We start from the raw sequence: 57671 nt of genomic DNA, 5'->3' as shown, positions 1-57671 counted from the left end.
CATCATGCTTCGCCACGGTAATGAAAGATTATTGCAAGAAATCCTTGATGAACGCAGCGATGATCCATTTGAACAATTTATTTTGCAAAATTTACAAAGGCAAGCACGACAAAACCTAACATGGTTATCAGAGCTACCGCCCGTACAAGAGTTTAAAGCTTGGCTATATGATAGTGATGAAAATGCGCCTATTCCAGCTAAATTTGATCCTAATTCTGAAGATAATCATTGTTTGTATTGTCGTTTATGGCTAGATAGGCTTGATTATTTGCCTTATGTTGCCATGTTTCATCTTTATAATAATTTAGAGTATTCATATATGGAAATGTATGATTGGGTAGCTTTTCTTACAATACGAATACCTTACAAATTACCCGCTCCTCCAGATGCTTCTATCTGTTCAAGTAATAAAAATGCCTATTGGCAATGGTATCGTAATTGTTTATTAGTTATATCAATTGCCAGTCAACCCTTTGCAACGGCCAAATATCTTCAAACTGAAAATAATACATTTCAACTACCGGATGATAATTTGCTATCCCCTCTTATTAATATTTTTAAACAAGGAAACTGGCAAAATGAAACAGAGTTATATAATCTGATTAACAATGACAGTAAGTTAATTGATTGCATTTTAATAAATTATCCAAATTCAATTGAATCGTATATTGATGATACACCTGATAGCATTGATTTTAACGAAATTGAGCAAAAATTTGAACAAGTATGGCATCCTAAATTAGCGAAACAAAATCCTCTCTACTTGATGATTTTATACATCATAGTATTTAATAAGCCCGATCAAAAAACAAAATTAAATAAAGTGTTACAAGATATTACTGGCGATAATAAAGAGTTAATAAAAGTATCAACAGTTCTACAAAAAAATTGGGAGTCATTATCATCTGATGATAAAATAAAATACAATTACACCGAACTAGTTGATGAAATAGTGACCATTGCTAAACGTTTATCTAACTCTTACGGTATATGTGATGAAGACGACCTTACAATGCTAGACGAGTTCAAAAATACCAGCGGCAATGATTTAGTCTTACGGCTTTGTGCAGCATCACTTATAGCAAAAAATGCCGAAAATCAAAAAAAACTGAATTCACAGGCATTACCTAAAAATAAATGGTGGCAGTTTTGGCGTTGGAATGGACGAACAAATCTAAAAGGTTTGATTACACAATTACTTTGTAATTTTGTACTTTTAGGATTAATGTCCATACTTAGCAATTATTTTGAGCTAAATAGTCCAATCTTTTCTAAGATTGGTTGTTTTATTATTGCAGCTAACACGATTTTTGCTATAAAGAGACGCCTAAATGACAGTTATAAAGGACAACCTTTATTCTTTTACTACTTTTACTACTCTTTAATATCAATATTGGTTATTCCTTGGACTTTTTGGCCATTTAGGCTTCCAGGAATTAAACAAACCAATCGTTTTGGACCACCAGTAGAAGAAATTACCAAGGAAAAAGAAAAGTAAACGACAAGTAATCTCCCCTTTTTTATCTAGGCTATACTTGGCTAAAGGAAGGGGAGAGGATATTTTTAAAAATTAGATCTTTTATCGATTAAGATCTTTTAAGTTTAACTCAATTTCACAACGAATTTCGTTAATTTCTTCAGAATTTTGTCTATTTAGTACTTCCATAAAAACTTCGATATATGATCCAATTAATAGTCGTTCATCACCCAATGATTGTGCCCATGCACGTTCTAGCCTTGCTAATAAAGTACGATTCGGCATTTCGTCGCGAGGGTGAATTTTAAGTGCTTTCAAGCGATCATGACTGTCTTGTTTTTGTTTGTCTGTTAATCCAATTGGACTATGATCAATTACTTTGCCATGTTGCTTACCTGTTTCAAGCAAAACCACATCAACTTCTAATAAGCCATTTAGATCATAACTAAAGCGGACATCAATTCCTTGGGTTCTTTCCATTGGCGTTAGAGGCACTTCAAACTCATCAATTAAAACATTATTTTCAACGCGTGGATTTTCACCTTGATAAACCGAAATACATATCGCTTTTTGCTGAGGGTGCGTTGTGTAAAATGTTTTTACTTTCGAAGTTGGTACAATGGTATTACGTTCAATAATGGGTGAAAATAATCCACTAACATTATTTGAACAACTTTCAATCCCTAGTGTATAAGGGCACACATCAGTAAGAATGACTTCTTCAACATCAGCATTTCGCAATCGACAAGCTGCTTGAACTGCGGCACCTTGTGCAACGATCGTTGTCGGATTTATGTGGCGATAGGGTAATTTACCAAATAATTTAGTAACCAGTTCTCGTACCACACCTAATTGAGATGAACCGCCGACTAATACGATATGTTCAAGTTGATTAGGTTTTAATCGGGCATCACTTAATGCTTGTTCTATTGGTGCTCTTAGTCGATTAAGTAGTGGTAACCATAGTGTTTTAGCTCGGCTTTCGTTTAAGGTAAATTGCCACTGCTTATCTTGCCAAAACCAAGTTAAAGTATGTGATTCTTCAACATTTAATTTACATTTTAGTTGTTCGGCTAAATCTAACAGGCGAGCATAATCATCGGTCGGAATATCTTGTTGTTTAAGATTCCATTCACTTAAGCAAACTTTAACAAGCTCTTGGGTAAAATCTTCACCACCTAAATAGTTATCACCAGCAGAAGCATGCACTTCAATAATGGGCATTGAATATTCAAGCACTGTTACATCAAACGTACCACCACCTAAATCAAATACTAAAGTATTACCCGATTGATCTTCATGTAATCCGTATGCCATAGCGGCTGCTGTTGGTTCATTGATTAAGCGTACAGCATTTAACCCAGCTAACTCGGCAGCAAAGCGAGTTTGCTTGCGTTGTTCATCATTAAAATAAGCAGGAACAGAAATGACAACATCACGAACTTCTTGGTTTAAAAAAGCCTCTGCATCTGCTTTCAATGATTTTAAAATTATGGCTGAAAGTTCAGTTGGCGTAAATTTTTTGTCACCTAATTCGAAAACTTTATTTGAACCTAAAAAGCGTTTAAATGCTGCTGCACTGCGATTTGGATGAGTGGTTAAACGAGACAATGCCGCATGTCCGACTAAAATAGAATCGTCTTCATCAACACTAACTACAGATGGTGTAACAACTTCACCAATTGAGTTAGGAATGAGGACAGTTTTACCATCTTGCCAAACACAAATTAAACTGTTTGTAGTGCCTAAATCAATACCGATTGGATAATGCATAAACTCTCTAAATAATATAATAATTTCCTATTGTTTAGATTATATACTAGCGATCACCAGAATTGCAAAAATGATACTAAAGATTAGTAAAATAGGTTTATCTATTATCTTTAAATATAATTATTTTATTCGTTAATTTTTGTTATTTGGCTAACAAGTTTACCTTTTTTCAGCTTTGTTACGATAATGTCACCCACCGTGACTTGTTCAGAGCGACGAACCACTGTGTTGTTTTGGTCGGTGGTAACTGAATAACCTCGTTCGAGAGTAGCTAGCGGACTAACGTTGTTAAGTTGAGAGGTTTGTAAAACAAATTGATGTTGTGATTTTATTAACTTTTGTTTAATTAAATTAATTAATTGTTGCTGTTTTTGCCAAGTAAGTTGCCCTAAATAGGTAATATTATTTTGTGGAGATACTCGTAATAGTCTTTTATCGAGTGAATTATGACGATTTGATAGTCTGAGAAAATATTGCTGAATATTTTCAGATAATGAATGGCGATAAGCTAAAAGTTGATTTAATTGTTTTTCTAGCTTTGTTTGTGGATGTTGAGTCTGTAATTGGTGTCGCCATTTATTGAGTTTTTCTCGGCATTGCATTAAATAATAATCCATTGCCATGGTTAAATGCTGCTGTTGAACTTGCAAACGTTTTACTTGTTGTAAACTGTCTTGACTAACAAGCTCGGCTGCTGCAGATGGGGTTGCCGCTCTAACATCAGCCACAAAATCGGCAATCGTAAAATCAATCTCATGCCCAACCGCACTCACAATCGGTATTTGACTAGCAAAAATAGCTCTGGCTACCACTTCTTCATTAAATGACCATAAGTCTTCAAGCGAGCCACCACCTCGTCCAACAATTAATATATCACATTCTTGACGAATGTTGGCAATGTGAATCATGTTAGCGATTTGCCCTGCCGCTTCATTGCCCTGAACTTGCGTTGGGTAAATAATTAAATGCAAACTTGGATCTCGGCGTTTTAATATCTGACAAATATCATGCAATGCCGCACCCGTTGATGAAGTGATAATTCCAACTATGCGAATGTTTTCTGGTAATGGCTGTTTATTGGTAGAATCAAATAAACCTTCCTCAGACAGCTTTTGTTTTAGTTGCTCAAACTTTTGCTGTAATAATCCCGTACCTGCTGCTTGGATTTTATCAATAACCAGTTGGTATTCGCCACGTGCCTCATATAGTGTTACTGTGGCCCTGACTAAAACTTGTTGCCCATTTTGTGGGATAAAACCTGCACGAAAATTGCTGTTGCGAAACATAGCACAGCGTACTTGTGCACTATCGTCTTTTAACGAAAAATACCAATGACCTGATGATGGACGTGAAAAGTTTGATATTTCACCTATTAACCAGATCTGGCCAATAGCATCACAAAGCAATTCTTTAACCATTTGATTAAGATCTTTCACTGATAAAATTGAATTGTTTTGCATGCTATTATCCTTATTACAACTATATTATAACTATAAAGGTTTATACTAAATCAAATTGAGCCCAAATTGGTGCATGATCAGATGGTTTTATCATTGCACGAATATCATAATCAATACCCGTTTGTTTACAATAAGTCATCATTTTTTGACTAGCTAATATTAAATCAATTCTTAACCCATTATGGGTTTCAAAACCTTTAGTACGATAATCAAACCAAGAATACTCAAGTTCAGTTGGGTGAGCATTGCGGTAAGTATCAATAAAACCGAGAGACATTAATTCGTTTATCCATTTTCGTTCTTCTGGTAAAAATGAACATTTTCCCGTACGAAGCCATCGTTTACGGCTATCATCTGGAATGCCAATATCTAAATCGGTTGGGCAAATATTCATATCGCCCATAACTAAAGTTAGTTGATTATTTAATTGACGATCTTGTAAATACTGTATTAAATCATTATAAAATTTACGTTTAGCAGGGTATTTAATTTCATGATGTAAACTTTCACCTTGAGGAAAATAACCATTAATTATTGTTAAATTACCTTGACTAGTAGGTAACTCAATTATGATCAAACGACATTGAGCATCATCACTATCGTTTGGAAAGCCACATTGCACAGACAAAGGTTGTTGCTTGGTTAACAATGCTACTCCATAATGCCCTTTTTGTCCGTGATAATGTAAGTGATAACCAAACTGTGCTAATTCATCAATGGGAAACTGATCGTTATGAACTTTAGTTTCTTGTAAACCAATAATATCTGGTTGGTGTGTCTCAATAATTGCTGATAATTGATGAATTCGAGCGCGAAGGCTATTAATATTAAACGAGATAACTTTCATAATAAATTTATTATATTTAATTCCATGTTATAAACTAAATACGCATCGTAACAAAAATACGTTATACTGTTAAGCTATTACAATAAAAACCACCATTTGTGATAAAGGGAATCACTAAATATGTCTACGGAATTACTTGCCTTGCGCGATAAAATCGATGAAGTCGATAAATCCATTTTATCTTTAATTACAAAGCGATTAGCATTAGTTGCCGAAGTTGGCGAAGTAAAAAGCAAACATGGCATTCCGATTTATGATCCCAATCGTGAAGCGGATATGTTAGCTAAAAGGCGACATGAAGCTGAAAAAGTAGGCATATCTCCCAATTTAATAGAAGATATTTTACGTCGTTTAATGCGTGAGTCTTATATTAGTGAAAATGATAAAGGTTTTAAAAAAGTCTATAGTGGTCAAGGATCAATAGTGATTGTTGGTGGTAATGGGCAAATGGGACGATTGTTTGCTCATTTATTTACCCTATCTGGCTATCAGGTTAAAACATTAGGTTCTAAAACTATGCATCAAGCAGCCGAAGTGGTTACTGATGCAGTGGCTGTTATCGTGACAGTACCTATTAACAAAACCTGTGAAGTCATTAAACAACTACCACCATTACCCAAAGATTGTATTTTAACGGATTTTACATCTATAAAAGCCAAGCCTCTCCAGGCAATGCTTGATAAACATCAAGGGCCTGTAGTCGGTTTACACCCAATGTTTGGTCCAGATGTACCAAATTTAGCCAAACAAATTATTGTTTATTGTGAAGGGCGATATCCAGATAAATACCAATGGCTAATAGAACAAATGCGTATTTGGGGAGCCAATTTATGTGCGATTAATGCCAAAGAGCATGACAAATGCATGTCATTCATCCAAGCATTACGCCATTTCACTTCGTTCTCATATGGTGTCAATTTGCAACGAGAACAGGCCGATTTAGAGCAATTGATCGCACTTTCTTCGCCAATTTATCGCCTTGAATTGATGATGGTTGGGCGCTTATTTGCTCAAGATCCTGAGCTTTATGCCGATATCATCATGGCGTCAGATGATAATATTGAATTAATCAAACGCTACTATGAACGCTTTGGGCAAATGGTCGAACTTATTGAACAACGTGACAAAACTAAATTTATTAAAAGTTTTAACGAAGTTACGCAATGGTTTGGTAGTTATGCCGAACGTTTTATTAAAGAGAGCCAAGGATTATTAAAATTTGCCAATGACAATCGAGAGTAGTTTTATATTAAAAAGTATACTTTCCTGAAAGTTTTTCACAAATTAAAATATACTTTTTATCAAAAGATAGTTGTTAGAAATAATAAATGTTAGTGTGAGGGAATATCATGTCTAATCGAAAATACTTTGGTACAGATGGGATTCGCGGTAAAGTTGGCCAGTATCCTATTACACCAGATTTTGCGCTTAAATTAGGCTGGGCTGCTGGGCGAGTGCTAGCCAAAGATGGCGTTAAAAAAGTATTAATCGGTAAAGATACCCGCATTTCAGGCTACATGCTTGAATCAGCACTAGAAGCGGGATTTGCTTCTGCTGGTGTTGCCGCTGCGTTTACAGGACCAATGCCAACCCCGGCAATTGCCTATTTAACCCGCACTTTTCGTGCTGATGCCGGCGTTGTCATTTCTGCCTCGCACAATCCTTTTTATGACAATGGTATTAAATTCTTTTCAACCGAAGGGAAAAAGCTTGATGATACAATCGAACTAGAAATTGAAGCCGAACTTGAAAAAGAGATCGATTGCGTTGAATCCAAACAACTTGGTCGAGCTAGCCGTATTACCGACGCTGCAGGGCGTTATATTGAATTTTGTAAAAGCACATTTGACCATGATTTAAGTTTGTCTGGATTAAAAATTGTTGTCGATTGCGCTAATGGTGCCACCTATCACATAGCACCCAAAGTATTACGAGAACTAGGAGCACAAGTAATAAAAATTGGTTGTGAGCCAGATGGTGTTAACATCAATGAAAACTGTGGCGCAACTGACATAAAAGCGCTTGCTAAACGAGTTATTGATGAAAAAGCCAATTTAGGTTTTGCCTTAGATGGCGATGGTGACCGCATTATCATGGTTGATCACGAAGGTCGAAAAATTGACGGCGATTTAATTATCTATATCATTGCCCGTGAAGCATTAAGACAAGGTCAACTAAAAGGTGGCGTTGTCGGTACATTAATGAGCAATATGGGGCTTGAAATTGCCCTTAAAAATCTCGGTATCCCATTTGCTCGTGCTAAAGTTGGTGATCGTTATGTACTTGAAAAACTAATCGAAAAAAATTGGCGCTTAGGTGCCGAAAATTCGGGACATGTTTTATTATTAGATAAAACCACCACTGGTGATGGTATTATTGCTGGCTTACAAGTATTAGCAGCAATGATTCGTAATGATATGTCATTAGCTGACTTGTGCAGTGGTATGACAATGTTACCACAAGTATTAATTAATGTTCGGTTTTCAGGTGAAAACGACCCCTTAAATAGTGATGAAGTAAAAGCGGCAATTAAACATGCAGAAAAACAGCTTGGTCATAATGGTCGAGTTTTGATCCGTAAATCAGGAACCGAACCGCTAATTCGTGTTATGGTAGAAGGAAGCAATGAAAACGAAGTGCAAAAGTTGGCAGAAACTATCGCTACAGCAGTTAAAGCCTAAAAATACCCCCAATCATGCCCATTAATTAAGACATTAATTGAGCTATATTGAAGTTAGAATAGTAAAAGAAGTTGCGTGCATTTACGTAAAATTAGTAAAAAGTGTCTAAAATTTTAATTTTGTTAATCAAAGGTTGACTTGTTATAGGCAATTAGGTTTAAAATAGTAACTTCAGATTATTACAGCAATTGCTTATATCTTTCAACTGAAAACATGAGCAATATTTTTTATTTTTTAAAAATAGGTTAAGAGGGTTATATGTCGGTTTCCTCTCCAGCTTCACCACAAGCTTATATCAAGCATCATCTTGAGAACTTGCAAGTAGGTTCTGGTTTTTGGACCTTAAATCTTGACTCATTGTTCTTTTCGATCTTACTTGGTGTTATTTTTTTGTGGATATTCCATCGTGTAGCAAGAAAAGCCACCAGTGGTGTCCCAAGTAAACTGCAATGTGCAGTAGAAATGATCTTCGAATTTGTCAATAATACTGTTAAGGACATGTTTACTGGTCAAAATAAACTCATTGCGCCGTTAGCATTAACTGTGTTTATTTGGGTTTTCTTGATGAATTTAATGGATCTTATCCCTGTTGATTTTCTACCTTATGCAGGTCAGTACCTAGGTCTGTCACACTTGAGAGTTGTACCAACCGCAGATGTAAGCATTACTATGTCAATGTCCTTAGGTGTGTTTGCACTTATCATCATTTACTCAATCAAGTACAAAGGAATTTCAGGATTTGTTAAAGAATATACCTTGCATCCATTTAATCACTGGGCATTTGCACCTATCAATTTAGTACTTGAATTAGTTAGTCTATTAGCGAAACCTGTTTCTTTAGGGCTTCGACTTTTCGGAAATATGTATGCAGGTGAGCTTATTTTCATCTTAATTGCTGGATTATTACCTTGGTGGTCACAGTGGGTATTATCGTTACCATGGGCCATTTTTCATATTTTAATAATTACGTTACAAGCTTTTATTTTTATGGTGTTGACGATCGTCTATTTAGCTATGGCGTCGGCAACGGAAGATCATTAATTTTAATATTTTTTTGTTAATAAACTGGAGTATATAATGGAAATGTTATTTGTAGCCGCAGGCATTATGATGGGATTAGCTGCAATTGGTGGTGCAGTTGGTGTTGGTTTATTAGGCGGTAAATTTTTAGAAAGTGCTGCTCGTCAACCGGAATTAATGCCTATGTTACGTACTCAATTCTTTATTGTTATGGGTCTAGTTGATGCAATCCCAATGATCTGTGTAGGTATTGCACTTTACGTTATCTTCGTGGTTGCAGGTTAATAAAAATTTAAGGGGGAATCGTGTCATGAATATGAACGCAACTCTCCTCGGCCAAGCAATTACATTTGTATTGTTTGTTTGGTTCTGTATGAAGTTTGTTTGGCCTCCTGTTATTGGCGCAATTGAAAAACGCCAAAAAGAGATAGCCGAAGGACTTGCTTCAGCAGAAACAGCAAAAAAAGATTTGGAATTAGCCAAAGCGAATACATCTGACATAATGCAACAGGCTAAGGTTGAGGCTAATGCAATTATTGAGCAAGCGAATAAACGCAAAGCAATCATTCTTGAAGAAGCAAAACAAGAAGCTTCTCGCGAAAAAGAACGAATTGTTGCTCAAGGACTTGCCGAAGTAGAAGCTGAACGCAAACGAGCAAGAGAAGAGCTTAAACAACAAGTCGCTACACTCGCTATTGCTGGTGCAGAAAAAATTATTGAACGTTCTGTTAATGAAGCCGCAAATAGCGACATCATTGATAAACTCGTAGCTGAACTATAAGGAGAATAGAGCAATGGCTGACTTAATTACGATTGCTCGCCCTTATGCTAAAGCCGCTTTCGAATTTGCGATAGAAAATAACAGCATCGAATCATGGCATAAAATGTTAGTGCTAACATCTGAAGTGAGTAAAGATACTCAAATAAGAAGTGTCTTAACATCTGATATGAAAACTGATTCGGTGGCTAATTTACTCATCAACATCTGTAAAGATGTGTTAGATGAGTTTAGTACTAATTTTATTAAGATTATGGCTGAAAACAAACGATTATCACTTCTTCCTGAAGTGTTAATCTTGTTTGAACAATATTGTTTAGATAAAGAATCACAAGCAGATGTTGATGTAATTTCTGCCAGTGAACTAACTAATGAGCAACTTAATAAAATTTCTGTCGCTGTCGAAAAACGTTTATCACGAAAAGTAAAACTAAAATGTCATATAGATAAATCGCTCATTTCTGGTTTTATTATTCGTACGGGCGATATGGTTATTGATAGTAGTATCAGAGGGCGTTTAAATCGTTTAAATAACGCTCTACAGTCTTAAGGGGACTGACAATGCAGCTAAATTCAACTGAAATAAGTGAACTAATTAAAGAGCGGATAGCTCAGTTCAATATTGTGAGTGATGCTCACAATGAAGGAACTATCATATCTGTAAGTGATGGTATCCTTCGAATCCACGGATTAACTGATGTAATGCAAGGCGAAATGATTGCATTACCAGGTGGCCGATATGCAATGGCATTAAACCTTGAAAGAGACTCCGTCGGTGCGGTAGTCATGGGGCCATACGAAGACTTGTCTGAAGGTATGAAAGTACAATGTACTGGCCGTATTTTGCAAGTACCAGTTGGTGAAGGTTTATTAGGCCGCGTTATTAACACACTAGGTGAACCAATTGATGGTAAAGGCTCACTTCAACATGACGGTTTTTCACCAGTAGAAGTAGTTGCACCCGGTGTTATCGATCGTAAATCCGTTGACCAAGCATTACAAACTGGTTATAAAGCCGTTGACTCAATGATTCCAATTGGACGAGGTCAACGTGAACTTATCATCGGTGACCGTCAAACAGGTAAAACAGCACTTGCTGTCGATGCAATCATCAACCAACGCGACTCTGGTGTAAAATGTATTTATGTTGCCATTGGTCAAAAACAATCAACTATTGCCAATGTTGTACGTAAACTTGAGGAGCATGGTGCACTTAAAAACACAATTGTGGTTGTAGCATCAGCGTCTGAATCAGCTGCGTTACAATACTTAGCGCCATATGCTGGTTGTGCAATGGGTGAATACTTCCGCGATCGTGGTCAAGATGCATTAATTGTTTATGATGATTTATCTAAACAAGCTGTTGCTTACCGTCAAATTTCGCTATTACTTCGTCGTCCGCCTGGACGTGAAGCTTATCCTGGTGATGTATTTTATCTTCATTCTCGCTTACTTGAACGCGCAGCGCGAGTCAACGAAGCCTATGTTGAAGAGTACACTAAAGGCGAAGTTAAAGGAAAAACAGGCTCATTAACAGCATTACCAATTATTGAAACTCAGGCTGGTGACGTTTCAGCATTCGTACCAACTAACGTAATTTCGATTACTGATGGTCAGATTTTCCTTGAAACTAGCCTATTTAACTCAGGTATCCGCCCTGCGGTTAACCCTGGTATTTCGGTTTCACGTGTGGGTGGTGCTGCACAAACTAAGATAATGAAAAAATTATCAGGTGGTATTCGTACTGCGCTTGCACAGTATCGTGAATTAGCTGCGTTCTCTCAATTTGCATCAGACTTAGATGAAGCAACAAGAAACCAATTAAGTCACGGTGAAAAAGTAACAGAATTGTTAAAGCAAAAGCAATACTCGCCAATGACTGTTGCTGAACAATCAATAGTACTTTACGCCGCTGAACGTGGTTATCTTGAAGATGTAGAATTAGCTAAAGTATTACCATTTGAAACAGCACTACTTGCTTATGCCCATAGTCAATATGCCGATTTTGTTAAATCAATTGATGGAACAGGTAATTACAATGATGAGATTGAAGCTAAGCTAAAAGAATTACTTGAAAGCTTTAAATCAACTCAAACATGGTAAGGGTGAGGTAAAAAATGGCTAATGCAAAAGAGATTAGAACAAAAATTGCCAGTATCCAAAGTACGCAAAAAATCACTAAAGCGATGGAAATGGTTGCCAATTCTAAAATGCGTAAAACGCAAGATAGAATGGCTGCTAGTCGACCATATGCCGAAATGATTCGTGAAGTAATTGGACATTTAGCGTTAGCTCAGATAGGCGCCAAACATCCTTATTTAGAAGAAAGAGATGTAAAGCGAGTTGGCTATCTTATCATTTCAACCGATCGTGGTTTATGTGGTGGTTTAAATATCAATCTTTTTAAAACTGTCATTGCTGATATGTCAGCATGGCAGGAAAAAGGTGTTGAAGCTGATGTTGCTTTAATTGGTTCGCGTGGTGTTTCGTTTTTCTCGTCAGTGAAAGCGAACATCTTAACTCAAGCTACTAATTTGGGCGATGAACCAAATTTATCCGATTTAATTGGGCCGGTAAAAACAATGCTTGAGGCATATGACAACGGTAAAATTGATAGATTATATATTGTCACAAACAAATTTATTAATACGATGTCACAAAAGCCGACAATTCAGCAATTATTACCTTTACCACCATCAGAAGATAAAAAACTCAAAGCTTCATCATGGGATTATATTTATGAGCCTGATGCTAAATCACTATTAGACGTGATTTTACGTCGCTATATTGAATCACAAGTCTATCAAGCAGTGGTTGATAATTTAGCGAGTGAACAAGCAGCAAGAATGGTGGCCATGAAAGCGGCAACGGATAACGGTGCAAACCTAATTAATGAATTACAAATTGTGTATAACAAGGCACGTCAAGGTGCTATTACTAATGAATTAATTGATATTGTATCCGGTGCAGCCGCTGTTTCAGGTTAGTGCTAAATATTGGCTTATAGTTAAGAAAAAGACGTAGAGGATTAAAAATGGCTACTGGAAAGATTGTCCAGATCATCGGTGCGGTGGTTGATGTCGAATTCCCAGAAGATGCAGTACCAAAGGTATATGATGCATTAGAAGTGGAAACAGGCACTGAAAAATTAGTTCTGGAAGTTCAGCAACAATTAGGTGGTGGCGTTGTATGTTGTATCGCAATGGGTTCATCTGATGGTTTAAGACGTGGACTTGACGTAGTAAACACAGGTCACGGCATTGAAGTACCTGTTGGTACAAAAACACTAGGTCGTATTATGAACGTACTTGGTGATCCTGTTGATAAAGCAGGTCCTATTGGAGAAGAAGAACGTTGGGCGATTCACCGTGCAGCCCCAACCTATGAAGAACTTGCAAACTCAACCGAACTACTTGAAACAGGTATTAAAGTTATCGACTTAATTTGTCCATTTGCTAAAGGTGGTAAAGTTGGTCTGTTTGGTGGTGCTGGTGTAGGTAAAACCGTTAACATGATGGAGTTGATCCGTAATATCGCTATTGAACACTCAGGATACTCAGTGTTTACTGGTGTGGGAGAACGTACTCGTGAAGGTAATGACTTTTACCACGAAATGAAAGAATCAAACGTACTTGATAAAGTATCATTAGTTTACGGCCAAATGAATGAGCCACCAGGAAACCGTTTACGTGTTGCGTTAACTGGTTTAACTATGGCTGAAAAATTCCGTGACGAAGGTAAAGATGTTTTATTATTCATCGATAATATTTATCGCTATACATTAGCTGGTACTGAAGTATCTGCGTTATTAGGTCGTATGCCATCGGCAGTAGGTTATCAACCAACATTAGCTGAAGAAATGGGGTTACTACAAGAACGTATTACTTCAACTAAGACCGGTTCGATTACTTCAATCCAAGCGGTGTATGTGCCAGCAGATGACTTGACTGACCCATCACCAGCAACAACCTTTGCTCACTTAGATGCGACAATCGTATTAAGTCGACAAATTGCTTCTTTAGGTATCTATCCGGCAGTGGATCCATTAGATTCAACTAGTCGTCAATTAGATCCTTTAGTTGTTGGTCAAGAGCACTATGATTGTGCACGAGGTGTTCAGTCAATTCTACAACGTTATCAAGAATTAAAAGATATTATTGCTATTCTTGGTATGGATGAGTTATCTGAAGATGATAAATTGATCGTTGCTCGTGCACGTAAAATTCAGCGCTTCTTATCTCAACCATTCTTTGTTGCAGAAGTATTTACTGGTTCACCAGGAAAATATGTACCTTTAAAAGATACGATCAGTGCATTTAAAGGAATCATGAATGGTGATTATGACCATATTCCTGAACAAGCATTCTATATGGTTGGTTCAATTGATGAAGCGATTGAGAAGGCAAAATCTCTCTAAGAGATTCATTGAACGAAGATCGTATTAATGGAGATCGTATTATGGCACTAACTTCCTATCAATTAGAAGTTGTTAGTGCTGAATCTCACCTGTTTTCGGGTGATGTTCAGCGAATCAGAGTCACAGGTAAGGAAGGTGAACTTGGGATTTATCCTGGCCATACCCCTTTACTCACAACTATAAAACCAGGCATGGTCGGCATTGTGAAAGCGGATGGTGAAGAAGAGTTTATTTATCTATCTGGTGGCATCTTAGAAGTACAACCTAACATCGTAACTATCTTGGCAGATACTGCAATTCGTGGTGAAGATTTAGATGAAGCAAGAGCACAAGAAGCAGTAAGACAAGCACAAGAACATATCAATCACCCAAGTGATGATATGTCATTTGCACAAGCATCTGCTGAATTATCAAAAGCTTTGGCAAAAATTCGCGTTATCGAATTGACTCGCCGTATGGGGCAATAATTTGCTTTTGATTTTTTATCAAACACAAAAGGCTATTTTGTATTACAAGTAGCCTTTTTTAACTTTCCGATAAGTTGATTGCTAAAGGACTTTCCTACATTTAACTTGTGAGTTGTACCCATTCTATATCCAAATTAAAGCTAAAAAAGATTAGTTAATCAATCGAATTATTTACTATCTACACTTAAATTATTTTTCGATACAAAATAAACGTCGCTCAATCCAGCTGAACAAAATTCAGTAATATCATTTTCGTTAACTTCTACTGCATCACCTTTTGTTATAACTTGATAGCTATTGCCATTATCATCATAAAAAACGAAGCGATAAATTTGGGTATATACATATTTTTTCTTTATCATATTATTTGTATTTTTCTTTTTTTCTGATGCCAATAATGTTACTGTTGTTTTTGATGGATCTAAATCAGCCATCTCAACGATTCCTCCATCATATTGCATCCACCAAGCCGCATTATTCATGAAAGCATTTGCACAATTAGGTGTTTTAGCAAAAGAGATTATAGGCCACATTATTAGCCCAATAATTAAGAAATTTTTTTTCATTTTACAACCTTTAATTTTTTGTCTTGCCGTATTCATTTAGCTAACTAATTGATAAAGCAATAATATATCTTGGTTAAACAAGTCTGAAATCTTTAGTAATTTCACTAATTAATCAAAATAATCAACTTGGCGTTTTGCTACTAAATAATTATCAACGTTACCTATTGAGCATTCTTTATCAGAATCTTCACTTTTTGTGATGACTTCGTAAGATTTATTTTGATTATCATACAAAACAAAGTGGTAAATTTGTGTATATAAACCCTTACTTTTCTGTTCAGATGCTAAAAGTGTTATTCTCAATTTTGATTGATTCAAGTTTTCAATCTCCACTATATTACTACTTTTCAACCACTCTTTAGCCTTATTCAAATCGTGATTATGGCAATCTGGTCCTTTAGCAAAGGATAGAATTGGACATAATATTAACAATATTAATAAAGAAAGCTTTTTCATATAATTACCTTAAATTATTCTTTTTTACCTATATCGTTGACTAAAAATAGTCTAAAATACCGAGTTTACTTACCTATTATTAGATAACCTATTGATGAACTTGGCTTTTGGATATTAGATATTTATTCACATCACTCATTGAACATTCTTCGTATGATGCTTGGCTTTTTGTAATAACTTCGTAACTATTACCATTCTTATCATAAAAAATAAAGTGATAAATTTGCGTATATAAATCTTTTTTTATTTTCTCTGAGGCCAATTGCATTATTTTGGTTTTTGATTCATCCAAGTCTTGGATATCTACTATCTTTTCATTTTTCATCCAAACCATGGTCATGTTCATAGGCCAAGTATAACAATTAGGTCCTTTGGCTAAAGATACTAGTGGCCATGACATTAACAATATCAGTATAGTTAGTTTTTTCATATTATTACCTAAATTGATTTCTTGTAGATGACGCCACAAAGTGTACCATGTAAAAATTAAGTTGTAATTATAGACTGCTGATCTTTTGTGTTTATATATTAATCAACAATACATTGGTAGCCACAAAAGTATAAATACCAGCGATAACATGCTGGCATAATTCCTATTTGTTCTAAATGCTGAGTTATTGCACCTGAGCTATGTTGATGTGCTTGCACAATAGATCATCGAAAAAAAACATTCGAAATCAGCTATACTTAATAATTATTTGATAATATACATTAATATACTTTTTTCTAAATCATAAATTAAAACGTCTATAGACTGTATTACATTCACTAAATGTAGTCGGTAAATTTCGCCAAGAAATACCCGTTCTTATTTGGAACAGTATTTCCTCAAATGTCACTCTATATTCTGTTTTATTATAAACTCGACTCGTACTTTTCATTATTTTCAGTCGCGTTTTCCTTCCCACTGCTTACCTGTTAACATTGTTAACGGTATAATGAACTAAGTTATGGTTATTTTTGGCAAAATTATTATAACGTTCACTATGTCATTTAAAAACTGCCATCAAAGATAAATACATCCTAGATAAATTGTGATTTTTTAATCGTGTGATAACGTAATTTTTTATTTTACCACGTGAAACCCAACTAGTTAGTGGTGTATAAATTACTTTATTAGCCGTTTCAAAAATATATGGCTTACCATTTGTATTAAAAATAATTACCATATGAATGTATGGAGAGTTTGTTGCTTGTTCAACAGCCAGACTTTGTTGATTGTGTGGATGGAAAAATAAAATCACTATCTTGAGGTTTATAACTAGCAATACTAAAAAGCTAACTAAAGACAGACAGCATAAATAATATAATAAAACGTATTAAATTCCCCTTACCTGTAAATAATGTTATAAATTATAAAATAGCTACTTATAAAATAGTATTTGTAAGTAGCTATCTAAATGGGAAACTAGTCTTGATGAGTAAAAATAGAAGCAAATTTATTTTTATACATCTCTTTACTAGCCTTAACAAATCGAATTGTTTTGAAAATACCTAATAAGCTTGCTTGATGCATACGGTATAACAAACGATGAATAGTTAAAGCAAAAAAACCTTTAACATTCATTTCGCGTTTACCAGCAATTTTAACTACACCTTGTGCTGTATCATGGAGAGAAATAATCGTTCCATTATCAACATAATTAAATGATTTCATGGGTTTATTATTTAACATGTTAATGATATTTTCATAACATATTTTTGCCATTTGATGTGCGGCTTGTGCTGTAGCTGGTGAGGCTCGGCCGCTGTCTTGCATAGCATAAGCACAATCACCAATAACAAAAATATTATCATCGCGCGTTGTTTGTAATGTTGGTTTAACCACCAGTTGATTCGAACGGCTTGATTCTAAACCAGCAATATCTTTTAAATAGTCTGGCGCTTTTACACCTGCAGTCCAAATCATAATATCTGCGCTAATAATATCGCCTTCCTTTGGATAAAAGCCGTCACTTTCCGCCTTGGTTATCATGGTTTTTGTTAATACATGAATACCACGTTTTTGAAGGGTATCGGTAATATTTAATGCCGTTTTTTCAGGTAAAGCAGGTAAAATACGGTCAGTTGCTTCAATAATAGATACATCAAGCAAATCAGAACACATTTTATTACGACCACAGTTGCCAAATGTTTCAACCATATGAGGTAACTCAGAAGCTAATTCAACACCTGTTGCGCCACCACCAACAATAGCAATACGAATTTTATCTTCAGTCGTCGTTTCATGTTCATCAATAATTGAACAAAAACTAGCAAATTTTGTAATCAGTGTTTCACGTAGACGAATTGCAGCGTTTTGGTCATCTAAAAAGATACAATGTTCTTTAACTCCAGGTGTGCCAAAATCGTTTGAAGTACTTCCTATTGCCACAACTAATGTATCATATGGTACAGAAATAGATTCACTATTTGAATTCTCAATAATAACATGCTTTTCTTCACGATTAAGATTAGTAAACGTGCCTTGAATAAATTGAAAATGGTGTTGTTGTCCTTGTTCAGCATAATCAATTTTATCAGCTTGCTCATTTAGAATACCAGTAGCAACTTCATGTAATAAAGGTTTCCAAATATGATAAGTATTTTTATCTATTAGTGTAACCTCGGCTTGATTACTTTTCCCTAATTTATCGCCGAGATCAGTTGCTAATTCTAATCCTCCTGCGCCACCACCAATAATAATTATTTTAACCATATTAAATACCTTAAATTTTTATTTTTTAATAGTTTACTAAATAAGTAGGTTTTTATCTATTTTATTTGACTAATATCACTTATAAATAAAACCTATTAAAGTATCATTTTATAATTAATAAAATTTATTTTAAGTAGATATAAAAAATCAGTTACCACTATAATAACTTAGTATTGATATTAATTCATTTTTAAATTAAATTGATATGCTTTGTGTAAATAAAGCAATTTTCGTATAATGGGAGAGAGTAAATTTTACATATGCTTATTTTACAAAGTATATAATAATTTTAATTCTCTATTTCTTATCTCTTTAATACCACTCTATACAAAATTTTATGAACAAAAAAGTTTTTACTATTATTGCGTTAATCGTTATTTTAATATCAATGACGATTTTAATTCGCTCACACAATAGTCAGTTTATCCTACAAGGAGAAGTTGATGCACCGAATGTTAGCGTTGCTTCTAAAGCCAAAGGTAGAGTGCAATTTATTCATGTTCATCGAGGTGATGACGTTAAACCTGGTGATATTCTTATTACTCTCGATAGCCCTGAGCTTTTAGCTCAAGTCAAAGCGGCTGAAGCAGCGCGAGACCAAGCAAAAGCTCAATTAGCACTTTCGGAGCATGGAACTCGTGAAGAAAGCATTCGTTATTATGAAGCAATTCTTGAGCAAGCAAAGGTAACATATGATAATGCTTCCAAAGAATATGAGCGTAACAAAGCTATTTCGGCCAAAGGTTATGTTTCTCAATCTATCTTAGATAATGCTTTAAAAACACGTGACTCAGCTTTTCAACAAGTTCAATCAGCACAAGCTAATTTAGACCAAGCTAAAAATGGAGATCGTATTGAGCAACGTGAAATTTATGCTGCCAAATTGGAAGAAGCTGAAGAGCAACTTAAACAGCTACAAATACAATATGATGATTTACAAGTTAAAGCGCAAGTAGCAGGTGAAATTGGTTCTATTCCTGCTGAAGTCGGCGAATTGTTTAATGCTAACAGCCCATTGTTAACAGTGATTCAATTACCTCAAGCTTATTTTGTATTTAACTTGCGTGAAGATATTATGTCTAATATTCGCAAAGGTGATCATATTATACTTGAAGTACCTGCACTCAATCACAAAGAAATTGAAGCCGAAATTCGTTATATAGCACCAATGGGCGATTATGCAACTAAACGTGCAACAAGAGCAACAGGAGATTTTGATTTAAAAACCTTTGAAGTAAGACTCTATCCTATTGCACCTGTTGAAGGTTTACGTGCAGGTATGAGCACATTATGGAAGCTAGACAAATAATGTTAGATTTCTGGCATCGTTTTAAAGAGGCGTTTAACGCCGAAATACCACAAATTTTTAGGCGATTTACCTTTCACTGGTTAATGTGGATTATGCCACTAATTATCTTTGTGTTAATTAGTAGTATTTTTTATCGAGGTGTATTATATGATTTACCAGTAGGTTATATTGATCAAGATAAGAGTACTTTATCACGCGAACTCGTGCGTAATCTTAATGCTGCAGCACATGCAGATCTTATCAATTATGATAGCCAACTTTTTGATGCTGAGCGTGATCTGCAAAAAGCAAAAATTTATGCGCTACTTTATATTCCACCTAATTTTGAAGCGGATGTATTATCAGGTCGCCAACCTACACCAATGCTTTACTATAATGCGTTATATTATAGTGCTGGATTATATTCGATCATGGATTATTCTGGGTTGATAGCAACAATCAATACCCAATATCGAACCACCATGGCTACGAGTATTGGCATGCCAGTTCCCCCATTGGCAAAAGTTAACTTTAATTATGATGGTTTATTTAATGCTAGTGGTAACTCAATGTACTTCCAACAATTTTCCGCAGTAGTGCATTTATTGCAGCTATTTGTTGTAACCACAACAATTCACATTTTAGCACAGTTGCCAAAGCGAACTCGTCCTAGCTACCCTTTTGTTTTAGGGAAATTAGCACCTTATACAATTTGGTTTACTATGCTGCTTATTTTTGAAATTGCTATGCTCGTTTTGTTTTCTAATGCGCGTGTATCAGGTTCTCCGTTTGCCATGATGATAGTGGTATTTTTCTATGTTATTGCAGCACAAAGCATTGGTATTTTGCTATACACTTTTACTAAAACTCCTATTGATGCCTATACTTATATAGGTATTTTAGTTGGACTTGCATTAACTTATTCTGGTGTTGTTGTACCTGAACTATCCATGCCATGGATTGCTAGATTTATCTCTTCGCTTGAACCATTAACTTATGCACTAAATAAACTGTTCGATCTGTTTTTGCGTCACTCTAGTTATTTGTCGGTGTTAAAAACATGCGGAATTTTAATGATCTATCCAATTATTATTACCGTATTAGTCAGAAAGCGTCTAGTAAGACGTTTACATTCACAGTAAGAGGATAAATTTAGATGATTAAAATATTTTGGTCTTCATTTATAAAAATATTCTTTTATCTGTTAGGACGACCAATGTGGTTATTGTTACTGTTGTCAGTATCATTAATGAGCCTTGTTTATATTAATGGAACTATCACTAATTTACCGATAGCAATTGTTGATCAAGATCATACTCCAACAAGCCGTGGTTTAATTCGCTCATTAGAAACAAGTTCAAAAATTGATACGATTATTTATGAAAGCTCTCTTCAAGCTTATGATGATATCAATAATCGTAAACTTTTTGCTGTGATCACAATTCCAAGAGATTTTGAAAAGCGTCTAATAAATGGTGAAGAAGTTACAATTCCTGCATATGGTGATGCTTCAAGTCGTTTAGCTAATGGTTTAATACAAGTTGATATAAAAGGGATATATCAGCAGATATTGACTGAATATAATACTAAAATAATGCGTAATAACGGATTTTCAGATAAACAGATCAATATTATTTTATCACCTATAAAAGGTCAAACCGAACCACTTTATAATGCAGGCATCAGTTTTGCCGCCATTACCTTTCCAGGTTTGTTAGTCATGTTGCTACAACACTCTTTTTTAATTGCTTCAACTCGTACTAATATCACCTTAAATTCGCTACCTCAAGGCAAACCGCCTAAAATTGTTGTCTTTGGCAGTTTATGTGGGTTATTACCTATTTGGTTATTTTTATCTATTGTATTATTTGGTTTATGGCCTTGGATACTTGGTTATCGGCAATTAGCTAGCATTCCCGAAATATTAATCATGACATTTCCATTATTGCTTGGGGCGCTAGGTTTGAGCAAATTACTAACAGAATGTTTACGCCGTACTGAGATGATATATCTTACATTAGCATTTTTAACCACACCTGTTTTCTATCTTTCAGGAACCATTTGGCCTATTGATGCAATGCCATTATGGGTGAAATGTGTTTCTTATTCTCTACCTTCAACTTGGGCAACCAATATGATTGCAGGAGTGAATCAAATGGGGTTAAGCTTATCAGATAACTGGCTAAATATATTTATGATACTTTTACTAGGAGTAATATATAGCTCGTTAGGTATTTTCATATCAGCCTTACGAGAAGGAAAAGTTAGAAGTATATTTAGAAAAATGAAAACATTTCGATATTCAAAAATGCGTAGCTAAATGATAAATATGGGTAAAGTGCATATACGGAAAATAATCTGAGTTTTACTGAAGGAGCTTTTTATTACTAACACAGTGAATTAATTCAGTATTCCTGTTATTATGATTTATAGTTTTCACTAAAAATAATAACGCTTTGAATGTACAATAAATTTTACCCATGGATTATTAGTTTACGGTTAAAAACCATACCTCTTTCTCTTTCTGCGATATTAGTAGGTAATGCACTAGCTTATTGGCAACATCAATTTAGTTTTTGGATACTACTGTTTTCATTAATTACAGCATCATTGTTACAAATTCTTTCTAATCTAGCCAATGATTACGGAGATGAAATTAAAGGTAGCGATCAAAACAATCTTACTGCTCATAATCGAGGTATACAATTAGGCTTAATTACACTTAAGCAGCTAAAAATAGCGCTATGGATTAATATTTTTTTATGTATTTTATTTGGGCTGATTTTGCTTATATTTGCTTGTAATAATATTTATGAATTATTTATTTTTATATTATTAGGATTATTATCTATTGTTGCCGCAATAACTTATACAATAGGTAAAAAACCTTACGGCTATATTGGATTTGGCGATCTATCAGTACTTACTTTTTTTGGTTTGATTGGTGTCATGGGTAGTTTCTACTTGCAAACTAAGGTATTCTCTTTATCCATTATTTTACCTTCTTTAGGCTGTGGTTTGTTATCCGTTGCTGTGCTTAATATCAATAACCTTCGTGATATAGAACTAGATCGAAAAAGTAATAAGCGTACTTTAGTGGTAATGATTGGTAAATGTATGGGGCGATATTATCATTTATTGCTATTACTCATAGCATTTTGTTCGCTAAGTTTATTTGCATACAATAAATTACAAACAATCTGGAGCGGTTTGTTTATATTAACATTACCGTTATTTATTAAGCATATTTATATGGTTTTTCAATTTAATACGCACAAAGAAGGGGTACCTTTATTATTACAGATGGTCAAACTTGCTTTATTGACTAATTTACTTTATTGTTTGGGGATTATTTTGAGCTAGTTCACGTTTATTTAATTTTAATATCATTTTACTTGGCATTAGCGTTATACTAAATAAACTTATATATCACAGCAAAAGGAGACTTGATAATGGAGTTTGATACTTCAATTCTTTGCGATTATTACCCAGAAGATGTTAACGTAGTTGAACCAATATTTAGTAATTTTGGTGGCGTAGCATCGTTTTCAGGTCAAGCTGTAACAGTTAAATGTTTTGAAGATAACGGCTTACTATACGAAATTTTGCAATCAGACGGCTCAGGAAAAATCCTTGTTATTGATGGAGGTGGCTCTGTTCGTCGAGCGCTAATTGATGCAGAGCTAGTAGATATTGCTGTTCAAAATCAATGGGAAGGAATAATTGTTTATGGTGCTGTTCGCCAAGTTGATTATCTAGCTGAAGCCGACATTGGCATTCAAGCTCTAGCAGCTATTCCTGTTGGTGCTGAAGATCAAGGCATTGGTGAAATTGATATTCGTGTTAATTTTGGTGGAGTGACTTTCTTCTCAGGTGATTTTGTCTATGCTGATAACACAGGTATCATCTTATCTGAAATTGCTCTTGAAATTGAAGATAAATAAAAAATAGTGTGAACCGCCGGTACATATCGGTGGTTTTTATACTTAAACGTATACTTACCTGAAACTTTTTAACAAAAAATCTTTAATTTTAAATCACTCGATTACGAATATAACCACCTGTTACCGTCTTTACTAAACCTTCTAGTTCCATATCTAATAATTTGACGCTCACTTCTGAAATCGACATATTTACTTGTTGAGCAATAATATCAATAGGGATAGGTTGATGATGAATCACAGCAAAAATTTCAGGATACAAAATAGAATTATTCTGTTCTTCTTTAAGCTGATTACACGAGCTATTTACTACTGATAAATAACTATAATAATGCTCTAAAATATCAACTGGTTTAGAAACTAAATAAGCGCCTTGTTTAATTAAATAGTGAGTTCCACTACAGTTTTCATTGTTAATATCACCTGGTAAGGCAAATACATCTCGATTTTGTTCAAGTGCATAGCGCGCAGTAATTAACGAGCCGCTTTTTTCTGAAGCTTCAACCACGAAAGTTCCTAAACTTAACCCGCTAATAATTCGGTTCCGACGAGGAAAATAGACGGATCTGGCTTTTTCAAATGGAAAAAATTCGGACACAATAGCCCCACCTTGCTCCAAAATATCATTGGCTAAGTTTAAATTTGATCTCGGTGCAATTTTTGCTAAACCGCTGCCTAACACTGCGATGGTATGACCCGATACTTCAAGTGCGCCACGATGGCAAATAGCATCTAATCCAAGCGCTAAACCGCTGGTAATTGTTAAACCATTAATAGCTAATTCACTAGCAAAATATCTTCCCCACTGTGCTCCATATTCACTAAATTCACGACTTCCAACCATAGCTAATTGAGGTGAATGTAATAACTGCCGATTACCTAAAACAAACAACAATAAAGGCGGAGAACAAATTTGTTTAAGTAATAAAGGATAATCGTTATCACAATAAGCAATAAGGTATTTTTGTGGGTGGGGTGATTCTAACCATTGAAGTATTGGTTCTAAATGAAGATATGATGTTTCATAAAAACGCACTAATTGAACATCCGACAATCCTAGTTTATTTAACAAACAAGACACATTTTGTATGCTACTTGGTAAACCGTTAGCAAAAAGCTGTCCAATTTTTTCAAAAATATTTTGTTTTCCATATCCAACCATTGAAATTCTTAATAAGAATTCATATTTACTCATCATAATCTTTCCGCACTCGTTTTAAATGATTTAGATATCTTGAATTGATAAGATAAATACTACCAATAGCCAACAAGGGCTATTCATCAGTATGATAAATGTTTACAATGAGCAATAGTTTGAATAAACCCGAAATTTGAGGAGTAGATCGAAGAATTTATGGCTATTTTACCGGTATTACGTTTTCCTGATGAGCGACTTCGCAAAGTTGCTAAGCCTGTTACCAAGTTCACCCCTGAGCTACAAACGATCATTGATAACATGATCGAAACCATGTATGACGAAAATGGTATTGGGCTTGCAGCAACCCAAGTTGATGTACATGAACAAATTATTGTTATTGATGTATCAGAAGATAAAAGCCAAGTTTATGTGATCATCAATCCTGAAGTGATAAGCCAAGAAGGTGAAACGGGTATTGAGGAAGGGTGCTTATCGGTTCCTGATTGTCGTGGATTTGTGCCAAGAGCAGAAAAAATCAAAATTAAAGCCCTAGATCGCCATGGCAATCCTTACGAACTTGATGCCGATGAGTTACTTGCTATCTGTATCCAACACGAAATGGATCATTTAAAAGGTAAACTTTTTGTTGATTACCTTTCACCATTAAAACGTCAAAGAATTGAACAAAAAATGAAGAAACTTGCTCGTGAGGAGCAACGGAATCAATAAAATTAACCGCCACAGTGATTGGCGGTTAACCTATCTAAAGATAACTATTTAGCAACAATTACCATCGCAGGACGAATTAACCGGCCATTTAAGGTATAGCCTTTTTGGATGGTATTTACTATTTGACCTGATTGATGTTCTGGTGATTCAACCATACTAATTGCTTGGTGCACATCAGGATTTAGTTGTGAATCTTCAGTATTAATCACTTCAATACCAAATTTTTTGACAGTATCTAGGAATGATTTTAATGTCAGCTCTAACCCTTCAACAGTAGCTTTATGCTCAGGGTTGGTTTTATCTGTAGATTCTAAAGCTCGTTCTAAATTATCAATAACGGGTAATAATTCATTAGAAAATTTTTCTAGTGCAAATTTACGAGCTTTATCAACATCTTGTTCAACACGTTTACGAACATTATCAATTTCAGCTCGCGCACGAATCATGGCTTCGCTTTCATTTTTTTTAGCCAACTGTAATGCTTGTTCTAGCTCTACAATACGTGCATCTTTTGCGCTTAATTGCTCTTCTAGACTTGGTTGCGCTGGAGCTTCTTGCTCTGTTGTTTCTTCAGCTGGTGTGTCAATGTTAGTTTCATTTTCTGACATATTTTTATCTTGCTCTGTCATAAGGTACTCCAAATAATGTAGTCGAAAACTTAGTGAATTACGGTTATTATGGGGACAATTTTTATGATTACAAGCTTATCAGTAAATTGATATGTAATTTTTTGACCTGTGACGAAAAAATACATATCGTTTATATAAAAGAATAACAAGGATATTTTATGAATACACCTTTTAAATGCATTGGTCTCATTGGGCTTCCTCGTAAATTAGAGGCAATCGAAACTCATCAAGTGCTTTATGATTGGCTTGTTAGTCTTGGTATTCATGTGCTAGTTGAAGATCGCTTAGCGGATCATATTCAATTTCCTGTTAGCCATTATGCTTCGTTAGAAACAATTGGTGAACAAGCTGACCTAGCCATTGTTGTGGGGGGTGATGGAAATATGCTACGTTCAGCTAGGTACTTGTCACACTATAAAATCAAAGTGATTGGTGTTAATCGAGGTAATCTCGGTTTCTTAACGGATATCTCGCATGAACAAGTAATTGAACAATTAAGTCCTGTTATTGCCGGTGAATATGAGGATGATCCTCGTTTTTTATTAGAAGTTTCCATTTATGATAATGGTAATTTGATTAATTCGAGTTTCGCCGTAAACGAAATTGTCGTCACTCCTAACACTGTAGCGCATATGATTGACTATGATGTTTACATTAATGAACGTAATGCGTTTTCACAGCGAGCTGATGGGTTAATTATTGCAACGCCAACAGGCTCTACCGCTTACTCGTTATCGGCTGGAGGCCCTATTTTAGCGCCTCATTTAGATGCATTAATTATTACGCCAATGTTTCCGCATTCGTTAGCAGTTAGACCTTTGGTTATCAAAGGCAATAACCCAATTCATCTTAAATTTCCAACTACTGCGCTTGATTTAAATATTGCCTGTGATAGCCAAATTATTTTACCGGTCAAACCAACGCAAGATGTGATTATTCGCCGATCTTTATATGAATTTAATTTAATTCATACCAAAGATTATGATTATTTTAATAATCTTTCGACTAAGTTAGGATGGTCGCAAAAGATGTTTTAATCTATTTTTGTAAAAAACTTTCAGGAAAGTATGTGTTTTAGTATAAGATTACATCTTAAATAACCAATGTCATGATATAAACGGTGAATGATGAAAAGATAGCTGCAATCACATCATCCACCATAATACCAAAACCGCCAGGTATACGTTTATCAAACCAACGAATTGGCCACGGTTTTGCCATGTCAAAAATCCTAAATGCTACAAAGGCTATCGCAATCCACATAACAGAAAGTTGTGGAATAAAAAATAGGGTGATCCACATGCCAACAAATTCATCCCATACTATATGCCCTGAATCGTGCGTATGGGTATCATCCGATGTTTTTTGGCAAATAAAACAACCAAAAATAAAAGTCACTAAAATAAATACCCAGTATAAAGCTGGTTGTAAACCATAAAATAATAACCAAAGAGGAATCGCCATTAACGATCCCATTGTTCCCGGCATAATTGGAGATAAACCACTACCTAGTCCTACAGCTAAAAAATGAATGGGATTGGTTAACTTGAGGAATTTTTTAAAATCTTTATTTCGTTCTTGTTTTGTCATAATCCAATATTCTTTTAAATAAAATTTGCCGACATTAAGCCGGCAAAAAGAAAGTGCCTAATTTTTTAGCTAAGCATTTAAGTATTGATTATGACAATATTATTCATCTTTGGCTAATGTTGCAACCATTACCGCTTTAATGGTATGTAGCCTGTTTTCGGCTTCATCAAAAACAATACTATGTTCAGATTCAAACACATCATTAGTCACTTCAAGTCCATTGGTTAAACCATATTGAGCTGCCATCTGTTTACCGACGGTAGTGTTCATATCATGAAAAGCTGGTAAACAGTGCATGAATTTGACATTTGGATTATTGGTAAGTTTAATAACATTTTCATTCACTTGATAAGGTGTTAATAATTTAACACGCTCATCCCAAACTTCCTTAGGCTCACCCATTGATACCCATACATCAGTATATAAAAAGTCGACGTCTTTAACTCCTTTGGCAACATCTTCGGTTAAGATAATTTTTGCACCCGTATTTTTTGCTATATCTTGGCACTTTTGTACGAGTTCGGCTTCGGGATGACAGGCCTTTGGTGCAACTAAACGAATTTCCATTCCCATTAAAGCCGCACCTTCCATTAACGAATTTCCCATGTTATTACGGGCATCGCCTAAATAGGCAAATTTAATGCTACTTAATGGGCGATTGCCTATATGCTCTTTCATTGTCATAAAATCGGCTAAAATTTGGGTTGGATGTGCTTCGGTCGTTAAGCCATTCCATACTGGTACACCAGCATATTGGGCTAATGTTTCAACGATCTCTTGACCATAACCACGATACTCAATACCGTCATACATTCGACCCAGCACGCGTGCGGTATCCGCAATTGATTCTTTATGACCGATTTGACTACCACTTGGCCCTAAATAAGTGACATTTGCACCTTGATCAAATGCACCAACCTCAAAAGCACAACGTGTACGGGTGGAGTCTTTCTCAAAAATTAATGCAATATTTTTACCAATCAAACGTTGTTGTTCTTGCCCTTGTTGTTTGGCTTGTTTTAATTCGATAGCAAGATTAATTAATTGATTGATTTCGGTAGAGGTAAAATCAAGTAATCGTAAAAAATGACGCTGATAAAAACCGTGCATGATATAGCTCCTAATAACCGTAATGATGTAAATGATTCTATTTGAATAATTATGCAAATTCAAGTTAAACATCATAATAACCCTAACATTTTACCTTTATGTTGAGATAAGTCTCAAAAATTAGACTTAATTATTAAAATAATTTTTATAATATTGCTTTTTTTGTACAAAAAAGTGTAATAAAATGACCAAATATTGTATCTTTGTAGCTAGGTAAAATTGAATTTTTATTCAAAATTCATGATAATTCATTCAAAGGATCTTTTAGTCATGCAAACTTATGCCCTCCTTATGTTACAAGATGGTTCGCAATTTATCGGGAAATCAATTGGTGCTGATGGTCAAACAGTTGGGGAAGTGGTATTTAACACCTCAATGACAGGTTACCAAGAAATTCTTACCGATCCGTCTTACTGTGAGCAATTGGTTACATTAACTTACCCGCACATTGGTAATGTAGGAACGAATGATACCGATGCCGAATCGAACCAAGTTTATGCAAAAGGCTTGATTATTCGTGATTTGCCATTATTAGCTAGCAACTATCGAAGCGAACTCTGTCTTTCTAGCTATTTAAAAAAACATAATGTTATTGCCATTGCGGATATTGATACGCGGCGCTTAACCCGTATTTTGCGTGAAAAAGGTGCACAGCATGGCGTCATCATAACAGCAACGGACAAAACGACCTTACTTGAAAAAGCCGAAATAGCTAAACAGCAGGCAATCGATTTTAAAGGATTAAGTGGGCTTGATTTAGCCAAAGAAGTGACTTGTTTGACAAGTTATATTTGGTCACAAGGCATGTGGACAAGGCAACAGCAACAGCCTGCTCCAAAACCAGAAAGCCAATTACCATATCATGTTGTTGCTTACGACTTTGGTGTAAAACATAATATTTTGCGAATGTTAGTTGAGCATGGTTGTAAATTAACTGTTGTACCAGCAAAAACGACAGCAAAACAAGTCCTTGCTTTAAAGCCCGATGGGATCTTTTTATCTAATGGTCCAGGAGATCCTGCACCTTGCAGTTATGCGATTGATGCCATTAAACAGTTTTTAAACACAGATATTCCTATTTTTGGCATTTGTTTAGGTCATCAACTTCTTGCGCTTGCTTGTGGTGCTAAAACTATCAAAATGAAGTTTGGTCATCATGGTGGTAATCATCCTGTTAAAGATCTAGAAAATAATAAGGTAATGATCACTGCACAAAATCACGGCTTCGCAGTAGATGAAGCAAGCTTACCAGCTCATTTACGAGCGACGCATAAATCACTGTTCGATGGTTCACTGCAAGGCATTCATCACAATCAAAAACCGGCTTTTAGTTTTCAAGGTCATCCCGAAGCCAGTCCTGGGCCTCATGATGCTGCATCACTTTTTGACCACTTTATTGAGTTAATTAAAATTTATAAGCAGGAGCAATAATCATGGCTAAGCGAACAGATATAAAAAGTATACTAATTATTGGCGCTGGCCCAATTGTTATTGGTCAAGCATGTGAATTTGATTATTCTGGTGCTCAAGCCTGTAAAGCGCTGCGTGAAGAAGGTTATCGTGTTATTTTAGTTAACTCTAATCCAGCCACTATCATGACAGATCCTGAAATGGCTGATGCCACTTATATTGAACCCATTCATTGGACAAGCGTTCGTAAGATTATTGAACAAGAAAGGCCAGAAGCCATTTTACCAACCATGGGCGGACAAACAGCATTAAACTGTGCATTAGAGCTTGAAAAACAAGGTGTATTGAAAGAATTTAATGTTGAAATGATAGGTGCAACAGCCGATGCTATCGATAAAGCCGAAGATCGAAAACGCTTTGATGAGGCGATGAAAAAAATTGGTCTTGATACCGCTCGCTCAGGGATTGCTCATTCGCTTAAAGAAGCTTACGCCGTTCTTGATCAAGTCGGTTTTCCTTGCATTATTCGTCCATCATTTACCATGGGGGGCACCGGTGGCGGTATTGCTTATAACACCGAAGAGTTTGACGAAATTTGTACTCGAGGACTTGATCTTTCGCCAACCAATGAACTACTTATTGATGAATCATTAATTGGTTGGAAAGAATATGAAATGGAAGTAGTTCGAGACAAAAATGATAACTGCATTATTGTTTGTTCAATTGAAAACTTTGATCCAATGGGTATTCATACAGGTGATTCAATTACGGTGGCTCCAGCACAAACCTTGACTGATAAAGAATACCAAATCATGCGTAACGCTTCGATCGCGGTACTGCGTGAAATTGGTGTTGAAACTGGTGGCTCCAATGTACAATTTTCGGTTGATCCAAAGACAGGACGATTAATTGTTATTGAGATGAATCCACGGGTGTCGCGATCATCTGCCTTAGCTTCGAAAGCAACGGGCTTTCCTATCGCGAAAATCGCCGCTAAACTGGCTGTCGGTTATACGCTTGATGAATTATCTAATGATATAACAGGCGGAAAAACCCCCGCTTCATTTGAACCGTCAATTGATTATGTTGTCACCAAAATTCCACGCTTTAATTTTGAAAAATTTGCTGGTTGTAATGATCGTTTAACCACACAAATGAAATCAGTTGGTGAAGTGATGGCCATTGGGCGTACCTTCCAAGAATCAATACAAAAAGCGTTGCGAGGGCTTGAAGTTGGCGCTTCAGGATTTGATCCTAAAATTGATAATTATGCTGATGAAAAAAATATCACCAAAATTCGTTATGAGCTCCAAGAAGCGGGCGCTGATCGGATTTGGTATATTGCTGATGCTTTTAGGGCTGGATTCAACTTAGAAGATATCTTTTTACTAACCAATATTGATCGTTGGTTTTTAGTACAAATTGAAGAGTTGGTTAACCTTGAAAATAAGCTAAAGGAACAATCACTTGCACAGCTTGATCAAGAAACATTGTGGCAATTAAAACGTAAAGGTTTTTCAGATTTACGCATCGCCAAATTGCTTAATACCACAGAACAAGCTGTTCGCGATTTACGTCATCAATATCAAATTCACCCTGTTTATAAACGTGTTGATACCTGTGCGGCTGAATTTGCAACAGATACCGCTTATCTTTATTCAACCTATGAGCAAGAGTGTGAAGCTAATCCTCAATTTAGCCGTAAAAAAATTATGATCCTTGGTGGTGGTCCTAATCGGATCGGACAAGGTATTGAGTTTGATTATTGCTGTGTACATGCGGCATTGGCACTGCGTGAGGATGGTTATGAGACCATTATGGTTAACTGTAATCCCGAAACGGTTTCAACCGATTACGATACTTCCGACCGCCTCTATTTTGAATCTGTCACGCTTGAAGATGTGCTTGAAATTGCACATGTTGAAAAGCCAAATGGTGTTATTGTGCAATACGGTGGGCAAACACCGCTAAAACTTGCTCGTGCGCTTGAAGCAGCAGGGCTACCAATTATTGGTACCTCACCTGATGCTATAGATAAAGCCGAAGATCGTAAACGCTTTCAAGAAGTCGTCGATAAACTGAAATTAAAACAACCTGTCAACGCCACAGTGACCGATATTAATGAGGCTGTCATTGAAGCAGAAAAAATAGGTTATCCATTAGTGGTTAGACCTTCTTATGTATTAGGAGGTCGAGCAATGGAAATTGTCTATAATGAACAAGATTTAAGGCGTTATTTTAAAACAGCGGTAAGCGAATCAAATAATGCACCAGTCTTACTTGATCACTTTTTAGATGATGCAATTGAAGTTGATATTGATGTAATTGCTGATGGTGAGCAAATCCTGATTGGTGGCATTATGGAACATATTGAACAAGCAGGCATTCACTCTGGTGATTCTGCTTGCTCACTGCCAACCCACACCTTAACTGCAGATATTTTAGACAAACTACGACAACAAGCCAAACAATTAGCACTTGAACTCAATGTAAAAGGTTTAATGAATGGGCAATTTGCGGTGAAAGATAATCAAATTTATTTGATCGAAATCAATCCTCGTGCAGCTCGCACTGTACCTTTTGTCTCAAAAGCAACAGGTTTACCATTGGCGAAAATAGCGGCTCGCGTGATGACGGGGCAATCACTTGCCAAGCAAAATGTGACTAAAGAGGTGATTCCTCCGTATTATTCGGTAAAAGAAGTGGTATTACCGTTTAATAAATTCAGTGGCGTCGACCCAATCTTAGGTCCTGAAATGCGCTCAACAGGTGAAGTAATGGGAATCGGTAAAACCTTTGCTGAAGCCTTTGCTAAAGCCCAGCTAGGTAGTTTATCCAATATGAAAAAATCAGGGAAAGCATTATTATCGGTTCGCGATCAGGATAAAACAAGGCTGTTAGAGGTAGCTAAACGGTTAATTACTCATGGGTTTAGTATTGATGCAACTATTGGCACGGCAAAGGTATTACAACAAGCAAATATACCATGCCAAGTCGTAAAAAAAGAAAACGAAGGGCGACCAAATATCCATGACCATATAAAAAATGGCGAATATAGCTATATTCTTAATACCACCTCTGGGCGAGCAGCTATTGAAGCCTCAAAAGTATTACGTCGAAGTGCCATTCAATATAAGGTACATTACGATACCACGATGAATGCTGCTTATGCTACAACTGCAGCGCTAGATTACGATCCGGCACAAACTGTAACGCCATTACAGCAACTTTATTGCTAATCACAAAGATAAAGACGAGTATCACTCGTCTTTAAAAATTCCATCCACAATATAATAACTTAGAAATCATGCAATTGTTGTTAATAAACAATAAAATGCTCGTTTTTGATACAGAATAATGTTAATTTATTTGCTATATTTCAATCAATTTAATTAGTTATTATCATGGATATGATTCATTCTTCTGATCTAAAAACGATCATGCATTCCAAGCGTGCCAATATTTATTATTTAGAGCATTGCCGTGTTTTGGTTAATGGCGGGCGAGTTGAGTATGTTACTGAGCAAGGTCAACAATCGTTATATTGGAATATCCCAATAGCTAATACTACCTGTATTTTATTAGGCACGGGAACATCATTAACGCAAGCGGCAGTGCGAGAGCTTTCACGGGCAGGTGTCATGATTGGCTTTTGTGGTGGAGGCGGAACGCCTCTATTTTCATCAACCGAATCTGAATTCGCTTGTCAATTTTTTTCGCCACAAAGTGAATATCGCCCGACAGAATATCTACAAAGCTGGTGTCAATTTTGGTTTGATGATGAACGTCGATTACAAGCAGCTAAATTATTGCAACAAACACGGCTTAATATTATTAGTGAGTGTTGGCCGCAATTTGATTGGGATATTGATAAAACGCAGTTAGCGCATATTCTTACTGATGCAACACAACAATTTACCGATGTTGATAATAGCCAAGCACTTTTAGCCGCAGAAGGGCGAATTAGCAAACGTCTTTATAGCATGGCAAATCAATTAACCTTACAAGATGATAAATTTAAACGAGAACAAGGCACACGAGGCAAGAGTCATGATCCCGCTAATCAATTTTTAGACCATGGTAACTATTTAGCTTATGGACTCGGCGCAACGGCTTGTTGGGTGTTAGGTCTCCCTCATGGACTTGCTATTTTACACGGAAAAACTCGCCGAGGTGGATTAGTTTTTGATGCGGCAGATATTATTAAAGATGGCATTGTATTACCTCAGGCCTTTTTATCAGCCAAACAAGGCGATAGTGAAAAAGAATTTCGTATGGCTTGTATTGCGCAATTTGCTCAATTAGGTGCACTTGATAGGATTATTGATACTTTAAAACAGATAGCAGATCAAATATGAATATTTTACTTGTTAGTCAATGCAAAAAAAACGCCTTAACCGAAACAAGGCGGATTATCGATCAGTTCGCTGAGCGCTGCGGTGAACGAACATGGCAAAGTCCAATGACCGAAGCAGGGTTACAAACGCTCTATAAATTATTACGCAAAACTGCACGAAAAAATACTGCTGTTGCATGTTATTGGACACATGGTAAAAATTTAACTGATCTTTTGTGGATTGTGGGCGATCGCAGTCAGTTTAATCAAGAGGGACGAGTCCCAACTAATCGTACTAAACGCAATATTTTACGCAGTGACAGCGAAAATTGTTGGCAATATGCAACCAGTATCCAATTAATTACAACCATAGCGGCACTACTTCATGATTTAGGTAAAGCAACGATTGGTTTTCAATCTAAATTACGAGCAGAAACGGCTGTGGCGGCTGATCCTTACCGACATGAGTGGATTTCGTTACAATTATTTTTATTAATGATTCAAGGCTGCACCACGAACGAAGCCTTATTTGATCGATTAGCGCATTTTACTGAATATCGACAACAGAATCCTAATTGGTACCAGCAACTTACCAAAGTTGACAAAAATGATCTCACGCAGTTACCGTTATTGGCGCAATGGATTGCGTGGCTCATTGTGTCGCATCATCGAATGCCGTTTTTACCGGATTCATTAACGGGGGATATTAAAAATTTACAGAAAATAGATTTTGATATATCTGGTTTAACTATCCAAAGTTTTTATAAAACATTTAAGGCAATTGATAAATGGGTTAAAAATAGTCATAGTCAACATATTTCACCCAATGATTTTTGGCTGCTTAAAAGCGATATAACCTCAAGTCAGCCTTGGCTGAAAAAACTAAGCCGTTATGCAGCCAAAGCCCTAAATCATGTGCCTTTAATGCAATTGGCTAATATTGACGCGTTTTTATTGCATATTTCACGTTTAAGCTTAATGGTGGCTGATCATAACTACTCAAGTTTATCTTTATCAAATGACGAGGCAAAAAAAAATAGGGCAATACTGATTGCCAACACAAATTACCAAAAAGAAGCCAAACAGTGTTTGGATGATCATTTGGTCGGTGTAGCTAATTTTTCAGCCCGTTTTGCTCGTTTATTACCAAAAATAACTACGGAATTACCCGCAATTAATCAACATAAACCCTTTACCAAACGAACAACTATAAAACGATTCCAATGGCAAAATCATGCTTTTGATTTAGCAAAAAGTTATCAACAACTATCTGATGAATGTGGCTTTTTTGGTGTTAATATGGCATCGACTGGCTGTGGTAAAACCTTAGCCAATGGGCGGATTATGTATGCGCTTTCAAATCCAAAACGGGGCGTGCGTTTTACCATTGCATTGGGATTACGTGTTTTAACGTTGCAAACAGGTAAAGCATTAAGAGAAAGATTACACTTAAGTGATGAACATCTGGCGATTTTAGTGGGTGGGCGAGCCACAAAAACCTTGTTTGAACTGAGTAATGAAGACATTGAACAAAACGATTCTCAAAAAAAATCAGAAAACCAAGGTAGTGAATCTATCGAATCGTTACTTGATGAATATATTGATGTAGCAGAAAGTGGTATTGCTGATTGTGAATTAGGTACTATTATCGAAGACAGTAAAGCACGGCAATTACTTTATGCGCCTATTGTGACATGTACAATTGACCATATTATTCAAGCTAGCGAATGTAGCCGAGGCGGTAAATATATTGCACCAACGTTAAGATTGTTAACCTCAGATTTGATTTTAGATGAGCCAGATGATTTTGATCAACACGACTTGCCAGCGCTGGCGCGTTTAGTCCATTTAGCTGGATTGTTTGGTAGCAAAGTACTACTGTCATCGGCGACCTTAACGCCAGATTTAATTGCCGGATTATTTGATGCTTACCAAGCAGGACGAAAAATTTGGAATCAAAATAACCAATATGTCAATAATGCCATTGTATGTGGTTGGTTTGATGAATATGAACAGTCGATATCACAACTTGCTGATACTAAAACGTTTAGCGATCATCATCAACAATTTGTAGCAATGCGCATTCATCAATTAGCACAAAGCGCAGTTCGTCGCCAAGGGCATATCTTAGATCTACTAAATTACCAAGAAAATAAAACAGAAAACCAAAAAATTAATTATGGTGTGCTAGCTAAACAATTATTAGATCAAGCTTATCAATTTCACCAAGATCATCATCAAATAGAGAAAACATCACAAAAAAAGGTAAGTATCGGTTTAATGCGTTTTGCCCATACAGAAGATGTTATTTCATTTACAGAAAAAATTTACGCACAAACGAAGTTACCTAATGATACTGCTTTTCATATCGTGGTTTATCATGCTCGACAACTGCTGTTATTGCGTAGCCAGTTAGAAGAAAAACTTGATAGAATTTTAAATCGCAGTGATGAACAGGCACTATTTAACCAACCTGAAATTTGTCAAGCTATAAAAGGTAGCAAGAAAGAAAATCATATCTTTATTGTGATTGGCACACCAGTCACCGAAGTCGGGCGTGATCACGATTATGATTGGGCGATTGTCGAACCATCATCCATGCGCTCTATTATTCAGTTAGTAGGGCGAGTATGGCGTCACCGACCACAAAAAATTGCACAAAAGGCCAATGTGGCCATATTAGGCTCGAATTTAAAAGCAATTGAATCTAAGTATTGTACGGATAAAGCCTGTTTTACTAAACCGGGGTTTGAAGAAGAGCCATTATTTTTGCTGAAAACCCATAAAACCAATGAACTAATCCCAACTCATCAGTTAATAAATATTGACGCTATTCCACGTATTAAGTCCTGCCCTGAAGATGGGCTAACGCTAGCTGAATTAGAACATAAGGTCATGGCAGATCTTTTTGCAATTAATGCCCGTAAAAGTAATTATGTGACCAGCTATTGGCAACAAGGCTTAGCTCATCACCATTGTGTGCATTTACAGGCGATTTCGCCATTTAGAGGAAATGATAAGACACAAGATGAATATATTTGCCAACTCGACGACGATGGCGATTATCAATTTAGCTATGCAGATATCGCATGGCAAACACCAGATGAGCGCTGCGAAGATACACAAAATAGTATAATTGAATATAAAAACTGGTCATTTGATGATCCTAATATCCAACCTTGGCTAATTAATAATGTCGAGCAAGCCATAGCAAAAATAACCGAATATTTCCCAAATAAAACGCCATATCGCTTAGCAAATGAATTTTGTAGCGTAAGCTTATATCGCAATTGCAGTTGGTGTTTTCATCCTTATTTAGGATTTTATAAAAAGAAAGGATAAAAGAATATCAGTTTTTATACTGAAACACATAGTTACCTGAAACTTTTTGACAAAATATCGTCAGGTGCATAATGGTTGCTAGTAAAAGTGAGGTAATTCTTTTATACTTGATGACACTGCTGTGTAAGCAGTTTAGAAACATGAAATTTTGTTTTTGTTTTAGAACTTCACCGCCGTGTAGGCGGTTTTTATTCCCATGATATTTGTTTTGTCTTTAAATATATTTTGTTCCCATGAAATATTTTTATTTTTTTAAAATACATTGAATTTCCATTTGTATTTATGTATAGTTTGTCTTGTAAAGTGATTGATTCGCTATACAAAGAAGTCTCCTCAGATGCTCTACCATCTGAGGATGACATATTTTATCCTTCAACAATTATCAGGAGATAAACGTGAATAATACTAAACCTAACTTAATGCTATGTCAATTTCCATCAGAAAAAGAGTATTTAAACAAGTTACACAAATTTATAATTGATGTTCCAGCAGCTAATGATAAATTTATTATTGAATTACCAACTAAGTCTAAATACTATTCTATGAGAGAGTTAATGGAAATTTTGAATATTTCGACGATTAAAGAGGTTGAATATTTGATTAAAAAATTGGGACTTGAACAACCAAAGTATCGGTATTTCAACTCTTATAAAAAATGGACTTATAATAGCAACGCGTTAAATATATTGAATTTATATTTAAAATATAAAGTGGCATAACATTGAATATAAAAGGCTTATATTATGGTATGTAAGCCTTTTTATTTTAAATTTACAAAAATATAAGGAGGGTCAATGGATAACATATCTTGGCAAGATATAAGAAAAGTAATTTTAGATTTTCTGCAACAACGGCTTGCCAATAATAGTAGCTATAAAAGCGAAACCGCTAAGCTAGAAAAAGCAAAAGAGTTAGGCGATCAGGTCGCAGTGAATGAAGTTCAGCAAAAATTAGATGAATTAGCCAAGCGATTTGAATTTGAAACGTGGATGGAAGATGCGGCAACTAGAAGAATTTCGTGGATAACAATAGGAACTCATTTAAGCAAAGGTATCCATTCATCTAGCTCTGGAGATAACGTTAACATTGCGACCCAATCTAAACTGAGCCATCAAACAGTTATATCTTCTGCAACACCATTCTTGTTAGAACTTGATAGCTCAGGTAACGCCGCTTCATTAGATATATTTTCTCTTTTTAATCAATGTGTTGGTGGAAAGAAAATCCTTCAAGTAATTATGGAAAATCATCCAGCTGTTTTACCTGCACTTTCCGATGATAAGCAAAAAGCATTACTTTATTTAGCTAATTTTAAAAAAGCAATTTTTGGTGATTTTGAACATCCCAAAGCATCAGAGCTTAATAAGCAGATTTATTGGCCGAATAGCCAACAAACTTATTTATCACAGCAAGACAATAATTATCGATTGTTAATTCCGTTACATCCTAGTTCATTGTGTCATTTGGTTTATCAAAAAGTACAATCCCGATTTTCAGACGAAAATAAAAAAGCACGTGAACAGCGACGAATTAAAGATATTGAACATCAATCTTATTTTTCTTTTCAAGATTTAGCGGTGGTTAAATTAGGAGGGAGTAATCCCCAAGGAGTAAGTCAATTAACCAGTAATCAGGGAGGACGTAATTTTTTGTTACCTTCCATGCCACCTAAATTTCAAAAACCTCAGTTTCCATCAATTACAAATTTTCAAGAAACCATTTTTAATAGTTCATTTCAATATTATTGTCGATATGGTTTTAAGTTATTATTTGATACTGTTGAAGCAAAAAAAAATATTTTTGTTGTGAGAAACAATAGAAAAGAGGCTTTTTTTGTCATCTTAACATTAATTCTTAAGTTCGTTGCGCATATCCAAATGACCAAAAGGGCTGGTTGGAGCAGGGAATCCTCACTAAATCTAACTCAACAACTTTGGCTTGATCCAAAACGAGTCATGTTGGATGGCGAAACCAATTTTAAAATAAGATATGAAAAAGGCGATTGGCAACAAGAATTAGAAAAGCAATTTGCTTTTTGGATTCAAACTATTTTAAAAGAAAAATTTAAAAATTTTAAACAACAATTTGCTGATCCTGAATTTAGCGAATGGCGCCGTGAATTTAATGCAGCGGTAAAAGCAAGTCAACGTAAAAGGGAGGGGATCTTTTAATGGCATCATTACGTTTTTATTTATTATTTGATCATGTCAAAATTCATAATGCCAATGCGATTTCTAGCCCATTAACCTATGGATTCCCAGCTATTTCGGGGTTTCTAGGCGCTATTCATGCTTTAAGTCGTAAAATTGAATCAGAAAATCCTATTTACTTAGATGGTGTGTTAATTGCATGTCATGAATGTGATGTACAAGTTTATCGACCAAACAACTATGCCGATTATACGTTTCGATTAACACGCAATCCATTAGCTAAAAATGGTAGTACTCGTTCAATTATTGAAGAAGGGCGAGTTCATCTAGATGTTTCATTGCTTGTTGAGGTGAAAATTGAAGATCGTGAAACATTAGATGATGCAGATGAACAGCAAGCATTCATCCAACAGATGAAACAAAAACTTTACCAGCAACGTGTTGCTGGTGGGCAGGTTGTTGATATTGAATCAGTCGCACTATATTCTGCATCAGAATCAAATAAACACTTAATCAATGCGCTATTACCCGCATTTGTTTTAGTTGAAGCTCCACAAGATTTACAAGATATTACTGCTGAATTACAGCAACAAGATCCTAATGCTACAGCGCTTGATGCCCTGATTGAAACAGCGATGTTGCATCATCATCCACAAGAAAAAGATCACTGGCAAACCACATCGGTTAAACAAGGTCGTGGTTGGCTTGTCCCTTTACATTTGGGCTATCAAGCTATTTCACCGTTATTTTCAGCAGGTAAGGTTGAACATGCACGCAGTAATGAGCATGCCACGCAATTTGTGGAGTGTATTTATGGGCTGGGTAAATGGGTCTTTCCTTTACGCTTGAAAGAGAGTTTATCACAGGCTTTTTGGCGTTATAAATGCAGTGAATTGCAATCTAATGATGCAGAAATTTATATTATCAATCAAGAAACTAATTAAGTAAATTTAGAAAATTATAGATTAAGGAATACATTATGAGTAAAGATAAAATGACAACGGCAAGCGTACTTGCTTTTGAACGTAGTTTTGATATTTCAGATGCAATTTTTGCACAGCAAAGTAGTACGGATACCAATAAATTATCCCCTGTTGTAGTTACTGAAAAATCAGTTCGAGGCACTATTTCAAATCGTCTTAAAAATGCAGTGGCAAACGATCCAACCAAATTAGATGCTGAAATACAAAAACCAAATTTACAAACAGTAGATGTCGCTTCGTTAGATGCCGATAAAGATACTTTGGTAGTTACATGGAGCTGTAAAGTGTTGCCATTTTTAGGTAAACCATCAGTATGTAATGATATCGAATATCAAAAAGAACTAGAAAAAACAACGCAGGGTTATATTCAAACGCAAGGATTGACAGCATTAGCTAAACGTTATGCTATTAATATCTTAAGTGGCCGTTGGTTATGGCGTAACCGTATGGCAGCAGAGCAAATTAGCCTTTCGATTACTCGAAAAGATGAAAAAAAACCAATGATTGAAGTCAGTGATGTTAAACAATATCAACTGAACTCATTTGATTATGATGATAAATCGGTGAATGATCTTGCTACACTGATTGAAGCAGGATTATGTGGTAAAGAGTTTGTTATTTTTAACGTTGAAGCCAAACTGAAAATGGGTTTAGGTCAAGAAGTCTACCCGTCACAAGAATTAATTCTAGATACTGGCAAAACTAAAAGTAAAGTATTGTATGAGAAGAACAAACAAGCCGCCATGCATTCACAAAAAATCAGCAATGCAATTCGAACTATCGATACTTGGTATGATAATGCTCAATTCCCAATAGCAATAGAACCGTATGGCTCGGTGACATCAATGGGGCATGCTTTTAGACAACCAAAACAGAAATTAGACTTTTATACCTTATTTGATAATTGGGTATTAAAAGGTGAAAAACCATTGCTTGAGCAACAACATTATGTGATTGCGGTATTAATTCGTGGTGGTGTTTTTGGTGCTAGTGGCAAGGAGTAAATAATATGCACTCACACTATTTAGAGCTGCGAGCTATTTCGCAAATTGAGATAATCGAGGTGGACGTGATTAATCAAGTTATGCAGTCACTGCACCAAATCTTGGTTAATCAACAAGGAAATATCGCAATTAGTTTTCCTTGTTACAATGTGCACCGAACATTAGGCGGAGTGATTCGCCTATTTGGTACCGAGCAGGAATTGCAAAAACTTAAAGCAGATATACAGCAAAAATCATCGATAAGTGATTATGCTTTATTGATGCCTATCACAACAGTACCGGCAACGATAAAAGGCTATTTGCATTTGAGCCGTGTTAATCCTAAAGGTCAGAGTGCGTTAAGACGTGCCGAAAAAAGATTAACTGCACAAGGTAAATGGACACCTGAAGTGAAAAATAAAATGGTTGAAAAGTGGGGAAGCGTTCATTTGCAATATCCACATCTTCATTTGAATAGTAAAAGTACAGGTCAAAAATTTATTTTGTGGTTAAAGCAAGAAAAACGCCCAGAGCCAGTGCAAGGCACATTTAATAGCTATGGATTAAGCCAAACAGCCACTGTTCCTGATTTTTAAATCATTAACCCTTTTTTTGGGGATGACTTTAACATATTGATTATTATTGATATTAAAATAGACTCAAAAAAAGGGTAAAAATTGGGAAAAGTGCAATATGCTCTTTTACAATAAGGCACTATTGAGATAAAATTCTACTTCAATGCCGTATAGGCAGTTTAGAAAAATTTACACTGATGATCTAGTTGATTTACTGACTTCAATGCCGTATAGGCAGTTTAGAAACAGCAAAGAGCAATTACGGCCGCAATCCCGATCTTCAATGCCGTATAGGCAGTTTAGAAAAGCTCTCCTTTCCTCTTGATGTTGAGCATCGACTTCAATGCCGTATAGGCAGTTTAGAAAAGTTTCGTTAATTGATTGCTCAAGTGATTTAACTTCAATGCCGTATAGGCAGTTTAGAAAAATAACGAACCAAATGTTTCAGAATTTGGAGTCTTCAATGCCGTATAGGTGGTCTTTTGTATAAAAGTAGAAATTTCTGTATAACTGGTTGATTTTAATGAAAATAAAAAATTAAATAAAATCAATGATCTACCTGAACGATTTTATGGGCGTAATACATCCCATAACATGGTAAGGATTATATGTTCATTGGTTGTTAGGTAATTCACTAATTCCTTGGTTTAGAAATTATCACCAATATTCATTATTTCCACAAAAGTTAAGACTTACAAAACCTAACATCGTATTCTAATTAAAAAATTGCATAAAAAGCTAGCCAAGTTTTTTTAAAATGGCTATACTTTAACCTCCTTAAAGGAATAGTTTATTAAACAATCAAATAAACATAAACATAAAAATTAAAATAAATCATTAATTTACTTGACAGGTGAACCGTAATGCATTATCATTTTAAACACCAAACACCAAACACCAAACATGGCAAACCTATGTCTTAAATTTATCAGATAAACACACTAGTTGGATTTTTAACCCCGCCACGTTTATATCTTCAAAGTTATTTTTCAAATTATTATCAAAATTATTCCGAAAAGTTCCGTTAGTATTGATATTGTTATTATTGTCTTCTTTATGGAATGTACAGGCGAATGGCAAAAAGGTTCGAACGGGTAATCGTAGTGATGCAATAATAATACCGTCGGCAGTTATCCATTATGCAAGGCCGAATCTATATTTTAGCGAAGGTAGATACGCAGGTCCTGCTGACATATGGAATCCTAAGAAGGGCTTCTTAGTTCAATCAATCGATCCTGAATCATACAACCTCAATTTTCCAACTACAGGAGCGAATTTTTTATTTTTTGATTTAGTCATATCGGGAGATTTCGCTGAATTGACATGGGAACCAGTTACGCATGAGGGAATTACCGCAAGAATGAAACTTATGCCAGGTATTCACAGTTGGGTTCATGATTCTAGTTTTGTAATTCGTGTTATGCTAACAGGTCCAGATGCAAGAAATCAATGGGATAATCCTCATCCTAATCCAATTGCTAAGCCAAAGTTACCGCAGACGTTTGAGTTAGTGGGTAGAGATAGATATGGCATTGAGGTAGTAAAATATGGATTTGTGTTGAAGCAGTGGTTCGTCGTGCGGGATGCTCATCTTCCTTTTCGAACGAGAACCTATAGTGACCATTTAGCATGGTGTAATAATATAGGCTACCAGATGCCAAGGGTCAGGGATTTAACCAATGCGGTTACAAAATTTGGTCCATCAGTAGGCGATAATCCATCTTCACCAGGTAATCATTACATGCGTCATATTGATGCAGGTCTTTCTTCCGAGTGGGGCTACTTGTTCATTTACACCATTGGTGGTATTGGTGATGCTGCTGGCTTTCTTCACACCTACTATTGGACGAGCGATGTGGCGGGGCACGAGCAGTTCATTGTGGACTTGAGTGATGGCAGCATCGGTAGCCTCCACCCGAAAACCGAAGCAGGTGTTGCTTGCGTCTCAAACCTTAAACCTTAGTTCTTATTTCTTAGTCATTAGGTCGCCGAGGCCAATATTTAGAAACACCTATTTTGATACTTTAACTATCATAAAATTGTTTACCGCCGTGTAGGCGGTTTAGAAATGAGTGTTTCTAGTTTTTATTAACTGAAACACTTCATTATTAGTATTATAAAGTAACTATTCTGTGCCAATTTGCGTGCTCATTTTTATCTCTCGATTATCGGTGATTTCTAAATTCGATAGCACCACTAATTGAGGAAAGTTTGGTCTTAGAAATTGTGAAAGCATAGGTCTTAATGAATGGTTCACTAATAACACTGGTGGTGCACCGATAGCTTCTTGTTGATGAATGGCTTGTTTAATTTGCTCGACAATGTGTTCGGCTAGCCCTGGTTCAACATTGCTGGTATTTTGGAGTGCTTGTAATAACAAACGTTCTAAATTGATATTTAATCCTATTACATTGATTGGCTCAGATCCAGGAAACCATTGTTGTGTGATGACTCTTCCTAAAGCAATTCTTACCATACTTAGTAGCTGATAAGCATCATTTTGGGTTGGTGCGTACTCACAGATGGTTTCAATAATGGTACGCATATCACGGATTGACACTTTTTCAGCAATCAAGTTTTGCAATATTTTATGAAATGTGGTTAGTGTAACAACACCAGGAATAAAGTCCTCCACTAATTTCGGCATATCTTGTTTTATTCTGTCGAGCAGTTCTTGAGTTTCTAAACGTCCTAATAAGTCGCTAGCAAATTGCTGTAATAAATGATTAAAATGAGTAGCAATCATGGTACTTGTATCAACAACGGTATACCCCAATATTTGTGCATTTTCTTTATTACTTTCATCTATCCATATCGCTGGTAATCCAAAGGCAGGTTCGGTTGTTGGAATGCCCTCAATGGTTTCAGTTACATTACCGGGATTGATCGCTAACCATTTATTATTAACAATTTCACCTTTGCCAATTTCACCACCTTTTATAAATATCTTATATTGATAAGGTGCTAATGAAAGATTATCTCTTATATGAACTTGAGGTGGTAAAAAACCCAGTGTTTGAGCAAATTTTTTGCGTAAACTACGAATTCGCCCTAACAACTCACCATTTTGAGTTTGATCTACCATGGGAATTAATCCATAACCAACTTCCATTGCCAATATATCTTCAATATTAACATCTGACCATGTTGCTTCTATATTAGCTGGCGTGGTTGCTTGTACATTAGCTTGTTTGGGTGCCATTTTTTGTTCTGTCTTTTTCTGTTTAGTTAACCACCAAGATATGATTAATAAAATAGCAGTAAAGAGTAGAAAAACTAAATTTGGCATACCCGGAATTAGTCCAAGTAAACCAATGACGACAGCTGTTAAAATCAATACTTGAGGATTATTAAAAAGCTGTGTAATCATTTGATCACTGATGTTATCTTGTGATGTGACTCGAGTAACAATAACGCCTGCTGCGGTTGAAATAATGAGTGATGGTATTTGTGCTACCAAACCATCGCCAATAGTTAGTAAAACATAGGTTTCGCTAGCATCAGAAAAAGCCATACCGTGTTGAACAACTCCAACTAATAACCCCCCAATAATGGTTATACCCATTATTAATAATCCCGCAATCGCATCACCGCGTACAAATTTACTGGCACCATCCATTGACCCATAAAAATCGGCTTCTTGAGAAACTTCGGCTCGACGGGCTTTAGCTTCATCTTCACCAATTAAACCCGCATTCAGATCGGCATCAATAGCCATTTGTTTTCCGGGCATGCCATCTAACGCAAAGCGTGCGCCCACTTCAGCTATTCTACCTGCTCCTTTGGTGATGACCATAAAGTTGATAATGACTAAAATAATAAATACCACAATACCAATAGCAAAATTACCACCAACTAAAAAGTGTCCAAAAGCCTCAATAACCCGCCCAGCAGCAGCACTACCGGTGTGTCCTTTTAATAAAACGACTCGCGTAGAAGCAACGTTTAACGATAATCTTAATAAAGTTGCAAATAATAAAACGGTCGGGAATGCTGCAAAATCAAGCACTCTTTTAGTAAACAATGCTACTATCAAGATGATAATTGATAATGTAATATTAAAAGTAAAAAACAGATCCAAAATAAATGCAGGTAGTGGTAATACCATCATCGAAAGAATCAATAAAATTAGCAATGGTCCAGCTAAGACTTGATAATGCCCATTTTTTAATGTATTGGTTGATAATAAATTAAGTAGTTTAGATTTAATCATAAGACTAGTTATTACCTTTATTTATTTACGGATAATGACTCAGGTATGGGTAAATTATTTGGCGCTATTGGTTTATCGCCACCATATTTATACCAATGTTTCAATTGATAAACCCACGCTAGAATTTGGGCAACCGCGGTATATAATTCGGTTGGTATTGTTTCGCCTATTTCACCATGACGGTATAAAGCACGGGCAAGTGGTGGTGCTTCTAACTGGGGGATATTATGTTCATTAGCAATTTCTTTGATGCGTAACGCAATTTTATTTGTTCCTTTCGCTAATAATTTTGGAGCAATCATTGTTTTTTCATCATATTGCAGAGCGACGGCATAATGCGTTGGGTTGGTAATAATCACATTGGCTTTAGGTACATCTTTCATCATACGGCGTCTAGCAATAGTCTGTTGCATTTGACGAATGCGCCCTTTGATTTGTGGGTTTCCCTCTTGTTCTTTAAATTCATCTTTAATTTCTTGTTTTGACATTTTCAGTTTCTTTAAATTACTCCATATTTGATAGAAAATATCAAAACCAACCATGGGTATTAAAGATATAACACTAAAAATTCCACAAAGAATCACTAGCTGTATTGCTTTAGTTAATGCGCTATTTAAATGCATATTGGGTAAAGAAAGCATGTGGGGAAAATGGTGCATTACAAACAATGTTGAAGCTATAGAAATAAAAATAACTTTAAGTATGCTTTTTAGTAATTCAGAAAAAACTCTAATACTAAATATTCTACCAAATCCAGATATCGGATTTAGTTTTTGAAAATTAGGCTTAATTGATTGCAGGCTAAATAGTAAACCGCCGACACAAAGTGGTGCAAATATAGCAACGATAACTAGACCAAAAAAAATGGGTACAATTGCCCAAAAACCATCGGTTAATAAATTAACTAAATTGAAGACGATTAACTTATCATCCTCTATTTTATACGAAAACTTCATTGCTGTTTTAATGATCGTAGTTAACTGGTTAACTAAGTGTGATCCCATTAATCCAAATAAAATAATACCTATTAACAAAATTAATAACGAAGTTAATTCACGAGAACGAGGGATCTGCCCTTTTTCTCTAGCTTTTTTTATTTTGCTATCGGTGGGGTGTTCGCTTTTATCTAGATCACTATCGTCAGCCATGATGAAGTTAAATAAAACGCTATAGTTTAATAAAGATTTACAATACTAACAGTATGAACTAATTGCTACTGGGTTGTTGGCTTAATAAGAGGGTATTTTAGGGGGTATTTATGGCGTTTACCGTCAATAAATATTAATTTTTTAAACTTTGGCTCGCTTTGACGAAATAATTTCAGTTTGTTGATAGCCACTATTAGTATAAACAGCAGGACTTTTAATACTTTTAAGATAGTTGATTGATTGCTGGGTTAGATTCATGCGGTTTTGAATAATTAGCCCATTATCACGATTTATATCTGCTAATAATTTTGTTGTATCAGTAATTGATAGCCAAAGAGCTTCGATTGTAGGATTTTCTTTATAGGGTGGTTGAATATTAAATTGTTCACTTAGTTTTATGCGTTCTTCATCCAGTAGCTTTAGTTGAATTAGTAATTGGCTTTTTTTGTTAATAGTTTCACTTAACTGGTTTGTTGAACTATTCTCAATTAATATTTTTTGCTCTGATTGTAGAATTTCTGAAATTGTTTGTAACATCTCAGCTATTTTATTTAGGATGTCATTAAGTGCTAACATTTTTTATCCTTATAATTCTGTTTTATTTTTAAAAATCTTCTAGTAATTGTTTAATTAATTTATCTGCAATTTTATGTGTATCAATAACCAATGTTCCGTTGGATATGGACTGTTTTATTTTTTCAATTTTTTCTACATCGATATCTTTGTTGGTTGAATGTAAAAGGTGTATTGAATTTTGATTTATACTCACGTTAGTACTTACATTAGTACTGTTTTTAGTTTGTACAGATGCATTGTGAGTATTTTGTTGTTCGTTAATTACATCGCGGCTTACTAGCCCTGTTATGGCTGTAACGGATTTAGTTGCATCTATAGTCATAAAATACCTTTAATCAAATTTAAGATTTAAGTGATTTGTATAATTTTATTATCGGCAATAATAAAAAAATCATTAATATTATTTATTGAAAATTATTACACCTTGGTGAGTTAACGTGCCTTCAACAATTTTATCAGAATTTAGTTTAACTTTTATTTTATCGTTTAATATAGCATTGTTAAGTGTTTTGCCATTAGTTGTTATCTCATAACCTTCTCCATTTATTATTACTTTAATTATTTGTCCTGCTTTCACCTGCCAATTTTTTTGAAGCATTGTTGTTTTTATTGGTTCACCCAAATTGATATTTCGTAAAGCTATATGATTAATTGCGTCAACTCCATTCAAAATAACAGTCGAAGGTAGTTTATCCAACCAACCTGATTGTATCTGTATATAATCTTCGTTGATTACCGTCCCTGCACTTATTGCTTGTTTAGCTACAATATAGTTCCCTTTGACAGCAACATTAATCTGGATAAATTTTTTTTTATTATTGCATTGGGCACTGATAGTCATGTTGCCCCACTGTTTTTTTTTATTTAATAAAGAGAGTGTTGGAGTCTTACAATTTAATTGCGGTTTAGCAGTAAGATAAGTAATTAAAATGTCGTCCGCTTTATGACCAAATTGCTGTGATATTAAATTGTTAATCTGTTTATCAAGCGAATTTGCTAAAACATTATTCCAACTAAATAGTATAAAAATAGCGAGTATCAATTTTGCGATTTTAATCATGCTTATTTATTCTAAATTATTCATAAGCTGATTTTACTTTATGATTGCAAGAAATGAATCTTGAAATAAGGGCAATTTTTATCGTTATTTGCGCAATAACTTTTTTTTTATTCGCTTAAAATTCTCATTATCAAAAAAAATGAGATGATTTTATGTTTGATAAATTAGATACATGGGTTAATTTTCATCAGCAAGCATTAAATATACGTGAAACACGACAAAATATATTAGCTGCAAATATTGCAAATAGCGATACGCCTAACTATCAGGCTCGAGATATTGATTTTAATGCTGAGCTAAGCAAAGCACTTAACAATCAGAATAAGATTAATAACGTTGGACTTAATATCACTTCAAATCATCATATTCAGATAAAAGCACCAATCATGACAAATCATGATGTACTTTATCGTATACCTTATCAGGCTGCGGCAGATGGTAATACGGTCGAGATGGATCAAGAACGTACAGCTTTTATTGATAATAGTATTCACTACCAAAGTAATTTAACGTTTTTAGGTGAAAAATTTAAAAATATTATGGCGGTATTACAGCAAGGATAATCATGATGAGTTTTTCTATTTTTGCAATTTCAGGCTCGGCATTATTGGCACAAACACAACGAATGAATGTAAGTGCTAGTAATTTAGCTAACGCAGACAGTATTACCAGTACTTCAGGCAAAGCTTATCGAGCTAAGCAGGTTATTTTTCAAGTGGATGATAATGGTGAACTTAACCCAATTGCAGGGGTTAAAGTGTCACAAGTTATTGAAGATCCTTCACCAATGAATTTGGTTTATGAACCTAATCATCCATTGGCCGATGCTAAAGGATATATTCAGAAACCTAATGTCGATGTGGTTGCCGAAATGGTTAATACCATTTCAGCATCACGAAGTTATCAAGCAAATATAGAAGTAATTAATACCGCCAAAAATTTAATGTTAAAAACACTGGCATTAGGGCAATAAAAAGGAGTGGTTGATGGGTATAGCTAATGTTCTTGTTTCAGAATCATCGGGGATAACAAAACCTCAAACGACACAAAAAACGGCATCTGATGGTAACTCAAGTAAAGAATTACAAGATAATTTCTTAACGTTATTAATTGCACAAATGAAGAACCAAGATCCAACTAATCCAATGGATAATAGTCAGCTAACATCACAGCTAGCTCAAATCAATACTTTAGCAGGTATAGAACGTCTTAATACAACGTTAGGAATGGTTTCTGGTCAGATTGATGATAGTTTATCAGTCAATGCCAGTAATATGATTGGCAAGGGAGTGATGGTTCCTGGCAATAAAATTTTGGTTGCAACCTCAGAATCTGAAAGTTCAGACTCAAAAGAAGAAACCGTTACCACGCCATTTGGTTTTGAGTTGGTACATGAAGCTGACTCAGTAATTATTACTATTCAAGATGAAAATGGCAATGTAGTTCGTGAAGTTGATTTAGGCGCAATTCCAGCAGGCGTTAGTTCTTTCACTTGGGATGGTGTGCTAAATGATGGGACGAATGCACTAGATGGTAGTTATACTTTTTCAGTTAATGCAAGTTATGACGGGAAAAAAGTATCATCAACATCATTATCTTATTCAGTAGTATATGGTGTTATCAATAGTAAAGTTAATAATAAAGTATTACTTGATTTAGGAATACTTGGTTCAATTAGTATTGACGAAGTACGTCAAATTCTTTAAAGGAGATAAAGTTCAGATGGGATTTTCTCAAGCAGTGAGTGGTATGAATGCTGCATCAAAGCAATTAGATGTTATTGGGAATAATATTGCCAATTCAGCAACAGTAGGATTTAAGAGTGCTAGTATCTCATTTGCTGATATCTATGCTGGCTCAAAAGTTGGTATGGGGGTTAAAGTGGCTGCGATTATGCAAAACTTTAATGATGGGATAGCTACAACAACCAACAATAGTTTAGATGTGGCTATTTCTGGCAATGGATTTTTCCGTTTAGTGGATAGTAATGGGCAAGCCTATTATACCCGCAATGGACAGTTTCAATTAGATTCCGAACGAAATATTATTTCTGCTGATGGTCTTTATCTGACTGGCTATCTTGCAACCGGAACTCCACCTCAAGTGCAGCAAGGTGCAGCTCCAGGTACATTAAAAATTTCGCAAGAAATGCTAAATGCATCAGCGACAACCAAGGCTTCTTTGCAAACAAACTTAAATTCCAATAGTAAAGTTCCGGCAAAACAACCTGTCAATGCTCTTGATGCTGATACATTTAATTATTCTACGACCATTACTACTTATGACTCGCTTGGTAATCAACGCAATATTCAGCTCTTTTACGTTAAAACCGCTGATAACCAATGGGATGTTCATTATCTTGATAGCAGTGATCCTAATGGAAGTTTGCAAAAAGCGGGAGAAATGGAATTTGATTCTTCTGGTAAATTGATTAGTGATCCCGAAATGACCATCGATATTAATGGGATAAATGGATCTGCTGATAATAGCTTTACTTTATCATTAGCCAAAAGTTCTCAACAAAATATGGGAAAAGAATTGGGTAGTATTAAAAACCCTGTTGTGAATGGATATGCTCCTGGAGATTTGGTCGGGTATAGCATTAATGATGATGGTTCTATTTATGGTGTCTATTCTAACCAACAAACAATGTTATTAGGTCAAATAGCAATGGCTGATTTTGCCAATGTTAATGGGCTAGAACCTGCTGGCAACAATAACTGGAGGACAACTATTAATTCTGGTATAGAAGTATTGGGCAGTGCAAATTCTGGTACTTTTGGTTCGTTAGCGAGCGGTGCACTAGAGTCGTCAAATGTTGATATGAGTCAGGAATTAGTGAATATGATTGTTGCTCAGCGCAATTACCAGTCTAATTCACAAACAATTAAAACGCAGGATCAAATTCTAAATACATTAGTCAATTTGCGTTAATTTAAAGGTTATTTATGGATCGTGTTATTTATACAGCAATGTCAGCAGCTAGCCAGACATTAAATCGGCAATCAATTACTACTAATAACTTAGCTAATGTATCCACAGTGGGGTTTCGTGCACAGTTAACGACGATGAAAGCAGTTCCTGTTGTGGGGAATGATACACCTACACGAACCATGGTAACAGCAACAACTCCCACTTTTGATTCAACGATGGGGGCATTTAATTACACAGGCCGAAACTTGGATGTTGCTTTAACTGAGGATCACTGGCTAGCTGTACAATTAGTTGATGGTAGCGAAGCTTATACACGAAATGGAGCAATTCAAATTGATGAAAATGGTACTCTTAACATACAAGGTAATCCATTAATTGGTGATAATGGTGTTTTGACGGTGCCTCAACGATCTCAAATCAGTATTAGTAGTGATGGAACACTTTCCGCATTAGGTGCAGGTGATAAACCTACGACCATTGCTCAAGTAGGTAAAATAAAAAAAGTCCATCTTGAGCATAATGAAATTATACGTGGTGATGATGGTTTTTTTCGACTAACGGAAGAAACACGTAATGAACGTGGTGAGAATATGCCAGACAATCCAAAAGCTAAGCTTATGTCAGGTGTATTAGAAGGGAGTAATGTGAACCCTGTTACGGCTATGGTTGATTTAATTAGTCATGCTCGCCAGTTTGAAATGCAAATGAAAGAAATTATTACTGCTGATGAAAATGCACAAAAAGCAAACCAAATTTTATCTTTAACCTAAATTTATCAATACATTAGACAGGAATAACAATGATTAAATCATTATGGATTGCCAAAACAGGCTTAACGGCACAACAAATGAATATGGATATTATTTCCAATAATTTAGCCAATGTTAGTACCAATGGTTTTAAAAAACAAAGAGCGGTATTTGAAGACTTATTATACCAAACTGTTCGCCAACCTGGAGCACAATCATCTGAGCAAACAACATTACCTTCTGGGTTACAGATTGGTACAGGAGTTCGCCCTGTTGCGACAGAACGAATTCATAGCCAAGGTAATTTAGAGGCAACTGATAACAGTAGTGATATTGCTATTAATGGGCAAGGTTTTTTCCAAGTTTTATTACCCGATGGTACACAAGCTTATACTCGTAGTGGTGCTTTTCAAGTTAATCAAAATGGTCAATTGGTGACTGCAGCAGGATACGAAATTCAACCAACAATTAGTATTCCATCCAATGCAATCAAAATGACGGTAGCGCGCGATGGTGTAGTAAATGTGACATTAGCTAATCAATCAACCCAAGTCCAAGTTGGGCAACTAACTTTACATACTTTCATTAATGATGCTGGACTTGAAAGTATGGGGGAAAATCTTTACTTAGAAACAGAAAGTTCAGGTGCGCCAACGGAAAATACGCCAGGATTAAACGGTGCAGGGCTTTTATATCAAGGCTATACCGAAACATCTAACGTTAATGTTGCTGAAGAACTAGTGAATATGATTCAAGTTCAACGTGCTTACGAAATTAACAGCAAAGCAATATCAACCTCTGATCAAATGCTACAACGTTTAAATCAACTGTAAAGTTAACAATATGCTAAAGGTAATGAGATATTTTTATATTTTAATAGCATTTTTTTTCAGTGGCTGTGCACAATTGCCTAAAAAGCCTTTAGTTGAAGGTGAAACAAGTGTTGTCCCCAAATTGCCAGACAATGTAAATACGACAGGTTCAATTTATCAAGCTGCTCAGCCTAGTAGCTATGGTTACCAACCAATGTTTGAAGATCGTCGCCCGCGTAATGTTGGCGATGTATTAACCATTGTTTTACAAGAAAATGTCAGTGCTAGTAAAAGTTCATCGATTAATGCAGGACGAAATGGTTCGGTGGATCTAGGGGTAAAAACGATACCTAAATTTCTTGATGGGTTAGTCGGTCGAGGTAAAGCTAGTACTGAAATGTCTGGAAATAATGATTTTAAGGGATCAGGCGGGGCTAACGCTAAAAATACCTTTAGTGGCACAATCACCGTCACGGTTCAGGATGTCATGATCAATGGTAATTTAAAAGTGATTGGTGAAAAACAGATTGCGATTAATCAAGGTACCGAGTTTATCCGTTTTTTTGGGGTAGTTAATCCAAGAACAATTAGTGGAAATAACACTGTTATCTCAACACAAGTTGCTGACGCTCGAATTGAGTATGTTGGTAATGGATACATTGATGAAGCCCAAACGATGGGTTGGTTACAGCGCCTATTTTTAAATCTTTCCCCTTTTTAACGAGTATCATTATGTTAAAAAAATTGCGTATTTTTGTTTATTTTGTCTTTATGATGGTATTAGTGATACCAGCGAGCCATGCTGAACGTATCCGCGATTTAGTCACCATTCAAGGTGTAAGAGAAAATGCCTTGGTTGGATATGGTATTGTTGTCGGTCTTGATGGTACAGGTGATCAAACATCACAAACACCTTTTACCATTCAAAGTATTACTAACATGTTATCTCAATTAGGTATTACCGTACCGTCTGGGAGCAATATGCAATTAAAAAATGTTGCTGCTGTTATGGTTACGGCTAAATTACCTTCTTATTCTCGAGTAGGGCAACAAATTGATGTGGTGGTATCCTCGCTCGGTAATGCAAAAAGCTTGCGTGGAGGCACATTGATTATGACGCCACTAAAAGGTGTCGATAATCAAGTATATGCTATTGCGCAAGGTAACCTTTTTGTAGGTGGAATGGGTGCAAGTAGTAAAGGTAGCAGTGTAAGTGTGAATCAAACTGCAGGGGCAACCATACCTAATGGTGCAACCATAGAAAGAGAGCTTGCAACTCGTTTAGATGAACAAAATATTATCCATTTACACCTTAATCAATTTGATTTCACTCAAGCATTGAAAATATCTAATGCAATTAATAGGTTACAAAAAAATACTGCAGTAGCATTAGATGGTACAACGATAGCATTACATATGCCAAAAGAAAGTAGTGCACGAGTACAACTGCTTTCACGAATACAAAATCTTGAAATTAGTGCTACGCCAGTTTCAGCAAAAGTCGTTATAAATACTAGAACCGGTGTTGTAGTTATGAATCAAAAGGTTAAATTAGATAATTGTGCGGTTGCACATGGTAATTTATCTGTTGTGGTAAATAACAAATTAAAGGTAAGTCAACCCAACACTCCATTAGCAGGAGGTACAACAACCGTTACACCAGATAATCAAGTTAGCGTTGCACAAGAAGGAGGGGCTTTACACAATATATCCTCTAGCGCTGATTTAAATCATGTTATTAATTCGCTAAATGTATTAGGTGCTAATCCTACAGAATTAATGTCAATACTTGAAGCGCTAAAAACAGCTGGTTGTTTACATGCCTCCTTAGAAACTATCTAAAAAAAGACTTTATGAATAATAAAATTGGACAATCTTTGAATCGTTTCGCTTATGATTTTTCGGATATTAATCAATTAAAGCGAAATGTAGTTAATGGCTCTGCTGAAGGTATTAAGCAAGTTGCTCAGCAGTTTGAGTCATTATTTATTAATATGATGATGCAAAGTATGCGAAAAGCTGTACCTGAAAGTGGTTTATTTAGCCAGTCTGCTACACAACTATTTACTTCAATGTTTGACCAACAAATTACACAGCAAGCAGCGGGTAAAGGGTTTGGATTAGCAGATATGCTTATTAAACAGTTAACTAATAAAGTTTCACCATCAATTAATGTTAACCTACAATCTAATACAAACAATACTCAGCAAAATCTGCAATTAGCTCAATCTTTATTTAGTAATGCATCACCTAATTTATCGCCTGAAGCGCTAGGGCAAATACTATATCGTAACTATAATGCTAACAAAGCAGCTGAAATTAAACATAACGAGGCAATATCAAAAACACAATTTGATAATGTAAACGAAGATTATGTCACAAAATTTGTTATGGAATGGCTAGAGCCAGCTAGGCAAGCTGCTAAAAAATCTGGTATTCCGTATGAGGTTATTATTGCCCAAGCAGCACTAGAAACTGGGTGGGGGCAAAAGCAAATTAAAACCGCTAATAATCAATCAAGCCACAATTATTTTGGTGTCAAAGCAACATCATCATGGAATGGGAATTCAACTCGTTTAACCACACATGAATTTGTTAATAATAAAATGATGAAAATTGAAGATAATTTTAGAGTCTATAATAGTAAACATCATGCATTAACCGACTACCTCAATTTATTAACTAAAAGTCCCCGTTATCATGCAGTTATTAAAGCTCCTGATGCCAGAACAGCCGCTAAAGAATTACAAGCTGCACATTACGCAACTGATCCAAATTATAGCGATAAGCTTATTCGAATCATTGGTCGTATTGAAAAAATTGCCCAAAATAATCCTCCAACAAAAGTATTAGGATTTAAGCAAATTGCGTTTAATTGACAATAGGATTATTTGCACAAACCCCTCGCATTGTTTACCGTAATTTAATAAATTACGGTAATATGCAAAAATAATTCCGTATTTTTCTATACAGCTTATCTAAACAAACATTTTAACTAAAAAAATAAAGACAGTGCCATTTTGTCAAAAACTTTCAGGAGTGTACTACGTTTATGTAAAAATTCAAAAAAATCATACACAAATCAAAAAGAGTAAAGTTATTATTATTGCTTTTTTAACCACCATTTCACCGCAAAAACAACGCGACTAAACTAACTTGAATTATTAATATTAAACAACATCATAGTTAAAAATGAGTTAAATTTTACCCTAAAATGCGCTATACTTTGTACAATTTAATTTATTTAGATTATCTATTAGATAACTAAATTAGATGACGATATTAGATAACTAAAAGCAATAACATTAACCATTTAAGTCATAACAACAAACAAA

At 35.4% G+C, this 57671-nt stretch carries 54 protein-coding genes and 1 CRISPR repeat array (1 of these 55 running past the window's edge); of the genes, 37 read left to right on the top strand and 17 right to left on the bottom strand.

Annotated elements, in window-relative coordinates; genetic code table 11:
• Positions 1-1498 carry the 3' portion of a hypothetical protein gene (locus ACGH6Q_RS05030; protein WP_411592173.1) on the top strand. 1226 nt of this gene lie to the left of the window's left edge, so 1498 of the gene's 2724 nt are visible here — the last part of the coding sequence; its start codon lies beyond the left edge, outside the window; the stop codon is at positions 1496-1498.
• 81 nt (positions 1499-1579) lie between these two features.
• On the opposite strand, the gene ACGH6Q_RS05025 is transcribed toward ACGH6Q_RS05030, so the two are convergent.
• The 3 genes from ACGH6Q_RS05025 to xthA form a co-directional block, all read right to left on the bottom strand.
• Positions 1580-3250 (bottom strand): molecular chaperone HscC, encoded by a 1671-nt coding sequence (locus ACGH6Q_RS05025; protein ID WP_174799214.1) that lies wholly within the window; start codon positions 3248-3250, stop codon positions 1580-1582.
• A 125-nt stretch (positions 3251-3375) separates the two neighbouring features.
• Positions 3376-4710, bottom strand: coding sequence for an exodeoxyribonuclease VII large subunit (gene xseA / locus ACGH6Q_RS05020; protein ID WP_085163676.1), 1335 nt, complete (start codon positions 4708-4710; stop codon positions 3376-3378).
• 40 nt (positions 4711-4750) lie between these two features.
• Positions 4751-5557: an exodeoxyribonuclease III gene (xthA, locus tag ACGH6Q_RS05015; RefSeq protein ID WP_411592172.1), complete on the bottom strand. Its 807-nt coding sequence runs from the start codon at positions 5555-5557 to the stop codon at positions 4751-4753.
• Between the two features lie 120 nt (positions 5558-5677).
• Here xthA and tyrA point away from each other — a divergent pair, with 120 nt between their 5' ends.
• From tyrA to ACGH6Q_RS04965, 10 genes are all read left to right on the top strand, one after another.
• Complete coding sequence (gene tyrA, locus ACGH6Q_RS05010) at positions 5678-6799, top strand: bifunctional chorismate mutase/prephenate dehydrogenase (protein ID WP_034911232.1); 1122 nt, start codon at positions 5678-5680, stop codon at positions 6797-6799.
• Positions 6800-6906: 107 nt separating this feature from the next.
• Positions 6907-8238 (top strand): phosphoglucosamine mutase, encoded by a 1332-nt coding sequence (gene glmM / locus ACGH6Q_RS05005; RefSeq protein WP_174799217.1) that lies wholly within the window; start codon positions 6907-6909, stop codon positions 8236-8238.
• Between the two features lie 258 nt (positions 8239-8496).
• Positions 8497-9279: a F0F1 ATP synthase subunit A gene (gene atpB / locus ACGH6Q_RS05000; protein WP_085163680.1), complete on the top strand. Its 783-nt coding sequence runs from the start codon at positions 8497-8499 to the stop codon at positions 9277-9279.
• 36 nt (positions 9280-9315) lie between these two features.
• The gene (gene atpE / locus ACGH6Q_RS04995; protein ID WP_143421962.1) at positions 9316-9543 is read left to right on the top strand and encodes a F0F1 ATP synthase subunit C; all 228 of its coding nucleotides are present in this window, start codon (positions 9316-9318) and stop codon (positions 9541-9543) included.
• A gap of 25 nt (positions 9544-9568) precedes the next feature.
• A complete protein-coding gene (atpF, locus tag ACGH6Q_RS04990; RefSeq protein WP_034911222.1) occupies positions 9569-10039 on the top strand; it encodes a F0F1 ATP synthase subunit B in 471 nt (156 codons plus the stop codon).
• A 13-nt stretch (positions 10040-10052) separates the two neighbouring features.
• The gene (gene atpH / locus ACGH6Q_RS04985; RefSeq protein ID WP_411592170.1) at positions 10053-10586 is read left to right on the top strand and encodes a F0F1 ATP synthase subunit delta; all 534 of its coding nucleotides are present in this window, start codon (positions 10053-10055) and stop codon (positions 10584-10586) included.
• An 11-nt stretch (positions 10587-10597) separates the two neighbouring features.
• A complete protein-coding gene (gene atpA / locus ACGH6Q_RS04980) occupies positions 10598-12139 on the top strand; it encodes a F0F1 ATP synthase subunit alpha (RefSeq protein ID WP_296317335.1) in 1542 nt (513 codons plus the stop codon).
• A gap of 14 nt (positions 12140-12153) precedes the next feature.
• On the top strand, positions 12154-13023 hold the full coding sequence (atpG, locus tag ACGH6Q_RS04975; protein WP_065590589.1) for a F0F1 ATP synthase subunit gamma: 870 nt from the start codon (positions 12154-12156) through the stop codon (positions 13021-13023).
• Positions 13024-13070: 47 nt separating this feature from the next.
• Positions 13071-14453 carry a F0F1 ATP synthase subunit beta gene (gene atpD, locus ACGH6Q_RS04970; protein ID WP_034911215.1) on the top strand — a complete coding sequence of 461 codons (1383 nt, stop codon included), beginning with the start codon at positions 13071-13073 and terminating at the stop codon, positions 14451-14453.
• 41 nt (positions 14454-14494) lie between these two features.
• Positions 14495-14920, top strand: a complete 426-nt coding sequence (locus ACGH6Q_RS04965) for a F0F1 ATP synthase subunit epsilon (RefSeq protein WP_034911289.1) — start codon at positions 14495-14497, stop codon at positions 14918-14920.
• Between the two features lie 167 nt (positions 14921-15087).
• On the opposite strand, the gene ACGH6Q_RS04960 is transcribed toward ACGH6Q_RS04965, so the two are convergent.
• From ACGH6Q_RS04960 to ACGH6Q_RS04940, 5 genes are all read right to left on the bottom strand, one after another.
• Positions 15088-15486 (bottom strand): hypothetical protein, encoded by a 399-nt coding sequence (locus ACGH6Q_RS04960; protein ID WP_296299996.1) that lies wholly within the window; start codon positions 15484-15486, stop codon positions 15088-15090.
• A gap of 108 nt (positions 15487-15594) precedes the next feature.
• Positions 15595-15942, bottom strand: a complete 348-nt coding sequence (locus tag ACGH6Q_RS04955; RefSeq protein WP_411592168.1) for a hypothetical protein — start codon at positions 15940-15942, stop codon at positions 15595-15597.
• Between the two features lie 88 nt (positions 15943-16030).
• Complete coding sequence (locus ACGH6Q_RS04950) at positions 16031-16372, bottom strand: hypothetical protein (RefSeq protein ID WP_411592167.1); 342 nt, start codon at positions 16370-16372, stop codon at positions 16031-16033.
• A 301-nt stretch (positions 16373-16673) separates the two neighbouring features.
• Positions 16674-16823, bottom strand: coding sequence for a transposase (locus ACGH6Q_RS04945; RefSeq protein WP_085163686.1), 150 nt, complete (start codon positions 16821-16823; stop codon positions 16674-16676).
• A 527-nt stretch (positions 16824-17350) separates the two neighbouring features.
• Positions 17351-18640, bottom strand: coding sequence for an NAD(P)/FAD-dependent oxidoreductase (locus tag ACGH6Q_RS04940; protein WP_411592165.1), 1290 nt, complete (start codon positions 18638-18640; stop codon positions 17351-17353).
• Positions 18641-18977: 337 nt separating this feature from the next.
• Here ACGH6Q_RS04940 and ACGH6Q_RS04935 point away from each other — a divergent pair, with 337 nt between their 5' ends.
• The 5 genes from ACGH6Q_RS04935 to rraA all read left to right on the top strand — a co-directional run bounded on the left by ACGH6Q_RS04935 (position 18978) and on the right by rraA (position 23872).
• A complete protein-coding gene (locus ACGH6Q_RS04935; RefSeq protein WP_065561638.1) occupies positions 18978-19949 on the top strand; it encodes an HlyD family secretion protein in 972 nt (323 codons plus the stop codon).
• A complete protein-coding gene (locus tag ACGH6Q_RS04930; protein WP_194240465.1) occupies positions 19931-21070 on the top strand; it encodes an ABC transporter permease in 1140 nt (379 codons plus the stop codon). Before ACGH6Q_RS04935 ends, ACGH6Q_RS04930 begins: the two co-directional genes overlap by 19 nt.
• 17 nt (positions 21071-21087) lie before the next feature.
• Complete coding sequence (locus ACGH6Q_RS04925) at positions 21088-22248, top strand: ABC transporter permease (RefSeq protein WP_411592197.1); 1161 nt, start codon at positions 21088-21090, stop codon at positions 22246-22248.
• Between the two features lie 140 nt (positions 22249-22388).
• Positions 22389-23291, top strand: coding sequence for a 1,4-dihydroxy-2-naphthoate polyprenyltransferase (locus tag ACGH6Q_RS04920; protein ID WP_065590595.1), 903 nt, complete (start codon positions 22389-22391; stop codon positions 23289-23291).
• An 89-nt stretch (positions 23292-23380) separates the two neighbouring features.
• Entirely contained in the window at positions 23381-23872 is a 492-nt protein-coding gene (gene rraA / locus ACGH6Q_RS04915) for a ribonuclease E activity regulator RraA (RefSeq protein WP_034909391.1), read from the top strand.
• An 88-nt stretch (positions 23873-23960) separates the two neighbouring features.
• On the opposite strand, the gene dprA is transcribed toward rraA, so the two are convergent.
• Positions 23961-25067, bottom strand: a complete 1107-nt coding sequence (dprA, locus tag ACGH6Q_RS04910) for a DNA-processing protein DprA (protein WP_411592163.1) — start codon at positions 25065-25067, stop codon at positions 23961-23963.
• Between the two features lie 156 nt (positions 25068-25223).
• Here dprA and def point away from each other — a divergent pair, with 156 nt between their 5' ends.
• The gene (gene def / locus ACGH6Q_RS04905) at positions 25224-25736 is read left to right on the top strand and encodes a peptide deformylase (RefSeq protein WP_065590597.1); all 513 of its coding nucleotides are present in this window, start codon (positions 25224-25226) and stop codon (positions 25734-25736) included.
• 44 nt (positions 25737-25780) lie between these two features.
• Here the strand turns inward: def and grpE are convergent, their stop codons facing one another.
• The gene (gene grpE, locus ACGH6Q_RS04900) at positions 25781-26365 is read right to left on the bottom strand and encodes a nucleotide exchange factor GrpE (protein WP_411592161.1); all 585 of its coding nucleotides are present in this window, start codon (positions 26363-26365) and stop codon (positions 25781-25783) included.
• Positions 26366-26523: 158 nt separating this feature from the next.
• On the opposite strand from grpE, the gene nadK reads away from it, so the two are divergent.
• Complete coding sequence (gene nadK, locus ACGH6Q_RS04895; RefSeq protein ID WP_296299982.1) at positions 26524-27402, top strand: NAD(+) kinase; 879 nt, start codon at positions 26524-26526, stop codon at positions 27400-27402.
• Positions 27403-27457: 55 nt separating this feature from the next.
• Here nadK and ACGH6Q_RS04890 read toward each other — a convergent pair whose 3' ends face one another.
• On the bottom strand, positions 27458-27955 hold the full coding sequence (locus ACGH6Q_RS04890; RefSeq protein ID WP_034947327.1) for a phosphatidylglycerophosphatase A: 498 nt from the start codon (positions 27953-27955) through the stop codon (positions 27458-27460).
• 99 nt (positions 27956-28054) lie between these two features.
• Positions 28055-29065 carry an ornithine carbamoyltransferase gene (argF, locus tag ACGH6Q_RS04885; RefSeq protein WP_411592159.1) on the bottom strand — a complete coding sequence of 337 codons (1011 nt, stop codon included), beginning with the start codon at positions 29063-29065 and terminating at the stop codon, positions 28055-28057.
• 270 nt (positions 29066-29335) lie between these two features.
• On the opposite strand from argF, the gene carA reads away from it, so the two are divergent.
• The 10 genes from carA to ACGH6Q_RS04835 all read left to right on the top strand — a co-directional run bounded on the left by carA (position 29336) and on the right by ACGH6Q_RS04835 (position 44807).
• Positions 29336-30496, top strand: a complete 1161-nt coding sequence (carA, locus tag ACGH6Q_RS04880; protein WP_411592157.1) for a glutamine-hydrolyzing carbamoyl-phosphate synthase small subunit — start codon at positions 29336-29338, stop codon at positions 30494-30496.
• Positions 30497-30498: 2 nt separating this feature from the next.
• Positions 30499-33714, top strand: a complete 3216-nt coding sequence (gene carB, locus ACGH6Q_RS04875) for a carbamoyl-phosphate synthase large subunit (RefSeq protein ID WP_411592155.1) — start codon at positions 30499-30501, stop codon at positions 33712-33714.
• A 165-nt stretch (positions 33715-33879) separates the two neighbouring features.
• Positions 33880-34833 carry a type I-F CRISPR-associated endonuclease Cas1f gene (cas1f, locus tag ACGH6Q_RS04870; RefSeq protein ID WP_065590602.1) on the top strand — a complete coding sequence of 318 codons (954 nt, stop codon included), beginning with the start codon at positions 33880-33882 and terminating at the stop codon, positions 34831-34833.
• The gene (gene cas3f / locus ACGH6Q_RS04865) at positions 34830-38153 is read left to right on the top strand and encodes a type I-F CRISPR-associated helicase Cas3f (protein ID WP_411592153.1); all 3324 of its coding nucleotides are present in this window, start codon (positions 34830-34832) and stop codon (positions 38151-38153) included. Before cas1f ends, cas3f begins: the two co-directional genes overlap by 4 nt.
• A 395-nt stretch (positions 38154-38548) precedes the next feature.
• Positions 38549-38872 (top strand): hypothetical protein, encoded by a 324-nt coding sequence (locus ACGH6Q_RS04860; protein WP_411592151.1) that lies wholly within the window; start codon positions 38549-38551, stop codon positions 38870-38872.
• 75 nt (positions 38873-38947) lie between these two features.
• Positions 38948-40324, top strand: coding sequence for a type I-F CRISPR-associated protein Csy1 (csy1, locus tag ACGH6Q_RS04855; RefSeq protein ID WP_411592149.1), 1377 nt, complete (start codon positions 38948-38950; stop codon positions 40322-40324).
• On the top strand, positions 40324-41247 hold the full coding sequence (gene csy2 / locus ACGH6Q_RS04850; protein ID WP_411592147.1) for a type I-F CRISPR-associated protein Csy2: 924 nt from the start codon (positions 40324-40326) through the stop codon (positions 41245-41247). Before csy1 ends, csy2 begins: the two co-directional genes overlap by 1 nt.
• Before the next feature lie 35 nt (positions 41248-41282).
• Positions 41283-42290 (top strand): type I-F CRISPR-associated protein Csy3, encoded by a 1008-nt coding sequence (csy3, locus tag ACGH6Q_RS04845; protein ID WP_296317313.1) that lies wholly within the window; start codon positions 41283-41285, stop codon positions 42288-42290.
• A gap of 5 nt (positions 42291-42295) precedes the next feature.
• Entirely contained in the window at positions 42296-42865 is a 570-nt protein-coding gene (gene cas6f / locus ACGH6Q_RS04840) for a type I-F CRISPR-associated endoribonuclease Cas6/Csy4 (protein ID WP_411592145.1), read from the top strand.
• Positions 42866-43002: 137 nt separating this feature from the next.
• A CRISPR array of direct repeats spans positions 43003-43270; the repeat unit is 28 nt; unit sequence CTTCAATGCCGTATAGGCAGTTTAGAAA.
• Positions 43271-43874: 604 nt separating this feature from the next.
• Positions 43875-44807 (top strand): hypothetical protein, encoded by a 933-nt coding sequence (locus tag ACGH6Q_RS04835; RefSeq protein ID WP_411592144.1) that lies wholly within the window; start codon positions 43875-43877, stop codon positions 44805-44807.
• Between the two features lie 162 nt (positions 44808-44969).
• On the opposite strand, the gene flhA is transcribed toward ACGH6Q_RS04835, so the two are convergent.
• From flhA to flgA, 5 genes are all read right to left on the bottom strand, one after another.
• Positions 44970-47057, bottom strand: a complete 2088-nt coding sequence (flhA, locus tag ACGH6Q_RS04830) for a flagellar biosynthesis protein FlhA (protein WP_065590605.1) — start codon at positions 47055-47057, stop codon at positions 44970-44972.
• Between the two features lie 17 nt (positions 47058-47074).
• On the bottom strand, positions 47075-48205 hold the full coding sequence (gene flhB, locus ACGH6Q_RS04825; RefSeq protein ID WP_065590606.1) for a flagellar biosynthesis protein FlhB: 1131 nt from the start codon (positions 48203-48205) through the stop codon (positions 47075-47077).
• A 141-nt stretch (positions 48206-48346) separates the two neighbouring features.
• Positions 48347-48781, bottom strand: a complete 435-nt coding sequence (locus ACGH6Q_RS04820) for a flagella synthesis protein FlgN (protein ID WP_034909433.1) — start codon at positions 48779-48781, stop codon at positions 48347-48349.
• A 28-nt stretch (positions 48782-48809) separates the two neighbouring features.
• The gene (gene flgM, locus ACGH6Q_RS04815) at positions 48810-49103 is read right to left on the bottom strand and encodes a flagellar biosynthesis anti-sigma factor FlgM (protein ID WP_034909437.1); all 294 of its coding nucleotides are present in this window, start codon (positions 49101-49103) and stop codon (positions 48810-48812) included.
• A 78-nt stretch (positions 49104-49181) separates the two neighbouring features.
• Entirely contained in the window at positions 49182-49841 is a 660-nt protein-coding gene (flgA, locus tag ACGH6Q_RS04810; RefSeq protein ID WP_411588258.1) for a flagellar basal body P-ring formation chaperone FlgA, read from the bottom strand.
• A gap of 152 nt (positions 49842-49993) precedes the next feature.
• Between flgA and flgB the strand changes: the two genes are divergently transcribed.
• The 9 genes from flgB to flgJ are packed head-to-tail and all read left to right on the top strand — an operon-like array spanning position 49994 to position 57215.
• On the top strand, positions 49994-50404 hold the full coding sequence (gene flgB, locus ACGH6Q_RS04805; protein WP_411592140.1) for a flagellar basal body rod protein FlgB: 411 nt from the start codon (positions 49994-49996) through the stop codon (positions 50402-50404).
• Positions 50405-50406: 2 nt separating this feature from the next.
• Positions 50407-50814 carry a flagellar basal body rod protein FlgC gene (flgC, locus tag ACGH6Q_RS04800; RefSeq protein WP_034909448.1) on the top strand — a complete coding sequence of 136 codons (408 nt, stop codon included), beginning with the start codon at positions 50407-50409 and terminating at the stop codon, positions 50812-50814.
• Positions 50815-50827: 13 nt separating this feature from the next.
• Positions 50828-51547, top strand: a complete 720-nt coding sequence (locus ACGH6Q_RS04795; RefSeq protein WP_034909450.1) for a flagellar hook assembly protein FlgD — start codon at positions 50828-50830, stop codon at positions 51545-51547.
• A 16-nt stretch (positions 51548-51563) separates the two neighbouring features.
• Positions 51564-52775 carry a flagellar hook protein FlgE gene (gene flgE / locus ACGH6Q_RS04790; RefSeq protein ID WP_085163706.1) on the top strand — a complete coding sequence of 404 codons (1212 nt, stop codon included), beginning with the start codon at positions 51564-51566 and terminating at the stop codon, positions 52773-52775.
• A 14-nt stretch (positions 52776-52789) separates the two neighbouring features.
• The gene (locus tag ACGH6Q_RS04785) at positions 52790-53545 is read left to right on the top strand and encodes a flagellar basal body rod protein FlgF (RefSeq protein WP_065590611.1); all 756 of its coding nucleotides are present in this window, start codon (positions 52790-52792) and stop codon (positions 53543-53545) included.
• 29 nt (positions 53546-53574) lie between these two features.
• Complete coding sequence (gene flgG, locus ACGH6Q_RS04780; protein ID WP_065590612.1) at positions 53575-54357, top strand: flagellar basal-body rod protein FlgG; 783 nt, start codon at positions 53575-53577, stop codon at positions 54355-54357.
• Positions 54358-54367: 10 nt separating this feature from the next.
• Complete coding sequence (locus tag ACGH6Q_RS04775; RefSeq protein WP_065590613.1) at positions 54368-55057, top strand: flagellar basal body L-ring protein FlgH; 690 nt, start codon at positions 54368-54370, stop codon at positions 55055-55057.
• A gap of 11 nt (positions 55058-55068) precedes the next feature.
• Positions 55069-56178 (top strand): flagellar basal body P-ring protein FlgI, encoded by a 1110-nt coding sequence (locus ACGH6Q_RS04770; RefSeq protein ID WP_065590614.1) that lies wholly within the window; start codon positions 55069-55071, stop codon positions 56176-56178.
• An 11-nt stretch (positions 56179-56189) separates the two neighbouring features.
• Positions 56190-57215 carry a flagellar assembly peptidoglycan hydrolase FlgJ gene (flgJ, locus tag ACGH6Q_RS04765; RefSeq protein WP_411592138.1) on the top strand — a complete coding sequence of 342 codons (1026 nt, stop codon included), beginning with the start codon at positions 56190-56192 and terminating at the stop codon, positions 57213-57215.
• Positions 57216-57671 lie beyond the last annotated feature (456 nt).

It is taken from the genome of Gilliamella sp. BG2 (genome assembly GCF_046635645.1).
In the GTDB taxonomy this organism is placed as follows: Bacteria; Pseudomonadota; Gammaproteobacteria; order Enterobacterales; family Orbaceae; genus Gilliamella; species Gilliamella bombi.
Note: the sequence above shows the minus strand (reverse complement) of the source record. Positions and strands in the feature narration are given on the sequence as shown.

What these genes read in the sequence shown, in the direction of transcription:
- ACGH6Q_RS05025 (WP_174799214.1), bottom strand. Translation starts at nt 3,250, where the DNA reads ATGCATTATCCAATCGGTATTGATTTAGGCACTACAAACAGTTTAATT.
- xseA (WP_085163676.1), bottom strand. Translation starts at nt 4,710, where the DNA reads ATGCAAAACAATTCAATTTTATCAGTGAAAGATCTTAATCAAATGGTT.
- xthA (WP_411592172.1), bottom strand. Translation starts at nt 5,557, where the DNA reads ATGAAAGTTATCTCGTTTAATATTAATAGCCTTCGCGCTCGAATTCAT.
- tyrA (WP_034911232.1), top strand. Translation starts at nt 5,678, where the DNA reads ATGTCTACGGAATTACTTGCCTTGCGCGATAAAATCGATGAAGTCGAT.
- glmM (WP_174799217.1), top strand. Translation starts at nt 6,907, where the DNA reads ATGTCTAATCGAAAATACTTTGGTACAGATGGGATTCGCGGTAAAGTT.
- atpB (WP_085163680.1), top strand. Translation starts at nt 8,497, where the DNA reads ATGTCGGTTTCCTCTCCAGCTTCACCACAAGCTTATATCAAGCATCAT.
- atpE (WP_143421962.1), top strand. Translation starts at nt 9,316, where the DNA reads ATGGAAATGTTATTTGTAGCCGCAGGCATTATGATGGGATTAGCTGCA.
- atpF (WP_034911222.1), top strand. Translation starts at nt 9,569, where the DNA reads ATGAATATGAACGCAACTCTCCTCGGCCAAGCAATTACATTTGTATTG.
- atpH (WP_411592170.1), top strand. Translation starts at nt 10,053, where the DNA reads ATGGCTGACTTAATTACGATTGCTCGCCCTTATGCTAAAGCCGCTTTC.
- atpA (WP_296317335.1), top strand. Translation starts at nt 10,598, where the DNA reads ATGCAGCTAAATTCAACTGAAATAAGTGAACTAATTAAAGAGCGGATA.
- atpG (WP_065590589.1), top strand. Translation starts at nt 12,154, where the DNA reads ATGGCTAATGCAAAAGAGATTAGAACAAAAATTGCCAGTATCCAAAGT.
- atpD (WP_034911215.1), top strand. Translation starts at nt 13,071, where the DNA reads ATGGCTACTGGAAAGATTGTCCAGATCATCGGTGCGGTGGTTGATGTC.
- ACGH6Q_RS04965 (WP_034911289.1), top strand. Translation starts at nt 14,495, where the DNA reads ATGGCACTAACTTCCTATCAATTAGAAGTTGTTAGTGCTGAATCTCAC.
- ACGH6Q_RS04960 (WP_296299996.1), bottom strand. Translation starts at nt 15,486, where the DNA reads ATGAAAAAAAATTTCTTAATTATTGGGCTAATAATGTGGCCTATAATC.
- ACGH6Q_RS04955 (WP_411592168.1), bottom strand. Translation starts at nt 15,942, where the DNA reads ATGAAAAAGCTTTCTTTATTAATATTGTTAATATTATGTCCAATTCTA.
- ACGH6Q_RS04950 (WP_411592167.1), bottom strand. Translation starts at nt 16,372, where the DNA reads ATGAAAAAACTAACTATACTGATATTGTTAATGTCATGGCCACTAGTA.
- ACGH6Q_RS04945 (WP_085163686.1), bottom strand. Translation starts at nt 16,823, where the DNA reads ATGAAAAGTACGAGTCGAGTTTATAATAAAACAGAATATAGAGTGACA.
- ACGH6Q_RS04940 (WP_411592165.1), bottom strand. Translation starts at nt 18,640, where the DNA reads ATGGTTAAAATAATTATTATTGGTGGTGGCGCAGGAGGATTAGAATTA.
- ACGH6Q_RS04935 (WP_065561638.1), top strand. Translation starts at nt 18,978, where the DNA reads ATGAACAAAAAAGTTTTTACTATTATTGCGTTAATCGTTATTTTAATA.
- ACGH6Q_RS04930 (WP_194240465.1), top strand. Translation starts at nt 19,931, where the DNA reads ATGGAAGCTAGACAAATAATGTTAGATTTCTGGCATCGTTTTAAAGAG.
- ACGH6Q_RS04920 (WP_065590595.1), top strand. Translation starts at nt 22,389, where the DNA reads ATGTACAATAAATTTTACCCATGGATTATTAGTTTACGGTTAAAAACC.
- rraA (WP_034909391.1), top strand. Translation starts at nt 23,381, where the DNA reads ATGGAGTTTGATACTTCAATTCTTTGCGATTATTACCCAGAAGATGTT.
- dprA (WP_411592163.1), bottom strand. Translation starts at nt 25,067, where the DNA reads ATGATGAGTAAATATGAATTCTTATTAAGAATTTCAATGGTTGGATAT.
- def (WP_065590597.1), top strand. Translation starts at nt 25,224, where the DNA reads ATGGCTATTTTACCGGTATTACGTTTTCCTGATGAGCGACTTCGCAAA.
- grpE (WP_411592161.1), bottom strand. Translation starts at nt 26,365, where the DNA reads ATGACAGAGCAAGATAAAAATATGTCAGAAAATGAAACTAACATTGAC.
- nadK (WP_296299982.1), top strand. Translation starts at nt 26,524, where the DNA reads ATGAATACACCTTTTAAATGCATTGGTCTCATTGGGCTTCCTCGTAAA.
- ACGH6Q_RS04890 (WP_034947327.1), bottom strand. Translation starts at nt 27,955, where the DNA reads ATGACAAAACAAGAACGAAATAAAGATTTTAAAAAATTCCTCAAGTTA.
- argF (WP_411592159.1), bottom strand. Translation starts at nt 29,065, where the DNA reads ATGCACGGTTTTTATCAGCGTCATTTTTTACGATTACTTGATTTTACC.
- carA (WP_411592157.1), top strand. Translation starts at nt 29,336, where the DNA reads ATGCAAACTTATGCCCTCCTTATGTTACAAGATGGTTCGCAATTTATC.
- carB (WP_411592155.1), top strand. Translation starts at nt 30,499, where the DNA reads ATGGCTAAGCGAACAGATATAAAAAGTATACTAATTATTGGCGCTGGC.
- cas1f (WP_065590602.1), top strand. Translation starts at nt 33,880, where the DNA reads ATGGATATGATTCATTCTTCTGATCTAAAAACGATCATGCATTCCAAG.
- cas3f (WP_411592153.1), top strand. Translation starts at nt 34,830, where the DNA reads ATGAATATTTTACTTGTTAGTCAATGCAAAAAAAACGCCTTAACCGAA.
- csy1 (WP_411592149.1), top strand. Translation starts at nt 38,948, where the DNA reads ATGGATAACATATCTTGGCAAGATATAAGAAAAGTAATTTTAGATTTT.
- csy2 (WP_411592147.1), top strand. Translation starts at nt 40,324, where the DNA reads ATGGCATCATTACGTTTTTATTTATTATTTGATCATGTCAAAATTCAT.
- csy3 (WP_296317313.1), top strand. Translation starts at nt 41,283, where the DNA reads ATGAGTAAAGATAAAATGACAACGGCAAGCGTACTTGCTTTTGAACGT.
- cas6f (WP_411592145.1), top strand. Translation starts at nt 42,296, where the DNA reads ATGCACTCACACTATTTAGAGCTGCGAGCTATTTCGCAAATTGAGATA.
- flhA (WP_065590605.1), bottom strand. Translation starts at nt 47,057, where the DNA reads ATGATTAAATCTAAACTACTTAATTTATTATCAACCAATACATTAAAA.
- flhB (WP_065590606.1), bottom strand. Translation starts at nt 48,205, where the DNA reads ATGGCTGACGATAGTGATCTAGATAAAAGCGAACACCCCACCGATAGC.
- ACGH6Q_RS04820 (WP_034909433.1), bottom strand. Translation starts at nt 48,781, where the DNA reads ATGTTAGCACTTAATGACATCCTAAATAAAATAGCTGAGATGTTACAA.
- flgM (WP_034909437.1), bottom strand. Translation starts at nt 49,103, where the DNA reads ATGACTATAGATGCAACTAAATCCGTTACAGCCATAACAGGGCTAGTA.
- flgA (WP_411588258.1), bottom strand. Translation starts at nt 49,841, where the DNA reads ATGATTAAAATCGCAAAATTGATACTCGCTATTTTTATACTATTTAGT.
- flgB (WP_411592140.1), top strand. Translation starts at nt 49,994, where the DNA reads ATGTTTGATAAATTAGATACATGGGTTAATTTTCATCAGCAAGCATTA.
- flgC (WP_034909448.1), top strand. Translation starts at nt 50,407, where the DNA reads ATGATGAGTTTTTCTATTTTTGCAATTTCAGGCTCGGCATTATTGGCA.
- ACGH6Q_RS04795 (WP_034909450.1), top strand. Translation starts at nt 50,828, where the DNA reads ATGGGTATAGCTAATGTTCTTGTTTCAGAATCATCGGGGATAACAAAA.
- flgE (WP_085163706.1), top strand. Translation starts at nt 51,564, where the DNA reads ATGGGATTTTCTCAAGCAGTGAGTGGTATGAATGCTGCATCAAAGCAA.
- ACGH6Q_RS04785 (WP_065590611.1), top strand. Translation starts at nt 52,790, where the DNA reads ATGGATCGTGTTATTTATACAGCAATGTCAGCAGCTAGCCAGACATTA.
- flgG (WP_065590612.1), top strand. Translation starts at nt 53,575, where the DNA reads ATGATTAAATCATTATGGATTGCCAAAACAGGCTTAACGGCACAACAA.
- ACGH6Q_RS04775 (WP_065590613.1), top strand. Translation starts at nt 54,368, where the DNA reads ATGCTAAAGGTAATGAGATATTTTTATATTTTAATAGCATTTTTTTTC.
- ACGH6Q_RS04770 (WP_065590614.1), top strand. Translation starts at nt 55,069, where the DNA reads ATGTTAAAAAAATTGCGTATTTTTGTTTATTTTGTCTTTATGATGGTA.
- flgJ (WP_411592138.1), top strand. Translation starts at nt 56,190, where the DNA reads ATGAATAATAAAATTGGACAATCTTTGAATCGTTTCGCTTATGATTTT.